Here is a 57,671-nt window from a genome sequence, read left to right on the forward strand (position 1 = left end):
GATGTTGGTCATCCAGTTCTTGGACATATACATGGCTGGGCGGGTCAAGCAGCCTTCGGCCGGAACCACGCAGGACCAGGTAATATAGGCGGCGAGTTCCCTTGCTTCCTGCCATCGTTCAGAGACGGTGAGGGTGTTGTTCAGCCAATGCCCGTAATCTTCACGGACGCTTTCAACCGCATCGTCGAAGGACTCCCATCTGTCGCGCGGCTTCAAGACCGTAATGAATTCTTCAACCGCAAATTCCGCACAATTGGTTGCAGGATCCACGGAAAAATCGGCGGTTACCCGCGAGCTCTTGATCTCGTTCCATTCGACCTCCATGCCCATCTGGCCTGCAAGCCGGGTCAGCATGAAGCGGCAGCCATGCGTGAAGCTGTTCACTTCCCAGCTGTCCGGATGGGTCTCATAGGCGTAGTCGTACGCTGCCGGAAAAAAGGTAAGCCGGATGCCGCAGCCTTCCGAGCGGAATCGCACGGTCCGGGAGTCCGATATGCAAATATCCGCATGGCCTAACGAATCGGAGGCCGTTAGCCTGATGTTGTCGGGTGATGCCACCGGTTCAAATGATATCGGCTCGTTCTGCCGGTTTAACAGCTCTATCAGAAACGCCTCGCCAAACTTGTCATCCCCTCCGCGGACGGTTCGCAGGTACAAACCCTGTCTCCGGTTCTCCGCCGCTGGCAGGAGGGATATCGCCAAGAAGGACTCTCTTCGGCTGAAAGGTACGATATTCAGATCAAAATTCATAGGACATCTCCTTCGCTGAGGTATCGCTTTCATTGTAAAACTTCTCAAGGAAGGAGAGGACTGACGGATGTCTTGCCGATAGAGGGATATTGTTTGGGGCACGCTTGCTCTAGCGAGGGAGGTGTCATTTTGTTCGATAAGAGGGGGGTAAATGTCATGGCAAACAACAGCGCAGCGAAGATCCTATAAAAAAACGCCGATGATCGCGGCATCGATTTATGGATTACAATGGCGATCATCTGGTTTAACTGGGCGACCAGCGCCGACTGAATGAACCCCTTATCGTTCTGCCGGGATTATACGCATCTGGTATGTAGTGAGCCATTATGTCGCTATAATGGCTCTGTCTGCTATAGCCTGCTATGCCTGTTATGGCTTCTGTCCGTGCTGACGCCAATATTGTCTTTTTCCGTCATCGCGCACGGTGATGCCCAGCTTCGATAGTTCCCGGCGCAGATCAGCCGCGTCCTCTCGATCCTCGTTCTTGATGGCCTTCTCCCGTGCCAGGAAGAGCGCGTTCATGCTAGGCGTCAGTTCCGGCGAATCGGCAACCCATCTGACGTAATCATCGGCGAACGGATTGCGGTCTCTCCAGGAGTAACCGTGCCGCTTGAAGGCTTCGGCCACCGTTTCCCGCTTGGCTTCGGGTTTCTCGCGATAGAGCTCCTCCCCTTCGTTGCCCAGCAGGACCAGCTGCTTGCCGTCCATAAAGGCAGCGGAAACTTCTTCTCTCCTAAAGGTTTGTTCAGCCTCATGAATGCGGAGTGTAATCTCCTTGTCCGACAGGCGAACCGCAAGGCTTTCTTTAATGGCTAAGTGAGAGAGCACCGTCCCGGCAAGCAGCCCTACAACAGCGGTTACGATAATAACCCATGGGCCCTGGATGGATGCGATCAACTCCAAGGGTCCTTGAAATGGCACCCAAGCCAGGCCCGTTGCCCAATCCGCAATGACAGGCAGAAACCAGCCGACCACCGCGCCTAATAAAGGAGGCACCGCCCATACCAGCATACGGTCTGCCCATGATAATCCAAGATCACTGTATTCCCTCTCGTTATTCAATGGCATCCGCTCCTTTCCTGAGAACGCTGTTCACCGCTTCTTTCCAGACCGCTTGATAGTCCAGCGGAATCTCCATCATGATATAACTCGTGATATTATCGATGACCAGGGCCAGAACATAGGCCTTGGAATCCGCATGCTGACGATCGACGACCCCGAAGTCGACCCCCAGCTTCATGAATTCCCGAAAGCCGTCCAGGAACGATTGCTGCATGGCAGCTACCCGCTGGCCGTAATTGGCATTCCGGTTTGCGGTCAGCATGAACTCGCTCAATAGGCGCATCACCGGCACGAAGGCTTCTTCCTCCTCGGGAAACATGCGCAGCCCGCCCTGGTACAGCTGCTCCGCGAAGTTAAACTCATTTAGCCCGGTCAGGGAGAAATAATGATCGAAATGATAATCGCTGAACATGTATTCAAAGACCCTCTCCACCAGTTCATCCTTGGACGCAAAGTGATAGTAAATCGACGGTTTCGTAATGCCCACTTCGCCGGCAATCATCGCCAGGCTGGTCTTCTCGATGCCATGTGCCGCAAACAATCCGATGGCAGCCTCGACGATTTGCTGCGAGGTTAAATCCTTCTTTTTCAAGCTGTCATCCGCTCCTTTTTTACCTACCGATAGGTAGAATTTTAAGATGGATGATGGAGGATGTCAATATTTTTTTAACTACCGGTAGGCAAAAAAACTAAAAATCGCCGATGCTTATCGCATCGACGATTCATAAGAATTAGGATTTGTAGCTTAACCGGCTCAACCGATTAAAGCATTCTTCTTCCCATCATGATGATGGTTTCAAGCAGCGCCTTCCACTTTCCTTCGACCGTGCGTGCGGTCTTTGCGGCGTGGGCCGCTGCATTGCGTTTCGAGCGCAATTTCGTTGCCATCCGGCATCGTTCCAGTTCCTGACGGAGATCGCGAACATGCTGTTTGGCAATATCTTCATTATTGATATTCATGTTTCATTCCTCTTTTCTTTTATAGCGACAACATTCCGACATTACCAATACCTGCAAGCTCCTCTTCCGTCCCCTTCACTATAATACTTCCATTGTTTGCCCGAAGGTAAGGGTACAAAATGCCTTTAATTCTTTTTTCCCCTACAACGACTTCGCCGAAAAGATCCAGGGAGGACATCGAGGCCTTAATATCTTCCTCGGTGACGTCATCGTCTAAGGTCAGCGTCCCGTCAACAATGAAGCTCGCCGGCTGGCCCAAAGCCGCCAGCTGTTCCCTCGACCAGGTCTCCTCGCCGCTGATGAACACAAACAGCCGCTCATAACTTACGATTTCTGTATTCAGGTTGGGGCAGCGCTCCCAGACCAGATCTTCGATCTCTTCGCCGCAAATGATGAACGAAGTGGACTGTATCTCCGACACGGCCTGGCTGAAGGCGTCCCGGTTCACGTCCGCCTCGAGAATGAGCGGCTTATTCGTGTAGAGCTTATGGCCTTTAAATCTCCGTACGCTTCTTGCGTTTAGCCGTAGCGGTTTGGTTACATACTCGAATCCTGCCGGGATCACCTCGACCAAGCCGTTGATCTTTTTCAATTTATCGTAGAAATAAGGGGATTGATGTTCATGGATAATCGCCTTGCCGTTGACTTGGATCTTTTCAATCCGGGCCGAGAACTGCTCCATATCCAGCTCCTTATCCAGATGAACCATGCCGTTCAAGACCAGCTCCATAGGCTCGCTGCTGGAGGCCAGATACGCATTGTTCAACTGCACTTTCCCGGACTCGAATCGGGGTTCGTATTCGTAAGCGTGAATCTCCGCGCTGGCGCCTCCCACTTTGAGGAGTGCAGAGGTAACGGCAGCGGCCAGATGCCGGGGAGCATAGACCTCGCCGTTAACCACCAGGTGCAGCGTGCCGCTCTGGAATGCTTCAAGGGATACTCCTTTATCGATGATGACCGTGCCGTTAACGAATACGCGGTCCGGCTGCTCCAAGAGCTGAAAATATTCCTCGTTCAGCCGCAGCGTGCCGCTGTAATAACGGTGTCCCTCGGGGATTTCAATCGTCTTGCCGATATTGCCAGTGTTTTTCAACAGCGTGAGGAGGTGTGCCGTCTCTGCCCGGTATATCACAAGGCCCACGTTTCCGATCCGCTCGATGCTTGTTACGGTTTCCTCCGTGGCCTGCGTAAGATCCAACATCCCTACATTCTCGATGATTCTGCTCATTTCATATCTTCCTCCCATAGTTTTCTCAATTTTTTGATGGCGGTTTGCAATTTGTAACGAACCGTGGCTGCCGGCATACCCAGCTGCTCACCGATTTCCTGGCTGGACATCCCGAGCCAAAAGCGCTTAAACACGATATTGCTCTGCGATTGCGGCAAACGGGCGAGCCATTCCGTCATTTCGATATTGCGGCTTGACACGGGGAGCTCAGCGATGTCCAGATCATCCTCCCACGATACGAGCCGCTTCTCCCGGCGGCTAATATCGATCATGCGATTTTTGACGACTCTGAAGAACCAGGCCTTTTGCTTGTGAAGGGGCAGCGCTGCCAGGTTCGGCTCCTTGATGGCTTTCATAAAGGCATCCTGGACCAGATCATCCGCTTCGTAAGCATGCTTGGCGATGGATCTGGCATAACGCTGGACATCGTCCTTCAGGTTTTCATAGAGATCACATACTTGCATTAGCCAACCTCTCACTTTTCGTTTTGTCTTTTCTGTTAATATAACGTTTGGGAGAAAGAAACTGATGGATATTCTCGAATTTTTTTTCGGGCCTATAAAAAAACACGCCAACCGTCTAGCAGTCAGCGTGTTTACCTATAATTAATCCCACATGGAGAACAGCACCAGCAGAGTGGCTGTGATGCCGAGCAAGATCGAGTGCCTGGAAAACCAAACCGAACGTATCTCTTCCTTCATCCTTGCATCCTCCTTATTGTTTTCATTGAACGTGATGATTCATCTTCCCTGATCACTCAATCCCACCAGCTAAGCACACATACCAGCATAACCGCTACCAAGAAACCGTCCATAAATTTAAGCTGAAGTTTAGCCATTTGGATTCACCTCCTTCTAAACGGCAACAAGTTGTGAGGGAAATCATCATTTTATTATTGATTGATCAATTACTATTATCGAAAAAATAATCCCTTCGCATATCCTTGTGTCGCTGCTGATCCACTTTATATGGCCTCCGCTGCTCATGCCCGTTTTTTCATTAAACTCCTCATGGTCGCAGCTATCGCCTGCTCATGAGGCGTCCATTGAATCGGACCGATCAGGCGCTCGTATTTCTCGCCGCTCAGCACCAAAGGCTCCTCGGTCAAATACAGCATCTCAACCACCTCTTTCATCACCGGATTGAATAACCCGATCAGGGAGAGTCCGATTCGTCCGAGCGGCATTACCGCCTTGCGCTTTCCGGCAGCCTGCTGCGCAATCCGCACCAGCTCATGGCCTGAAATCACGCCCGGTCCGGGGATATGCCAGTTCTGCCCATAGGACTCCTCTCTCTCGGCAATCTCTACGATCATTCGGGCGGCATCCGGCAAATAGACGTATTCTCGGGGAACGCTCATGTTGCCGATGAAGGCGGTTGGCTTCCCTGCCGCAATGGCTTCCATCGTGACGGATAAATAGGACGCCTGCGCAGAAGGACCATAGTAGTCGGGCAGCCTTACGATAAGAGGGTTTGCTTTATGCCAGCGCGATGAGAATATCAGCTGCTCGTAGGCTAATCTTACTTTGCCCTTACGGGTATGCGGTTTTTTGGGATGCTCCTCTGTTGCCTTTTCCATTAAGCGTCTGCCATAAGGATAGATTCCATCAACCACCACAACCTTGGTCCCCAGCTTCTCTGCAGCCGTCATGACCGATTCACCCAGCGGCAGCAGCCTGGATTCCATCTCGTGGTAAGGGATGTTCGCACTTTGAAAAATAACATCGGCCCCTTCCGCGGCTCTTCGGATATCCTCAGGTTTAAATGCATCTCCCGTTTCCAGCGTAAGCAGAGGCGAACGGTCCAGCTGCTCAGCCAGCTCATTCAGCTTCTTCGCGGAACGGCCGAAGGCTACCGTTTGAATTCCACGCTTCACCAGTTCCGCCGTCAGCGGGGCGCCTACGCCGCCTGTCGCACCCAAAACAATCGCTTTTTTCATCATCAATCTCTCCTCATATTAAAATAATTGATTAAAAATGAAATGCCCTTTCTCCACCGCGCACAACCTTATGCAGTACGCGGTGCGGCACATCGACGCGCGCCTTATCTTTTGGGCATCATATTCGGCATATCCATCGCCATGGCTACATTGCACAGCATCCCCCGGGCCAGAAAATCGGAGGTTTTCTTATCGGCATCTTCGAATCCCGCTTTCACGAAAGCATGCTGAACCAGGTCCTTCACCTCGTTCATTCCCTGCTGCATCGCTTCGCGGATGGGCGCTTCCTGGATCGTCTGCGCCTGCATCTGCAGCAAGATTTCGCTGCGATGGGATTGCACGATCCCTTCGTACGCCCGGATCAGGCCCGTCTCCAGTTCCTTCGGAGCAGCGGACTCGATGACCCCCTGAAATGCCTGCACGATGCGCTTCCAGGAGACAGTCAGCGATTCCACGAGCAGCGATTCCTTGGTAAAGAACCGATAGACGTAAGGCTGGGATATTGCTGCCCGTTCCGCAACCTGAGCCGTGGTCGCGCGATAGTATCCGATCTCTGCAAACACTTCGATTGCTGCTGCCACGATTTCATTTCGCCGATTCGCAGAGGTTGAAGCTCTAGCCATTCAACCAACCTCCTCTCACTCATCTTTATTTCATTATTGATTGACCAATCACTAATTGAATTCAGTATATACGGTCCGTTTTCCTTTTGCAACTGCTTTTTTTCCAGAATTATTGAATTCAACACCTGGACATAGCTAACGCATAGGGAAGGAATCCGCTATCTCTTATCGAACTGTTTTATGAACCGCGATAAGGCGGGAGCCTAGTCCAAGACTTTATTCTGTAATCGATTAAGGAGGATCTATCATGAGTCATGAAGGTCAACAGCAATTCGAACGATGGCATAGACACCGTACGGTCTTGCTTCAGCTGCTGCAGGACGTACAGAGCGAGCATTTGGATTATAAACCGTGGGATCATGCCTATACCTTGGGCGGATTGGCTGTTCATATTGCGGCGTCCTCGGACATGTTCTTGCGCTCCATTGTAAAAGGTTCCTTCTCTCCACCCTCTATTTCCACCGAATTCGAAACCATCGATGACATAAGAAATATCGTGCAGGCTTCGACCGAATCGTCTACGGCTGTTTTTAATGAATTGTCTGACTTCCTAATGGAGCAGCCGCTGGACTTTAACGGGTTCGTTTCCCCAGGAAAAGTGTGGCTGAGCAACATGGTCGACCATGAAATCCACCACAAAGGGCAATTGTTCACTTACGTGCGTGCAGTCGGCATCGAAAAGGTTCCCTTCTTCACCGTTCAGCCGCCAAAACCGTAACGATAGGTACGACTGGATTTGCAGCTGCAAGCTTCTGATACTCATCCTGATTCATCTTACTCAAAATAAAGCCGGATTTCCTGCAGCTTATGCTCAGGAAATCCGGCTTTCTTCTATCCCTGGTTAGCCTTGCTTCGCCAGCTTCACCACGGCCTGCAAAGCGGTGTTAATCTCGCGCTCCACCGCGTCGGCAACCACGTTTGTGTTCGGATCGTACTCGGCCGCAAGGTCGGCGTCGGCAAAGCCGTCCATGGCCACAATCGCGCCGGCGCGAACGCCGCGGATCGCCGCAACGACGTACAGCGCCGCAATTTCCATCTCGACGCCGAGCGCGCCGGCCGCTTTATATTTCTGATGCGGCACTTCCTCGACTCCGTTAAAGAACACGTCCAGCGTGACGGTTATGCCCTTGCGCACGACGCCTTCGCCGATCGCGAGCGCGGATTCGTACAACGCCTCCGCCACCTGGCTGTCCGCAACCGCCGGAAAACCGTCCGGTACCAGCTGCTTCGTCAGACCGTCCGTACGGATCGCCGCGGTGCTAACCACAAGGCTCCCCGCAGGAGTGTCCGCCCGATAAGACCCGGCGGTGCCCACGCGAATCAAGGTCTTCGCGCCCGCGCGAATCAGCTCCTCGAAGCAAACGGCCGCTCCCGGGCAGCCGACGCCATGGCTGGTTACCGCCAGCTCAACGCCTTCATACGTTCCCACGAAAGTGCGGTACTCGCGGCTGAATGCCAGCTCGCGCGCATTTTCGAGCTTACGGGATATCGTCTCCGCGCGTTTCGGATCGCCGCAGACGATCACAAATTCAGGTATATCCTCTGAGTTCACTTGCAAAATAGGCATCAACATATTAGTCAAACTCCTTACGTGTCCATTCGTCTTCGGGTATATCCAGCGCCTCGCCGCTAAACCGCTCTTCCTTGAACGGGTCCGCTTCATTATGGAAGCCGTTGCGTTCCCAGAAGCCCGGGCGGTCTTCCTTCATAAACTCGATGCCGCGCAGCCACTTGGCGCTCTTCCAGAAATAGCGGTGCGGCACGACCGTGCGCAGCGGCCAGCCGTGCTTGTCCGTCAGCGGCTCGCCGTTGAAACGATAGGCCAGCAGCACATCGTCACGGAGCAAATCCTCGATCGGCACATTCGTGTCATAATCGGGATCGGCATGAAACATGACGTATTTGGCATCCGGCTTGATCTTCAAGCCCGCCATGAAATCCCGGAACAAGATGCCCTCCCATACCGTATCGAACTTGGACCAGCGCGTGACGCAGTGAATGTCGGTGTTCACGGTTACCGTTGGCATCGCCAGAATATCTTCATACGTAAAGGTCCGTTCCTCTTCGACTTCGCCGAAAACCCTGAGGGTCCATGCGGACATGTCGTAATGGGGAACCTCCCCTTCATGCAATATCGGGAACTTCTCGGTCAGCGTCTGCCCCGGCGGCAGCTTGACCCGCTGCTCTTCGGTCAGGTTGCCCACCGCCACCGGCTTCATTTTTTTCAAACGTTCTGCTTTTTTATGCACCAACTTCATCTCCTTTACGCTTGATCGCTTTCGCATCCGCTTATCGGCGGGATGACTTCAATCACTGGTTGTCGCGGCGCGGCATACGCGCTTATCTGGAGCTGGATCCCTGCTTCAGCGCGTCCTGCTGGAAGCTTTTATCCTTAAAGAAGAACATCGCCAGAATCGTTACGACATAAGGCAGCATCTGCGTAAAATGCGTAGGCAGCGCCAGGCCTTGGAACCGGATGCTGAGTGCATCCATAAAGCCGAACAGCAGGCTTGCCGCCGTCACCCCAAGCGGACCCGATTGGCCCAGCATCGTGGCGACGAGCGCGATAAAGCCACGGCCGGCCGTCATGCCTTCCGTAAACATCGTCACCTGTCCAAGCGACAGCTGCGCGCCTGCCAGCGCACATAACACGCCGCTCGCGAGCACGGCTCCATACTGATACCGTCTTACACGGATGCCCACGCTTTTGGCAGCGAGCGGATTCTCGCCGGCAGCCAGAAAACGGAAGCCGTTCTTCGTGCGATAGAAATAATACCACATGAGGCCCGCAATCAAAAACGACAGATACACGAGCGGCGTAAGGCCCGCCAGAATAGGACCGATCACCGGAATATCCTCGATAATCGGAATGTTCCATTTTGGCAGCCCGACCATCGTATTATCATAAAATGCACCTTTCACATCAAAAATAGCCCGCAAGCTGAATGTGGTCAACCCTGCCGCCAACGCATTCATCGCGATACCGACCACGATGACGTTGGCCTGCAGATTAATGCTAAGGTAAGCAAAGATAAAGGAGAAGATCGACACGATCGCAATCGCAAACAAAATCGCGTAAAACACGTTGCCAAAAAAGTGGTTCCCCACCACGGCTGCGAATGCTCCCAGCAGCATAAAGCCTTCCAAACCGACGTTGAACAATCCGACGCGCGAACACAAGGCACCGCCGAGAGCCGCAAGCAGGATCGGAGTGAGCACGCGGAGGGCCGAGTTGATTAAAGCAAGGTCAAACAGCTGTTCCATCGGATTTGTTCCCCTTTCTGCGCTTCAGGAAGCTGTATGTGAATCGGGCGGAGATAAACAGAATCAGCACGGCTTGGATGATTGCTCCTACCTCAAGCGGCACTTCCGTATTCCGTTCCACGCCCATGCCGCCCGTCTGCAGCGCGGCCAAGAAAATCGATGCAATCAGCGTACCGATCGGATGCGACCCTGCCAGCAATGCTGCCATGATGCCCGTCCAGGCATAGTCGGCCGTAGATAACGCACCATCGATATAACGATACTGGGAGCCCAATATTTCAACGGCGCCGCCAAGTCCGGCCAAGCCGCCGCTGAAGAACATCGCGCCAAGCATCATCGGCCCGCGCTTAACCCCGCCGAACAGGGCAAACAGCGGATTTCCGCCTAGCATCCGTACTTCGTAGCCGATCACGGAGCGCTTCAACAGCACGAATATAATCAACGCGGCCAGCACCGCGAGCACAAAGCCGACATGCAGCGGCATGCCGGAGATCAGCTTCGGCAGCCAGACGCTGTTATCGAGCATTTCGGATTGCGCCATCGCGGCTGAACCCGAACGGTCCTTCAGCGGATAAGCGACCAGATAACCCGCAAACAATACGGCCACATAGTTCAGAAGCAGCGTGGAGATCAGCAGGTTCACCCGGAACCGGGCATCAAAATATCCGGCCATCACCGACCATAATCCGCCCGCGATCACACCCGCAAGGATGGCAGCGATACACACCAGCCAGCCGGGACCCGGCATATACAATCCGACCAACGCGGCGGAAAGCGCGCCAAACACCATTTGTCCTTCCGCGCCAAGGTTAAAGAAGCCTGCACGGAAGGCAAACGCCGCGCCCAGACCGATCAGAATGATCGGGGTCGCGCGGGACAGCGTATTCGTGAAGAAATACATCCCGCCGAAAGCACCCTTCCACATCTCCGCGTAGGTCTGCAGGATATCGCCGCCGGCAATCATGATCGCGATGGCTCCGGCAAGCAGCCCCACAAGGATGGCGGCAATCGGCTGGAGCAGCGGAAGCGTAAGTTTAGTCCATTTGTTCATTACAGAGTTCCTCCCGCCATCAGCAGTCCCAATTTCTCTTCTGTCGCTTCCTTCGCCGACAGCTCGCCCGCGATCCGGCCTTCATACATGACCAGAACACGGTCGGACAGCTTCAAGATTTCCGTTAATTCCGACGATACCAGCAAAATTCCCGTGCCCTCTTCGCGCCGCTTGAGCAGTTCGCCATGAATCGTCTCCATGGCGCCGATATCGACGCCTCGCGTCGGTTCCGCCGCGATCAGGAACGGAGTTCCCTGCTCCAGTTCCCGTGCCACAATCAGCTTCTGCAGATTGCCGCCGGACAAATACTGCGTGCTGGTCTCCAGGGATCCGGTCTTGATGGAGAATTTCTGAACCCATCCGGATACAAGCGAACGAATGTCCTTGAGTTTGAGGAAGCCGCCCTGCTGCAAGCGGCGTTGGTGCCCCATAAGCCCGGTATCCATCACGGTAGCCGTTCGGTTGGCACCCCATACGTAGCGATCCTCCGGAATATGGGCTAACCCGTGCTCCCGTATTTCTCTTGTCGACATGCCGGTAACGTCCTTGCCCAACACGGCAATCCGCCCGCTGTCCGGCTGAGCCAGGCCCGAGATCACTTGAAGCAGCTCGGATTGCCCGTTGCCTGAAATACCCGCAATCCCGACAACCTCGCCGGCCCGTACCTCCAGGTTTACGCCGTCCAGAACCGGCTTGCCTTTCGTTCCGCGGATCGAGACGTCCGATACTTCCAGCACCTTCTCGCCCGGCGTGATCGGCTTGCGGTCCAGTTCCATCAGCTCGCGGCCGACCATGAGACGGGAGAGCTGGTGGGCGTCGGTGTTCCCCTTCTCCACCACGCCCGTGACGGCACCGTCACGGAGCACCGTAATGCGATCGGCCACGTCAAGAACCTCGTTCAGCTTATGACTAATCAGGATAAAACTTTTTCCCTGTTTGGAGAGCTGTTTAATGGCATCCAGCAGCTCCTGCACCTCGAGCGGCGTCAGCACGCCCGTCGGCTCATCCAGAATGATGATTTCGGCTCCCTGATACAGCACCTTCAATATTTCAACCCGCTGCTGCACGCCGGGGGCACTGCTGCTTACGGTGGCGCGCGGGTCCACCTTCATGCCGTATTTTTCGCAGAGTCCTTCCACGATCTTCACGGCTTGCTTGCGGTCAAACCCGGCACCTGAGCCCGGCTCATTGCCGATCACGATATTCTCGGCGATCGTAAACGTAGGAAACAGCATGAAGTGCTGATGCACCATGCCGATACCGCCTTGAATCGCGTCAAGCGGGCTTGCAAACGAAACTTCCTTGCCATTCAGCCGAATCGTACCCGAGGTTGGCTGCTCCATTCCGTACAATATCCGCATCAGCGTCGTTTTGCCTGCACCGTTTTCCCCGACTATCGCATGAACCTCACCCGCGCGCAGCGAAAAATCAATACCGCGGTTTGCGCTGAACTCGCCATACTTTTTCGTAATATTGTCCATCTGGAGTAGCATCGAGTCATGCCTTCCTTTCGTTTCTGAATGAAAGACCGACTGCCCATGTGCAGCCGGTCCAGGTAAGAACTAATTTTGTTCCAATGCGTTCGTTACTTTAATCTTTCCGGCGATGATATCGTCGGAAATCACCTTAAGCTGATCCACGATGTCTTGTCCAATGAATGGGTTAAGCGGCGTTTTGCTCTCATGCGTAACGTAAGTGAGACCTACAGCGCCTTCTTTCAGGCCGTAGTCACGAATATCGAAAGTATAGTTGCCCTCTGCAAAATCCTTCACCGTTTCGTATACGACAGCGTCGGTACCTTTCAATTGCGCAAGCACCACATGCTCAGGCTCGGTGTTGTCCGTATCTTGTCCGGAAGTGTAGAAGCCCTTCTCTTTCGCTGCTTCGAACACGCCCAGATCGCCAACGGCGGACATGCCGGCTACGAAATCCGCGCCTTTGGAGTTCTGCAGGAGCGCAAGCTCCTTCGCTTTTGCCGGATCGTCGAATCCGCCTACGAAGTTAACGAAAATTTCGATGTTCGGATTGACCGATTTCGCGCCTTCCTCAAAGCCGGTCATATATTTATGCATAATCGGAATGTCGTTGGCCACAACGTTGCCGACCTTATTCGTTTTCGTTGCCAATCCTGCAGCCGCCCCCAGAAGATAAGCAGCCTCATGCTCGCGGAATCCGACGCTGCGGACGTTCGGCAAATCCACGACCGTGTCAATGATCGCAAACGGCACGTCCGGATTCTCCGGTGCAACCTTCTTTAATGCATCCTCCATCTGGAAGGTGGATGTGATAATCAGATCATACTTCTCGGCAACCGCCGTACGGAGGTTCTGCTCGATCGAAGCAGGGTCTGTCGATTCAATCGTTTTGACTTCAACGTTGAAATCGGCAGCGGCCTTTTGCAATCCTTCGTCCATCAGGGCAAAGAATGGATTCACGCCGATCTTCTCAGGAAGAACTAGTGCAATGCGTTTCTTATCTTGAGATCCTTCGGAACCGCCATTAGCTGCACCACTGTCAGTAGACTTATCATCGTTGCCGCAACCTGCAAGCAATCCAACGGATAATACGAGTGTTAATAGAATTGACCATGTCTTTTTCATTTCCTGACCTTATCCTCCTAAGTGAGCACTTTTTATACTATTATCCTATGGTATAGACAAGCAGATGTCAAAACAAAAATTTTAGCGTTTTATGTAGTTTAATGTGTTTTTTAGCAAAAATTTGGTGGAAAACTGCGTATATCACAGAACATTACCTTGTCAAAATGTCGATAATGTTCGGGAATTGCCAACATTTGATCAAACGCTTCCGGCATGTATCCGGGATGAAAACGCATTATTTTCAAATTCCTGGCATCACGCAAACCTGGACTCTCTCTATCTATATAAAAAAGGATGCCATTCGGCATCCTCGCTCTGCATGATTTCTATTTAGATGAAGCAGCATACGAAATGTTGAATTCTTCGACTCCAGCCTGCTTCCACGGCCGATTCAATCGATCAGCTCCGAACCTTTCAATAACCGCTGCAGCATGACCGCTGCTTCGCCGCGGGATAACTTCTGGAGCGGCTTAAGCCCTGCGCCCGATCCCAGGACAATTCCTTGCTTCACAAGGGCGGCCGCAGCCGGTGTGACCCAGTCGGACAGGTCTTCACGGTCCTGGTAAGGGGAGAGGATGGCTGCCGCCTCCATCTCATTCACTGCGCTCGTTATTCCCGCCAGCTCCATCACTCTCGCCATAACCGCTATGGCCTCTTGACGCGTGATGCCTTGGGCCGGCCTGAATTGTCCGTCCTCATACCCCTGAAGCAGCCCATACTGCACAGCTTGCGTTATGACGCCGTTATGCCAGTCCTCTGCGTCGACATCCCGGAAAGCAGGAACTCCGTCCTTCACCTCATCCAAACCGAGCGCCCTCACGATCATGGCGGCAAACTCGGCACGGCTCACTTGGGCTTTCGGCGTGAAATGAATCGCCGCCGTCTGATTCGCGTTTGTGTCTGTTCCACCCTCGACAAGTCCGGTTCCGTTCAGGATCATTCGCGAAGCAAGATCGCTCACCGCATCCTTGGACCAGTGGAACGATACATCAGCAACTCGCACTTGATGAGAGATGAAAGCAACCGTACCTGCTGATAAGCGATGCAGAATCGCCTCGCTCCTTCCGTCCTCCTTTAGCTCGAAGCGCGTCGGGAGCGGGTGGAAGCTGCCGTTCCGATCCAGCAAGACTGCCGTTGTCATCCGGCCCGGCATTCCCTGCGGCCAAATGATCCGCTGTTTCATATATTGCGGGAACGGATCTAACTGCAGTGCCGTATTCTGAGCTTTAGCCGTGATTTCAAACTCGATAGGCAAACCGATAAGCGTAATGCCGGATTGCAGTGCGGCCTTCTTAACGGTCTCTACCTTGGTAGCGTCGCTGGCAGCCATCGTCAGGGTTACCGTAATTTGATCCGCGGCCGGCAAGTCCATGCTTCCCGGCGCGTGCCAGCGCGATGATGCCATCACGGCCGCAGGAACGTGGAAATGACCAAGCGCTGATCGGATTTCAATGGCGCCCTGCTTGGTGTTAAGCAGATCAAGAGCAGCTCCGCTGGTTTCCAGGGAGACCTGATCCGCGGGCCGTGCCAGCGCGATGACGATTACCGGATTGTAGTCCACTGTCTCTAAACGGGCTTCCAGCTTAGCCGTATCCAATTTCATCGATACGACGGTATGTCCATTGGCCTCATGGAACAAACCTGTAACCATCCCTTCCTGAGATTCATCGTTTATCGTAACGTTGACGTCCACGCTATTCGAAGGTACGGCATTGCCCGATAAGCCCGGTATAGCCGATCCTTGGCCGGAACCTCCTGGCGACGAGCCTTCCGGCTCTTCAGGCGTCCCGCCACTGCCTCCGGATGAAGCTCTAGTTACCGTCGTTCTGTATTTCATATGCTGGCCGTCAGGCGCCGTCACCACAACCTCGATGACCTGGCTGCCTACGGCGACGGGGAAGGACGGGCTCTCCTGGCCGGAGAGGAGATCCATCGGCCCCCATACCAAATTTCCGGCCTCGCCGTACACGCTGGCCGTTACCGACGCCCTCGCATCATATACCTGTGCCGTTACCGTGAGGCGGTCCGTATTGCCGGCGACCTGCGCTTTGTAATCATAGTGATCTCTGGCGAACTCAGGGCTCAGCGCTGCTTCTCCGCTCGACGAACGCAGCGCCAATGCTTGCAAATCAGCGTCGTACGCCGGAGCCTCATGTTCCCTGACCGTAAAGCTCCAAGCATCCGCCCCTGAATGCCGGCAAAGCCGGTACCCGAATGGTTACCGGTAAAAGCACCCGGCTCGATCTCGACGTAATAGGCTGCCCCTGCATCGAAATCGTTCAGCGGATCTATGCTCGCCGCGTTCCCGAGAATCGTGACGCTCCCTGCATCGGCAGCATCGACGTTCTCGACGACGCGATGATCCGAGGCCAGCCTAATCGTAATCGATTTACCGGATACCGCCGTCACTTCTTCATTAAAGACAACCTGCAAGGTTACATCTTTTTCCACGCCGACAGACTGGTGGAATGGCGTATAAGATGTGGCCTTTAGCTCGATCGGCGCCTGGATCGCCTTCCATTGGGCATACAGCGTAACGTCCTCCGTACCGAATATAAGCTTGCCACCGGCAGGATAATCGATTCCGCTTCCGTCGGCCTCCGTATTCCAGCCGTCGAAGACATGTCCATCCTTGCCCAGCTGCCCCGTATTGCCCGCCACGACCGCTTCGTCGCCTCTGGCAAACAAACCGCTGCTTACCGGAACATTCCCTTCGGTGTGTCCGTTGCCGTCATAGGTTAACGAGTAGATTTGCGGCCATAGGGTTGTCACCTTCAGCATGCGGTATGCACTTTTCCTGCCGACGGCATCTTTGACCATGACGTTAAAATAATGATCCGTGCCTGCGGCAAGCCCGTTCACCACCATCCCGGTTTGATCCGCCGCGTAGCTTCCGACGGGCTTTCCGTTCCTGTCCATTTGGCTGACGTCCCCGATATTCGGGCTGCCGGACGAATATAACAAATACTGCAATTTGTGCTGCTCCGTCATATTGTCCGAGGCTTTCGGCCATTCCAATGCAACGGAGTCTGACGTGATGCTATGCGGATTCAGGCTCCCGCTGCCCGTATCCGGAGACGTGGTATCCAGCACGGCTTTGGTCAGGGTAGGTATTCCCCTCGTATTGTTGTACGTCCCGTCTCCGAGCTGTCCTCCAGAGTTATAGCCCCAACCCCAGACGGTTCCATCCTTTTTCATAGCCACGCTATGAAAGCCGCCGGCGGAAATTTCGCGTACATGCTCGATACCCGTCACAGGGACCGGAATGAGGCTGGAAGCATTCGAGCTTAGGCCCAGCTGCTGTTGACTGTTATCTCCCCAGCTCCATACGTTTCCTGCCTGGTCCACTGCAAGGCTGTGATAACCTCCACCCGCAACGGCAACGATATGCTGCAGGTTTCGAACCTGCACCGGTCTCGTCCGGTGCGTTCTCGTACCGTCGCCAAGCGTACCGTACGTGTTGTTTCCCCATGCCCACACGGTGCCGTCTTGTCTAATGGCCAAACTATGGGAACCGCCGGCGGCGATCGCCATGACGTCCGTCAGCCCGGCAACCTGTACCGGAACGTGCCGCTCCGTCGTCGTCCCATCTCCAAGCTCCCCGCTTCCGTTCACGCCCCAGGCCCATACGGTGCCGTCCGATTTTAAGGCAAGACTATAGTATCCTCCAGCCGCAATCGCCGTCACATCGCTTAGACCGGCCACCAGAACCGGGGAGTTTTGTTGTGTCGTCGTTCCATTTCCCAGCTCGCCGTTGTCATTTTTCCCCCAAGTCCAAACGGTGCCGTTCTCTGAAAGCGCCATGCCGTGATAGGCCAATCCGCCCGATATCGCCTTGATCCCGCTCAGACCCGGAACTTGCGCGGGAGCGTTCACATTCGTTATCGTTCCTATCCCTAACTGTCCGTTCTCGTTTGCCCCCCAGGTCCATACCGTTCCATCCTGCCTTAGCGCCATGGAACTGCGGACGCCGGAGTGAATGTCAATGACATGGTTCAAATTCTTCGCCATGACCGGAGTCGTCCGGGTATTCCAGGTGCCGTCACCCAGCTGCCCCCTGTCTCCGTATCCCCATGAGTAAACTTCACCGCTGCTTACGAGCGAAGCGGTATGATAGTACCCGGCTACAAGCTTCGGTGTAACGGCCGCAGCCGCTAAGGCTTGGCGATATCCCAATAACCCATCCAGCTGCAGCAGCAGCAAAGCCGCACACAGCAGGATTTTTCCTGAACGCCTTAGCATAATCTCCTCCTTCGTTTCATCAGCGTTATGATAGCTGCGGCCCGTTTAGGACCGCGGCACCAAGGATGCTATCAAATTTAGGGGAGGAAAACGATTGACAAACGTTAACTTTTCATCTTTTTTTTCATATAATCTAGTTATCACGACTCAATTTCCGTAAAAATAACGTTTCGTATATTGCGAGGGTATCCTATGAAACTACTGACCGACTCACCCATTCTGAAAATGAAAATAAGCCTTCCCGGTCTGAAGGAGCATCTGATTCGCCGGGACCGGCTGCTGCAGGATATGGCAGCAGGCCATAAGGGTCAGCTGACAACCGTCATCGCGCCTGCCGGTTACGGCAAGTCGACGCTGCTGGCCCAATGGGCTCATGAAACCGACGAACGAAGCGCCTGGGTTTCGCTGGATGAACGGGATAACGATCCCGTTCGCTTTTGGAGATACGTGACGGCCTCGCTGGCCTCGATTCTTCCCAAGCCCCAAGGAGCTCGTCTCATGCACCATACGCAGCTGCTGCCAAGCGCCTCGATTGAAAGCTTTCTGGATACGCTGATCAGTGAATTATACGAGGATTCCGAGCCCCTCAATCTCATTCTTGAGGACCTGCACAGTATTCACTCTTCAACCATCCATGGAGGAATTTCCTACTTGATCGACTACCTCCCCGAACATATTCATCTTCTCATCTCGTCCCGGACCGAGCTTCCATTCCCCACGATCAAGGGCGTGGTAAACCATGAGGTCCATCTTATCGGCATGAAGCAGCTGGAATTTACCTACGAGGAGACGGAGCGTTTGTTCCGCCATGCGTCAAACGGCGGCCATCCCATTCTGACCCCGATGGAGCTTGATACGTTACGGAACCAAACGGAAGGCTGGGTTACCGGGCTCCAGCTTGCCGTAATTACCATGCGAACCGGCAGCGCTTTGGAAGGATTCGTGGATGATATGAAGGGGAATCCGCTTCTCGTATCCAAATATCTGTTTCAGGAAGTCGTAAGCAAGCTGTCACCCGACGTGTTCTCCTTTTTGCTCCAGACCGCGGTCCTTTCAGAGCTGCATCCGCAGGTTTGCGATGCCGTAACCGATCTCAGCGACAGCCGTCCGATGCTGGAGGAGCTGCAAAAGCTGAATCTGTTTCTGGTTCCGCTGGACGAACATCAAACCTTCTTTCGTTATCATCATTTATTCTCGCAGTTTCTGCTCGACCTGCTTCAGCGCGAGTTTCGCGTTGAATATACCAAGCGCCACCGGCTCGCCGGGCAGTATTATGCCTCCGTCGGCTCCATGGATGAAGCGATTGACCATACGTTGTCAGCGCAGGACTTCGGGCATGCCCTGAACTTGCTCGAGCAGCATATGCAATCCGTGCTCGAACTTGGAGAGATTGCCACCTTGCTGAAATGGTTTGACCGCATCCCCTCCAGCTATCCGATGACACCCGAAATGTCGCTGGCGCATGCTTTTGTCTTGGTACTGACAGGAGATCTCGAACGTTCCGAGCGCATGCTGTCCCTTATTGAGGAAGCCTGCGCTGCGCTAGAATCATCTGACCGAAGGGAGCAGCTTATGAGTTCCATCCTGTTCGTGCGGTCCAATCTTGTTTTCCTGAACGGTGACTTCGGCAAATGGTTCGCCTTCAGCGAAGGCATCCTCGACAACCTGATGCCCGACAATCCGATGTACTACCAGTTCGATTACAATCGGCGGGAGCTTTACGTCAGGCGTACCTCGCTCGGCATGAAGGGAGCTCTCTCCGCCGATACGGAAAGAATCGCGCATCTGTTTACCGGCGTGCTGGAATCCCACGGGTGGGCGCATTCGCTCATGAACTTATATGTTAAACAATCCTTGTGCGAGGGATATTATGAATGGAACCGGCTGGCGGAATGCCGGCAGCTGCTGGTGCAGATTCGTAACGCGCCGCCCGCCAAAGAAACGATGGGGCTGTTCGTGCCGCTGCATATCACCGAAGCCAGGCTGTTCGCTGCCGAGGGCAAATTCCATCTAGCCCATTATGCTTTGGATGAAGCGTGCTCCGCTGCACATGCCAGAAAATCGAGCCTCTGGCTCGCCCCATTAAAGGCTGTCAGAAGCTTGATCTTTATCCGGGAAGGGCGCATAGCCGAAGCACGGAAGGAAGTGGCCGAGCTCCCCGTTGCCGTCAAGGACAAGCCCGCCTATAGCCGGGAAACCGAATACCTGGTGTTAGTCCGCATGTTAGGCAGACAGCGCAGGGAAACCGAGGCGCTGCGCCTCCTGGAGCTGTTGAAACCTCAGGCCGAGCGCGAACAGCAGCGATCCAGCATCATTGAAATCACAAGCCTGCAAGCGCTGCTGGAACATCAGCGCGGCCAGCGGCAGCAGTCGCTTCAACTTCTAGGCGAAGCCTTGCGTGTCGGGGCACAGAACGGTTATGTCCGCACCTTCCTCGATGAAGGGGAGGACATGCGCCAGCTGCTGCAGCTGTATTCGAGCCGCCTCGGACAGGAAGACGGCTTGAGCCTGGAGGAGCTTCAGACGCTTGAATATGCACGCACGCTCATGAAGTTTTTCCCGGGTTATTCCGAAGCGGATATTTCATCCGCCGGGACATCCCAGCAAACTCTTCCCGAACAGCTGAATCGGAATGAAATGAATTTGCTGCATCTGATTCGCCAGGGCGCCGCGAATAAACAGATGGCCGCAGCACTCGGCCTGTCCGAAGGAACGATCCGGGTGTATTTGTCCAGATTGTACGGCAAGCTCGGCGTGACGACACGCACGCAGGCTCTGATTAAAGCCCAGTCGCTGAATCTGCTGGAGGATTAATTGGATAACCCTACAAAAGAACCCCGGGACACGAATTCCCGAGGTTCTTTTTTTACGCTATGGATTTACCTTATAATAACCGTCCGACCATCATGAGCTGAAGGATCGAATCCATTTGAACCGGTTTACCTTCACGATCGCCACAAAACACTTCAGGATTTGATCCGATTTCAGGCAGATGAATACGGCAAGCGGCGATAAATGGAACACAAAAGCGCATAAGGCGGATGAGGGCAGCACGATCAGCCACATAAATATCAAATCGTTGTACAGCACAAAGCGGGTGTCTCCGCCGCTCCGCACGATGCCCGTCAAAGCCGGCATCTGGTAGGCCGTTCCGACCACGGTGATCGACAGCACCGTCATGAAATGCAGGGCAAGCGTTTTGGCCTCATCGGATATCGAATAGAAGCCCAGCACGAAATCCTTGATCACAAACAGCACGGCCCCCGTCAATAAACCGAGCAGGATATACAGAATCTGCAGCGTTTTGGCATACGATATGATTTTATCCATCATACCCTCGCCGATGGTCTTCCCGATCAGCACGGCCGTTGCGCTGGCTGAAGCGTACACGATGACCGTCACCATCTGGAAAATCGTTGTTGCAATGCTGTTGGCGGCGATCGCGGATTCCCCCATATGCCCCAGGATGGCGGTTTGTGCCGCCATGGCAAGCCCCCATATCGTATTGGACATCAGAATCGGGGAGCCTACGCGAATGTACTGCTTGAAGAGCTCCATATCGAACTTCAGGAAATCCTGCAACTTTAACAGAATCTTGCGATCGAAACGCTTAACATACACGATGACGATCACGCATTCAATAATCCTCGCCGTCAAGGTAGCGATAGCCGATCCGGACACGCCCAGCTCCGGGAAGCCCATATACCCGTAGATTAGGATGTAGTTCAAGCAGATGTTGATAACCAAGGTGGACAGCGATACCACGAAGCCGATTTTTACCGTTTCCACGCTTCTTAAGGAAGCCAGCAAGGAGCTGGTGACGGCAAAGAAGATATAAGAGAAGCAGATGATGCGCAAATATTCCACACCGGCAGCTATGACGTTCTCTTCCTTGGTAAACAAGGACAATACCTCGTGCGGGAAAAAGAACACGATGACCCATAACACGATGCTGAGAAGGATGGCCATGCGCATGCCGATGCTTGCCGCTTTTTTGATCAAGCTTAAATCCTTGGCTCCCCAGAATCTGGACGACATGATGACCAAGCCTTCGCATACGCCCAGAACCAGCATGTGCAGCAGGAATTGGATCTGGTTCGCCAGCGCGACGCCCGACAGCGCCGACTCGCTGTATCCTCCCAGCATGACGTTGTCCGACAAATTCACGCCGACCGATATCAGGTTCTGCATCCCGATCACAAGCGTCAGCCAGAAAAAACTTTTGTAGAATCCTTTTTCCCGAACAAATAAACTCATGTCAGCTAACCTTCTTCGACTATAAGATGATGAATCTCTAATATATACGAAATTATGCAAATGAACAGAACCAAATGAAGTGAAGCATCCTTCCCGCCGTATAGTAGATTCATAGAATCAAAACATAATAACATTATAATGTTTTTACGGTGAAAAACTAGTCGTCTGGTTGCACTCCATTACGAAAGCCGGTAATCGAACTTCGACGGCATCCTGGAGGATTCCGCAGCAAATCCCCTGCCCCTTGTCTCATCTCTCCCCGCCTGATCGCTCTAAAGGTCATGTAACATGATAAATTCGCGCGATGCCGTGGGATTTCCTGACTATGTACAAAACGACATACCCTATATATGATGGCAATGTAATTCCATCCCAACGATATAGAGGAGAATGTGTATGACCGTGTGGAAATATCCGTTATCCCGCAACATGGTTCAGCGCAGCATGATTGCAGCCCTCAGCGCTGCCCTCCTTATGACCCCGCTTCATGCCCTTGCTGCCGATGAGGCGCTCCAAGCCGAGGCATCACCAATGAAAACGCCGTCTAGCACCCCGTCCGACACCACGGCTTTCGCACAATTCACGGGGAATCCAGCCGATTCCCTGGCGATTGGGGAACATCGTTTGATCAGCCGCAAGGAGATCGATCGGCACTGGGACGGCCTTGATCCGGATTACACGCCGGAGAAGTCGATCGAAGCGGTTAAAGCGCTGCTGTCGGAGGAAGACTTCGAGGCTCTATTTCCTTACAGGCTAGGTTCGGCCGCATGGTTTAACGTCGCCAAGGGCAAAGAATACTATAAAGCCGATCAGACGGACTATTTCTCCTACGACAACCTGATCCACGCGGTGGCCGAGGTGTCCAATCTGAAGATCAAGATCCGCACGCGGCAAGGAGCTCCTTCCGCCCAAGAGATTTACCGATTGGACAAAGATGCCCGGGTCGAAACACTCGTCGTGCGTTCGGCGGATTTCCATTCGGCCGAGAACCTTAACCAAGCGTTTGAAACCGTTATCATTGACGGCGGCACCTTTCTCAAGGAAGGGTTCAAGAAGGACCGCAAGCGCGAACTGGCCGCCTTCCTGGCCAATCTCTCCCACGAAACCGGCGGGGGCTGGGCTGCCGCTCCTGGCGGTCCGCTTCGCTGGGGATTGTTCTGGAACGAAAACATCGCGGGCCGGACAGGGGTCAACATGGATGCCTTCGTTGATCCGGCAAGCGCAGAGCTGTATCCCGGATCGCCGGACAAGCGCTACTATGGGCGGGGACCGATCATGCTCAGCTGGAATTTCAACTACGGACTCTTCAGCTCCATTATCTATGGGGATAAACGCGTGCTGCTGGACCATCCCGAGATCGTTGCCGCCGACGGCAAGATCGGCTACATGACCGCCATCCTCTTCTGGATGACGCCGCAGGACCCGAAACCTTCCGCCCATGACGTGATGGTCGGCAGATGGAAGCCTTCGCCGCTCGAGAAGTTCAGGGGACTGGGCAGTCCCGGCTTCGGCGCTACGGTGATGGTCTTGAACGGCCTGGAAGCGAACCTCGGGGAAACCGAGGGCAGTCCCGTGCAGCGGCGCGCCGGGCATTACCGCGATATCACGGGCCGCATGGGCGTCGATATTACCGGAGAGAAGGTCGATACGTTAGGGATGAGGCCGTTCTGATATGGAACCCGCCTGAAGCTTGGATCCATCACGTTTGATGGATCATGCAAAATCGCCCTTGGCGGATGGATGGCTTGCGGCCACCACGCTGCCATAGGGCGATTACGTTGTGGAGCAGCCTTCATACCAGCCGCTGGGATATGGCTGCGCGCTGCGCTTTCGGCAAACTCTTCAGCACCAAATCGTAGGAATGGTCGATCATATCGCGCAGGTCCGCTTCCGTTAAGGAGCCATCGACGGTCACCGTGTTCCAGTGCTTCTTATTGAGATGGTATCCGGGCTGCACGGCGTCATGCTGCTCGCGCAAATTCTCCGCGATGACCGGATCGCATTTCAGGGAAATATGGCTGACCTTCTCCCCTGCCGTTGTGGTAATCAGGGCAAACATTTTGCCGCCGACCTTCATGACGATCGGAAGCGGTCCGAACGGATAATCCTCGGCTGCGGCTTTCTTCGAAAGACAATAAGCAATGAGTGGGCTTCGCACCTGGAAATTCTCTCCTTCAAGATCAGATCTATTTGATTATAGTAGATGATGTTTCCCTGTTCAATTCCGTTTGATATGTTGTTCATGCTCCGTTCATACAACTCTTGTATATTGGGACTGATTCAATATGCAAGGGGGAATTTATCCATGTTGAAGTACAGCAAATGGCTGATGCGCATTGCGGCCATTTATATGCTCATCGGCGCATTGATCGGAGCGGACATGGCAGGCAGAAGCAGCTACAGCATGGTTGCAGGCCACGCCCATATCCTGGTGGTAGGCTGGCTGACCTTGTTTGCCTATGGCATGTTCTACTACGTCTTTCGGGACAAGCTCAGCATGAGAAGAACCGCCGCGATGCACTTCTGGACGAGTTTGCTCGGGGGCGGGATCATGCCGCTGGGCATGCTGATGTATTACCAAATGCAGAATACGGCAACCCTGCTGGCCTTTATCATTCCAGCATCGATTTTGCTTGTCGCAGCAGTTTTATTTATCACCTTATTGTTTTTCGATAAAAAATTGTTTTCGAACACATAGCTTGGCTCAAGGCCATCGTGGAGGCTTGCTCTACTTTATCGGCATATGCTGAACAAAAAGAGAGGTGAGCCTCTTAACTATGAGCTATAAAAGCAGTACCATCAAAAGCAAGTGGAAGAAAACGAAATGGTTGAACGAAGATGCTTACTTCAGGCAGTACGTACCCCACACGCTGCCGTTCAGCAAAAAAAACCTGAATGCTATGCTGGCGGACTACACCACGGTTTTCTTCAAACCTACGGATGGCTCTGGAGGCAATAACATTATCCGGATCCGCAAAACCGGCGGAGGCTACCAAAGCCAGCTGAACACGACGAAAACGTCGTACTCGAGCTCATCTCAGCTGTACCGCGACCTGAATCGCTTTGCAGGGAGCAGACCTTATCTGCTGCAAAAAGGAATTCGCTTGGCCAAAAGCAATGGCAAGCCGTTCGATATCCGGGTGATGGTCCAGAAAACCCGAGAGGGCGCCTGGGTCGGCACCGCCCTCTTCACGAAGGTCGGCAATCCGAACAAAGTTGCCACCAATTATAATCAAGGCGGCTCCATCGGCACGTTCAAGAAAACGATGAGCGGCGCCAATTTCGACTCGGCCTTCACCCAGCAGCTCGAGTCTGAACTCAAGGGACTCGGCGTTGCCGTAGGCAAAAACTTTGACCGCCATTATAAAGGATTCAAGGAACTTGGCCTGGACGTGGCTGTCGATTCCAAAGGGAGACCGTGGATTCTCGAGGTCAACACCAGACCGCAAATTTATCCGCTCAAAAATCTAAAGGACCGCAGCCTCTACCATAAAGTGCTGTCTTACGGTAAGCATTATGGGCGTACGAAATAAACGAGGATACTTCAGTCGCTTAAACCAAACGGCCGGGCATCATGCCCGGCCGTTTTTGGCTGTAATCTCATTTTAAAAACTTATGATCAGGATACCTGGAAGAGCGCTCAGGCTTCCCTGCCTGCTTGAAGCTGCAGATCCCGCCATACCTTCTTGTTGCTGTATTGTTTGTCCGTGCTGATATCTTGTCCGAACCATGCCGGCGGCACAAAGCCGTCAGCGGCTTCCAGGGAAGGAAATTCGACTTCCAGCACAAGCAAGCTTATCTGCGCATAATCGTCGATTTCGATGATCGTGCTGCCCCAACGGGCGGTTACCCGTCTCTTGGTCAACGGAATCGCCCCATGCGCCTTGACTACCTGATCGTAGAGACCTTCGGAAATCGCATATTCAACTTCTTCCCGGGCAATTCCCCACCCTTTTTTGAACGTATGGGTGAATTCGAGCCGACCCGATGTCAGATCCGTTATTTTTCGGACCCGCAGCTCCTGGTCCCCATCCAATGCCAAATACGTCTGCTCGATGAACTGCTCCTTCTCGACCACGATGATTCCTTCCTGAATCAACTCATCGGGATAAGCCTCCAGAAGGTATTTGCGTTCGATTTCAATCGCCATGAGTGTGATATCCTCCATTCGTCATTCCCATTCTGCTGATTCCATTATAAGGACCCGCAGCCCCAGCGACAAATAAAAAGCGATAGAAGGTATACGCTGGGCATACTTCTATCGCTTCGAGTTCATGCATTACTTTATCAATTTTCTATAAGCCTTGATCGTCTGCGTGTGCATGCCTTCGTGGTACATGCTGAATGTAAGAAACTCGCCGACGGTTTGGAACGTCACGGGACCGATCGTCAGCGGGTGTGCCGAGGCCTGGTCCAGGCGATTCAAGAAGGTTTCGCGGATCCGGGCGGTTTGCTCCTGCAAAAGCTCTGCCAGCTCAGACAGCGCAGGCGGCTTCGATGTCCAATCGGCCGGCTTGGTTCCGGTTGCAAACCATGCCTCGAATCCTTCCGGAAGACGCGGCTGCTCGCCCGCGGTCGCAAAAGCGAACTGCTCGGTTACGGTGTAGATATGCCCGAGATTCCAGCGAATGCTATTCGCAAATCCTTCCGGGATGATATCCGCTTCCTGTTCCGTTACATGTTCCACTGATTTCAAGGTTGCTCCTCTGGCAAAATCCAATTGGTTGAAAATCGCTTCATTCATAGCATAATCCCCCTTCCAATTCGTACGTAACTATCCTATCGTACTATTCAGCCTATCGCAAGAAACTTTCCATTTGAAGCGACTCTTGGATCATGTTTATACTATAGGAAATCTATACATAAAGGAGTGGGATCAAGTATGAATTACCGCCGTCTTGGCAGCAGCGGCCTGAAGGTTTCGGAGCTGGGGCTCGGCACGAACGCTTTTGGCAAAAGAGCCGATCAAGAAACATCCACCCGGATCCTGGATCACGCGCTGGACCGTGGCATCAATTTCATCGATACCGCCAATATTTACGCCGGGTCGGAATCCGAGCGCATCATCGGTGAGGCGCTGGCGGGCAAACGCCATAACGTCGTATTAGCCACGAAAGCCGGACTCGTGAACGGCCAAGGACCGAACGAACGGGGCTCCTCCCGCTATCATCTGCAGCAAGAGCTGGAGAACAGCTTGAAGCGGCTGAAAACCGACTACGTAGACCTGTATCAGATCCATACGTTTGATCCGGAAACTCCCCTTGAGGAGACCTTACGCACGCTGGACGACATGGTAACATCGGGCAAGGTCAGATATATCGGCGCCTCCAACTATGCCGCCTGGGAAATCATGAAGGCGCTCGGAATCAGCGAATTGCGCGGATATGCCCGTTATGTATCGACCCAAACGAGTTATTCCCTGGCAGACCGTACGCCAGAGCTGGAGCTTGTCCCCCTCTGTCTTGATCAGGGCGTTGGCATCATTCCGTATTTCCCGCTGGCCGGCGGCATTCTCACCGGCAAATACGGTCAGGGGGCAAGCAAGCCTGCCGGCTCCCGCGCGGAAACGGACCCGAACTTCAATCGCTTCCTCGAAGAGCGCAATCTGAAGCTCGGTCAACAAGTCAGCCAGCTCGCAGCAGAGCACGGCCATTCTCCCAGCGCACTGTCCATTGCCTGGCTGATGGACCGACCTGCCGTCTCGACCGTCATTGTCGGGGCTACGAAGACCGAACAGCTGGACGATAATCTGAAAAGCCTTGAGATTAAGCTGGACAAGTCCCTGCGTTCGAGCCTGGATGAAATCAGCGACGGCTTTGTTCATGCCAAGCCGTTTGCAACGTATCGGTTGGGGTAACCGCGGTGTTCGATTAATACAAAGAGCTGCTCCGGGACCAACGGCCCTTCGGTGCAGCTCTTTTTCTTCTATACACGAAAACCACTATTTAGACGGCATATCTCCGATCATCCCCGATGCCGAAAGCATCCGTAGAAGAATCGTTGCCGTTTCCGCCCTGGTCATATCACTCCGAGGTCTCAGCTTGGCATCGTAACCGCTCATGAGTCCGCTGTGAACCACTTCGGCTGCAGCCCCCTTCGCCCAGTTTGCCAATTCGGCACGGTCTTGGAAAGCAGCCAGCACAGCCTCCGAATCCATGGCCTCTACCATTGGGGAAACCTCAGCGAACTTTAACGCTCTTGCGAAAATAACCATCGCCTCCTGTCTGGAAATCAAGCCATTCGGCAAAAAGGTCCCGTCGGCATACCCGTGTATGAGTCCGTTCCCGCTCGCCGCCGATACGGCTCCCACATACCAGTCCCGGGAAGTTACATCTTGAAACGAGCTTGTATTGCCTTGCTCCGTTAAACCGAGCGAGCGTACCAGCATGGTGACGAATTCCGCACGGGTTACCGGTTCATTCGGATGGAATCCGGCGGCGCTGCCGCCAACGATAAGGCGTGACGCCATCTCGTTCACCGCCGCCTCGGCCCAATGGCCTTTCATATCCGATAGTTCTTCTTCGTGGATGAGTAAAGCATACGTCCCGCTGTATAAACCTTTTATTATGGCGTAAGTACGGCCTTCCCGCGCAACCAGCCGGGTCGGTGCGTGATGGACCTTCCCTTGATCATCCAGCAGAACCGCCGTTGTCACGATGGCAGCTGACCCCTCTGCCACGGGAACTTCCAGCTCCACATAAGAGGAATAGCTATTTCCGCTCAGCCGTTTTCCTTGATCGTAGGCTGCGACGCTAACGTCTATGGAGCCGTAATGTTCACCAAAATACTTCCCGTTCCCGACCTGCTTCAGCTTAGCGCTGATCGCGGCGTTGCCATCGGCAAGGACGAGATGGATCGCGCCTTCCTTCGTTTCGGCAAGACTGCCGATCTGTTCGGAAATGGCTTGAACCGGAATACGGACGCTGCCTGCCAAGGTCTCGAATGCAATCATCGCGCCGCTTGCTTCAAGCGCTTTGGCGGATTTCCCGTCCAGAACCACCACGGCTTGATCGAGCTCCTCCGTGGCGCGCAGCCGGACGATCGGTCGGCTGTTCTTCTCCAGTGCCAGCAGCGATTGGAGCCTGTCTCCGTTCACCTTGACGGTCAGCACGGTCTGTCCATTCTCTTTCGTTACCTCCGTTGATATCAAGCCGGTCTGTAAAACGTCGTTTACATACGACTTGACGTCGCTGCTGCCTGCCGGGCTCTGCCCTGAGCCTGCCCCTTGACCTGCTTGAGAACTCCCACCTGCCCCAGGTCCTTGACCTTCCGAAGATCCTGATCCGCCCCCCGGCGTCCCCGGATTGGAAGGATTTCCGGGTTCAGGTTCAGGTTCAGGGGAAACGGCTGCCTCTCTGGTCACATCCAACGTGTAAGTCTTCGCAGCTCCGTTCTGAGCCGTAACCACAAGATGAATGGTGTTGCTTCCTACCGCTAGGCTGATCGAATCTGATGCCTGTCCGGCGGAGACAGCCTTACCGTTTATCGTCACTGTTGCCTGAGGATCGGAAACGCTCGGCGTTATGCGGATCTCCGTTATACGGTTTCCAACATGGCTAATGTAGCTGGTGACAGCAGGGTTGAATGCCGGGGCAAGCGTTCCATGCGATAATGCTAATCCGCTTAAATCCGCATCGCCAGAAACGGGTATCTCGGCACCGGCTGGTGTTGCGCTCACCTCTTCCGAAAATGCGCTGGAGCCCCCGTCATTTCCGGCTTTCACCGCAAAATAATAGGTCGTTCCGTTCAGCAAATCCCCTGCTGAATACGTCGAACCCGTAACCGTTGCGATTGGTGCGCTCCCATATACGCCGGACCCCGTCCCGGAATAAATATCGTAATAAGTCGCACCCGTTACGGTGGACCACCGTAAGGTCACCTCACCATCCCCCGCTGTGGCCGTCAGATTGGCAGGCGCTAACGGTGCTGCGACAGGCTCAGCCTCCGTTGTAAAGCTCCAATCCCCAGTGCGCTTCATGCCTGCGTAGAGGTTGCCTGCTGTATCCTGAAATGCGCCCTCCTCTATTTCGACGTAATAACGCGTAAGGTACGATAGCTGTCGCGACAGGCTTACCGCTACCTTCTCGTCGATCACGCTGACGCGGGCGCTATCGGTTACTTCGATCGACTCGATCTTTTGACCGTCCGCCGCTCTCATAATCGATATGTATTTGCCGCTGCCTGCGGTAACGGGTTCATCGAACGTGAATTCAAGCTTCGTCCCGATCGGCACGTCATCCGTCAGATGCAGAGGAGCCCGATCCACCACGACAGGCGCACCCGAATCGATCCATTTGGCATACAGCGTCAGGTCAGCCTGAATCGGCGTCGCGAAATCGAATGGAAACTGGAGGGCTTGATCCGTATACCACCCTCCGAATGCATAACCGGATTTCACCGGATCGACGGGCTTCGTTGCCGCCGTATGATGAGGGACGACCTCGTCTGCCACGGGCGACCCTCCGTTGCTGTCGAACGTCACGGTTTTAGGGAAATAGATCGAGAAACGGACCTCAGCCTTATTCCCTGCACGGTCGGTAACGACGAGATCGAATTCCCCTTCCGTGTTAACCCTGTCTCCGCTCTGAAACGCTTGCTGATTGAGCGTTGCGCTCCCTTCATTGAAGAAGATTTGCAGCTCCCGATCGTATTGGCCTCCATCTGCCACGCCTGAAACCAGAGGAGCGGTTTGGTCGATCTCAAAATCGGCCTTGACCGTTTTTCCGCGAGGCGACTCGACGACCAGTCTATACTGGCCATCCTTGCGGATGGTCGTACCGCTGGCAAAGGGCTGCCCGTCCAGCGTTCCCGTGCCATGGGTATAAACAGGCGTCACTTCGTGATTATAAATTCCTCCATCGGTTACTCCGCTTATCCGGGGTTCAGGCTCTGCCACGTGGATGGTAACGCTGGTTACGCTGCCGCTCTTGTTATTATTGCTAGCGATATATGTAAAAGAATCTGTGCCAACAAAATCGGCATCCGGCGTATAGGTAAAGGAGCCATTCTTATGAAATGTTATCTTTCCATGAGCAGGCAGATTCAATATTTTGGCTGTCAGAACATGGGAATCATTATACATCACCCCAGGGGACGATACCGTTAATGGTGTGGAGACAGCTGTTGTATATTGGTCGGAAACACTTACAGGCTGAACTTGCTGCAGGGTTGGAACGTATCCGTAATGGGATACGTAATACTGCGTCAATGGCTTGCCCCTTAGATCAGGAACTCCAAATGTTTGGTTCGGAGTTCCCCCAAACTTGTTGCCGATTAACTCATAAAGTGCTCTGTTCGCTGCAACATTCAGAAGCTTGCCGTCTGCCATATAGGATGCTAGCCCCGGGATTTCCAAAGGAAACATGCGTGTCTCGCCGACATACACCTCACCAGCGCTGCTTGGATGGATACCGGCCTTGGCGGCGAAATACCGGATGTTGGACTGCATAGGGTCAATCTGCGGCAATTTAAAGCTGCCCTGCCTGTCTTGGCCGAATGTAGTACCGTACACACTGTACAGAGGTTCGGAATCGCTTAAAGAGCGGCCATCCGTCGTCACCCAGATATCATTCATCTCCATATAGTAGGGAAAGAGCCGAAGCTCCCCCAGCATCGTATTGGAGGTCAGTCCACTGTCTCTCGGATATAATCCCTCAGCAGCGATATAATATCCCATGCCCGGCACCGGTTCTTCCCCCCGTAAATCAGGCAGTGCAAACGTCTTGGTGCCATCCCCTCCAAAGTTGTTGCCCAGTAGAGTATACAAAGCGGAGTTTTCCAGACTTATCGTTAACACTTGCCCTGCACAGTATATCCACCCTTCGGGACCATCCCGGTAAGGAATTAGACGGATCTCCCCCAGATATTGAGCGTCTGGAAGATTAGCCTTAACCGTCTTCGGAGATGCGAGCACACCCAATACAACCTCTAAACCTATTAGAATGGACAACATCACCTTCAACCATTTCGTGGATGCCATCGGCCTTCGTTTTTGCATATTGCAACTTCTCCCCCTAATGCATTTGTCCTATTTCAGTAATATAATACTATCAAGTAGTATAACATTACTACAGAGTAGTATAAATGGTAGGAGGTATAATTCAACAAGAAAATGTCTTCTAATAGAGGGAGGGTTCGTTAGCCAAAGAGACACGCAAAAAAAGATGGCCCCCGAACCAAGTCAGAAGCCATCTTATATAAATCTTTCATACTGCCCTCGGATTCTCTTATTCCCAAGGGTCCATGCGATAAACGTTTTAGTTCTTAGTCGATTTACTTCCCTATTTCAATATCTCCTCGATGCGAGTCTGAACATCTTCGCTAAGATCGATACCGGATGCCTTCGCATTCTCGGTTACCTGCTCCGGACGGCTTGCGCCGACCAGTGCGCTGGCTACGTTCGGCTGACGCAGAATCCACGCAAGCGCCAGATTGCCCACGGACACGTCAAGCTCAGCCGCAATCTTCTCCAGCTCGCGAACCTTCGCGATTTTCTCTTCGGTAATGCCTTTGCGCATCCATTCCAGCTTCGCTGCTCGGCTGTCTGCCGGAATATCGGAGGCAGAGGTATATTTCCCCGTCAGCAGGCCTTGTGCCAGCGGGGAGAATACGACCTGCCCAATGCCGGAACGCTCGCTGAGCGGAATGATTTCCTTTTCAATATAACGTTCAAACATATTGTAGATAGGTTGATTGACCACGATGCGGTCGAGGAGGTAACGATCCGCTACCGTCAATGCCTCCGCAATTTGCGAAGCCTGCCACTCGCTGACGCCGACATAGAGCACCTTGCCCTGCCGAACAAGGTCGTCGATCGCGCGAAGCGTCTCGTCCAGCGGCGTTTCCGGATCATGGCGGTGGCAGTAGAAAATATCCACGTAATCGTGGCCAAGTCGCTTCAAGCTGGCATGCGCCTGCTCCATAATGTGCTTGCGTGACAAGCCCCGGTCGTTCGGGCCGTCGCCCATCGGCCAGAAGGCCTTTGTCGCCAGCACGTACGATTCGCGCGGATACGCTTTCAATGTCTCGCCTACCAATACTTCGGCTGCGCCCTTCTCGTAAACATTCGCCGTATCAAAGAAGTTAATGCCCAGATCATAAGCCGTTTTAATCGCGTTAACCGCATTCTCGCGTTCAACGTAACCTCCGTATGTAAGCCAGCTTCCCAAGCTGACCTCACTGACCTTGAGACCTGTGCGTCCTAATCTTCTGTATTTCATGGCAAATCCTCCTTCAATAGATTAACTTGGATGCTACATGAACTATTCTAAAGTAGTTCCTATTCCCACGGAAGAAGTGAAATGTTCTTCACTATATTATAAGAAGGATAGCTGATATACTGGAGTATAGTTAACAGAATACCGGAAGGAGCCTATGGTTATGGGAAATAAAGCGAGCAGTTACATACCGAAAACTCCCGAACATATCGAATGCAATATCGAAAAAACGCTGCTGGTTCTGGGGGGGAAATGGGCATTTCTCGTCATTCGGGAGCTCTTTGGAGGCACGAAACGATTTGGCGAGCTGCAGCGGCAAATCCCGAATGTCAGTCCGCGGGCGCTGACCACGACGCTCCGCCACTTGGAAGAACAGGGCGTGCTGGAGCGTGAAGTATTCCCTACCGTTCCGGTTACGGTGGAATACACTCTGACGCCGAAGGGCATGGACCTGCATGTCATCTGCAAGGAAATGAAGCTGTGGGCGGCACGGTGGACTTAAAATCAAGATAGCTGACAGCGTGCGGCAAACGATCCGAACCCGACGGTTAACTTAAAAAAAAGCAGCGGCGGATTCCATTTAACGGGAACCGCCGCTGCTTTGTTAAAAGCTTGCTATTTTAAGATTGTTAATTTCATTTAATCGTTATTGTTTTGATTGCCGCGGGATTCTCCGCCTTTGCGGCCGATTTCCTCGTAGAAGTCCTTATCATGGGACTCCGATGTGGCCTCTCCGCCCTTACGGCCGATTTCTTGGTAAAACTCCTTGTCGTGATTCTTGGCCGTTGCTTCGCCGCCTTTGCGTCCCGCTTCTTCTCTGCTCATTTTGTTACCGTTGTTGTTAGCCATTGTTCATCACTCCTAAGTTGTTTTTTGTTGCTGCTATGTCATGTATTTAACCCTTCGAAAAAAAATTAAACATTACTTTTCGATTCCCTCGTTCACCACATATGGGCCCGTTCCAAGCGTGGAGTGCTGGTGTTTGGCGGGAGGATTTAATACGGGAACGTCGCCGTAAGCCGCCGGATTTGCCACGTATTCGAAATTGCCGGTACCGTCCGGCAGCGGGCCGTTCGCCCAGCGTCCTTCGCGGCTCTCCTCGCCGACCGAGAAATTCATGAATTGGCGGGTCGCTTCTTCTACGCTGCGCTCGCGCGGGAACGAAGCAGGAGCAATCGGGCCTTCCATAGCCTCGATCTCCTCGATCGCGGCCAGCCACTGATTTTGATGCATGATATCGCGGGCTATCATAAAGGACAGCATGTCTCGGACACCTGGATCCGTCGTCTGCTCATACAAGCGTACGACCTGGACCAGCCCTTGGGACTCCGCGTTCAGATTCGCGCGGAAGTCAGCCAGCAGATTTCCGCTCGCGATGATGTACTTGCTGTTCCACGGATACCCGTTGCTGTCCGTCGGGGTCGCGCCCAGTCCCGATACGATCGCATGCTGAGGATTCATGCCTCCGAGCGCAGCGGCAATCAACGGATCCTTCGCCGCTTCGTCGACCTGATCTGCGGGAGCGCCATCCAGAAGCTGGGCGATCATCGTACTCAACATTTCGACATGGCCAATCTCCTCGGTTCCGATATCCAGCAGCATATCCCGATACTTCCGATCTGCGCGGCAGTTAAAACCTTGGAAGAGATACTGCATCATGACGGACATCTCACCATATTGACCGCCCAGCACCTCTTGAAGCTTTCTCGCATATACCGGATCCGGCTTCTCGGGTTTCGCCCGGAACTGAAGCTCTTTCATGTGAATAAACATCAAAGTCGTCCTCCTTCGTATATGTGATGATGAGTCCGAGTATTTTTTACCCGGCCCGACTGATCTGAAACCGTACCGGCCTGTTCATGCGGAATCCATGTATACGTCAGAAATGACAAAAGCCGCGGCTCGCGCGGCTTCATCATAGGAATTACGTCAGATTCGCATACCCCTCAGCAGCCGCATGCAGATAATAGGCCAACCCCGTCTGCTGTTCTTCCAGCATTCGAAGATGGAATTCATCGTTCAGGAAAAACTTCGTTTGTCCCGCAAAATCGGCAGCGGTAAAACCATGGCCCTGCTCGTTCATAAACCGCAAATGCTCGTGAATCGAATCCCGAACCCACTCATCATCGTGCCTGATTCCCGTTATCAGCGCATTAGCCATGCCAGCCATGAAGTCTGCCGCTTCCTTCGCCTGCTCGTTCATATCGGGAACATCCATCGGTGCTCCGTCAAGCAAATCCACCTCGTACCGCTCCTTCAAATGTTGATTCTGCTCAGCCAAGGCATCCTTCCACTCTTCTTCGCTATCAAACCCTTTGAACAATTCTTCCGGCTTCATGCTTTTTCCCTCCCCAACATATTCTATGGACTGCCTCAACGTCTGCAGAATGAGCTCCAGCCGATTCCACCGGCCCAGGAGCAGCTTCTCCTGCTCCGTGAGAATGGAGAGCCGATCCGGCGTTTCCCCCATCAGCTCTTTAATTTGCTCCAGCGGAAAATCCATCTCCCTGTAGAACCGGATTTGCTGCAAGCGCTCCAGTTCCGCTGCCCCGTACAAGCGATACCCCGCATCGCTGATCTCGGCAGGCTGCAGCAGTCCGATTTTGTGATAATGATGCAGCGTCTTGATGGTTACCCCGGACATTTCCGAAACCTCTTTTACCGTGTACAGCATGCTGTTCCCTCCTTCGATCTACAGTCTAAGGCCTCCCCTAAGAGGAGAGTCAACATGATCATGAATCCCGTATTTTTCGAATCTCTCGAATCACTTTTCATAAGAAAATATGATTTTTGCTCATTATTTTGCTAGAATGGTCCATTATGCAATCAGTTTAATAGAAAGGATGTTATAGGAAACGATGAAAAGGAAATGGTTCAAATACGCCATGCTCTTATTATCCGTTGGAATCTTGGGGATTATCTCGTACTATACCTACGCTATCATACAATTCTCAAACCAAATCTCGACCGCTTCGAATCCGGTGAAGCCAACGGGCAGCACGGGGGCCGCACAGGAAGAGGTCATTGAAATCCCGAAGTGGGAGGGCAAAGAACGCGTCAATATTCTTCTAATCGGAGGAGACTCCCGGGGAGACGATGCCGGAAGATCCGATACCATGCTGGTGGCCTCCATCGATCCCGTTACGAAAAGCGCCCATTTGTTCTCGATTTTGCGGGACACCTACGTGGACATCCCCGGTCATGGCAAAGGAAGGCTGAATTCGGCTTTTGCTTACGGTGGCATCGAGCTGACCAGACAGACCATCAGCGATTTGTTGGACCTGCCCATACATAAATATGTTTACACCGATTTTGTCGGATTCATCGCCCTGGTCGACGCCATCGGCGGGGTCGACATTGAAGTAGAGAAAGACATGTACTACACAAGCAAAGCCGACAAGCACATGTACGACATCGATTTAAAACAAGGGCTGCAGCATCTCGACGGCAAAATGGCGCTGCAGTACGTCCGATTCCGGCACGATGCGAGGTCCGACTTTGCCCGTACCGAAAGACAACGGATTCTCATGACGGAAGTCGCCAAGAAAATGCAGACCACGAGCTCGCTCATCAAGCTGCCCGGCATTCTGGATTCGATCGCGCCTTATATCGAGACGGACTTAAGCCCGAAGGAAATGCTGAAGCTGATGGCGCTCGGGTTTGACGTGAACCTGGACAAAGTCGATCAGCAGCAGATCCCGCCGTTCTCGCTGTTGACCAACGAGAAGGTCGGACGGGCCCAGGTGCTCGGCGTGGATAAAAACAAATTGCAGCAGTACGTGAAGGAATTGTTCGAAAGCGATGCCGCTGAATAAAGCCAGCAAGCAAACAAAAGAGGGCGTATGCCCTCTTTTTTTCGGCTAGACCGTCCGCGGACGCTCGTGCAGCAGCTCCGACGGAGCGCTGCCTGTGAACCGCTTATAGATTCTGTAAAAATAGGAGAGGTCCTGATAGCCGAGAAATACTGCAATTTCCTGTACCGTCAGCTGCGATTCCGTCAGCAAATACGCTGCGCGTTTCATCCGCTGGGCGTGCACGTACTGGCTAATCGTCTGTCCCGTGACGCTCTTGAAGAGCGCCGCAGCGTAATTGGGCGTTTTGCCGATGGCATCGCCGAGCTCCTCTTTCGTTATTCTCTCCCGGTAATGCCGCTCAATGTAAGATTTCATCCGTTCCGCATGCAAGTGCTTCTCGGGCGTGATAACGCCCCGATCCAGCTCTCGGCTGATATAAATCAACACTTCTGTCAATAATGCTTCTATCATCATTGCATAATAAGACGGGCGCTCCCGCCACTGCTGGTGGATCACCTTCAAACGTTCGTGGATCAATTCGTAACAGCCCGGTTTATGCTTCAACGCTTCTTCCCGTTCAAGCGCGGACAAAGCCGTGGACGGCTCTCCCGTCCATTGAACGACCATTTGCGTGTGCGTCACGGTAGGGATGCTTTTGCCGTAATACGGAACGCCGGCCGGAATAAGCAGCAGTTCCCCCTTCTCCATAATCTGCTTATCTCCATTCACCCAATATACGCATTTTCCATAGGTCGCCACGGTTAGACGCCATGCGCTCTTTCCATGGTCTGCTTCCTCATACCAATCGACGCCGCTAATTTGCCGAACTTCAACCGGAGTGACCATAATTTCACCTCATATGCATTACTATAATCCATTCATTGTACTATAGTTCATATCATGATTCGACAAGACAGGCTACAATGTGATCATTAAGGTAGTTCATGAGCTTTACATTTCTAGAAGCCCGAGTGCTGCAACATTGCCGCAGGGTGCAAATACAAAGGAGGAACAACCAATCATGCTTAAGACAAAAATCATCTGTACGATGGGGCCTGCATGCGATTCCATCGAGCTGTTAAAAAATATGATTCAGGAGGGGATGACGGTCGCCCGATTGAATATGGCACATGGCGAGCCGGAGGATCACGTGGCCCGGATTCGGAATGTTCGCCAGGCCGCATCCGAATTAAACACGTATGTCCCGATCATGATGGACATTAAAGGTCCCGAAGTCCGGATCGGCAAGCTGAAAGAGGCTTCCTGCCTTCTGAAACCCGGTGAGGAACTGATCCTGACGACCGAAGAAATTCTGGGAGACGCCCAGCGCATCTCGGTCAATTATGCCGAGCTGAATCTAGTCGTGAAACCGGGAGACCGCATCTTGATCGATGACGGCCTCGTAGACCTGAACGTCATTCGCGTCGACGGACCGGACATTCTTTGCAAAATCGTCAGCGGCGGCGTGCTCAAGCCGCGCAAAGGCGTCAACCTGCCCGGCATCAAAACGACGCTTCCCGGCGTCACCGAGCGTGACGTCATGCATATCGGCTTCGGACTGGACAACGACATTGAGATCATTGCCGCATCTTTTGTGCGCCATGGCGACAACATCCGCGAAATCCGCAGCATCCTGAAGGAACGCGGCGCGGAGCATGTGCAGATCATCTCCAAGATCGAAAACGGAGAGGGCATGGAGAACCTGGACGACATCATTGAAGCCTCCGACGGGATCATGGTTGCCCGCGGCGACCTTGGCGTCGAAGTGCCAATCGAAGAAGTGCCGATGATGCAGAAAGAAATGATCGATAAATGCAATCTGGCGGGCAAGCCGGTTATCGTGGCAACGCATATGCTGGAATCGATGCAGGTCAATCCCCGCCCTACCCGCTCCGAGGTGAGCGACGTGGCTAACGCCGTTATCCAGGGCGCAGACGTGGTCATGCTGTCCGGGGAATCCGCCGCTGGCAAATATCCGGTGGAATCCGTGCGTACGATGGCGGCAGTCGCCCGCCGCGCCGAGACCATGATCGATTATAAGGACCAGTTCGCTTTCAAATCACGACAACAAGTAGCCGATATTACCGAGGTCATCAGCCAAGGCGCGGTCAGCTCGTCCCTCGTGCTGAATGCCAAAGCCATCATTACGTCAACGGAGAGCGGATTTACGGCGCGGATGATTTCGAAATATCGTCCGGAAGCACCGATCATCGCCGTCACGCAGCATGAAGAAGTGCTGGCTAAAATCTGCCTGCTCTCCGGCGTCATCCCGGTAAAAGGCGACAAGGTCACCACAACGGACGAAATGTTCGAGTCCGCGACCCGCAACGCCATCAAGACAGGCTACATCGAAAAAGGCGACATTATCGTATTGTCTGCCGGCGTTCCGATCGGTCAATCCGGCAACACGAATCTGATTAAGGTTCTGCAAGTATAACGAAAAACACAAACTAGACCTCTCCGATGATTTAAGCAGCGCCAATCCGACCTTCTGGGCATATAACGAACTCAGAGGAATAAGCTCGTAAGGAAGGCGCTGCCCGTTTCGGGTGAACCGAACACGTTACCGGAGGTCTTGCCAGAATGTATATACCTTATCATCCTATGGGGATGCAGCAGCAGGCTGCCCTTCCCCATGCGAGGAAAGCTCATCACCCAACAAGTCCTTACCAAATGCTGTTCCACTGGAACCGCTTGGACTGGAACTTTCCGAATGTTGCGATGAAGCAGCGGTTCGAGCTGGATCAATACTGGAAGCACTGCATGCCTGCAGGCGTCAAAGTGGACCGACAGGGGCGTTTCTATGTTTCGGTTCCGCGCTGGGCGGAAGGCGTTCCCGCCACTCTCAACACCATCGTGATGGTGAACGGCAAGCCGGTGCTGAATGCTTTTCCGAGCTGGGAGTGGAATACGCCGGGAGATATGCGAGCGCTGCAATCCGTCCTGGGTTACGAGATCGACGGACATAACCGGATGTGGATTCTGGATCAAGGAAAAATCGCGTATAATACCTCGCCCGAAGGCTCGCAAAAGCTGGTTATCTGGGACCTGAGCGCAAATCGCCTGATCGACTCCATCGTCATCCCGGATGATATTGCACCGCCCCGGACATCGTTCCTGAACGATATCGTGGTGGATAACCGAAACGGTTACGCTTATATCACCGATTCGGGCTCCGGCTGGCCGGATCACGAGGTATACGGCGGCATCATCGTCTACAATATGAGAGCGAAGAGATTCCGCCGGGTCCTGGACAGCCATTACAGCACGCAGGACGTGCCAAGGTTCCGGTTCGAAATCGATACGGAGCCGGTCTACCGCAACAAGCCGGTCCGGATCGGCGCGGACGGCATCGCCCTGTCGGCGGATCGCGAAACGCTCTTCTACTGCCAGGTAACCGGACGCAATCTGTATGCGATCGATACGGGGCTGCTGCGTAATTTCGATACCCCCGATCCGCTCATTCGGAATTCCGTTCAAGCTCTGGGCAGCAAAGGGACGACGACCGACGGCATGCATGCCGACAATCGAGGCCATGTCTTCTACACCATGCTGGAAGGCAAAGGCATCGGTTATTATTCACCCTGCACGCGCTCATTTCACAAGCTGCTGTCCGATGACCGAATGCTGTGGGTGGACGGGGTGGCTTTCGATCAGCGCGGCTCGATCATCTTCAACAACAACCGCCTGCACCGCATGTTCGAGGAGCCGCAGAACATCGACTGGGACGATCCTTACAATCTGATTATATGGAGAGCCTACATCGGCCGGGATGTGAAGTCGTATTTATATGGTTGACGGTTATGAAAAAGGGTTAGGCAGTTCGGGCTTTCAAGCCCTCTGCCTAACCCTTTTCGTATTATAACTGCAATGCCTGGCCGCAGCGGCCGCAGTACCGCGTCCCTGCAGGCGACACGGTGCCGCAACCCTCGCAGGTTAAAGACGGCGGGGCGGTGCCCGGTCCTTCGGAACCGCTGCGCTTCGAATCGGAGCCGACCGCTTGCCGGAGCCGTTCCTCTACCTGCTGGGCGGGATTGACGGCCCGATGCATCGCCCTTTCCTCCTTCGTGCCTTGACGAATGAGCGAAAAGAGCAGCGCGATGCCGATGCCCCCGACCATGACCATGCCGACCATTTTCCACAAGCCCGCCGCATATGGATAGTCCCAAGCCGCATGCAGCAGGATGCTGATCAGCAGTAGGGCAGCCATCCTCAGGAGCCGATGCGCGGTCGAGCCCCGTTTGGCGGATTTCCCCAGGCCATACCACAGTCCGGCTGCGGCAATGGCCGTCCAGGTGCCGTGCCCGAACGGGGACAGCAGCGCCCGGACCCACAGCACAGCCAGCATCCCCGAAGTCGCATGCTGCTGCAGATACATGAAGCCGTACAGAATGCTCTCAACCGCGGCAAAGCCCATGCCTGCCGCAGCTCCGAATACTACGGCATCCATCAGGAAACGCTGCTTGCGCCCGCGGAGAAAGAAAAAGCATACGAGCAGCTTGGCAATTTCTTCGATAACGCCGATCAGAAGCGCTGCCTGCACATGCTCGATGGTCGTTGTCTCCAGACCGCTGCCGACGGACCAGAAGCGTTCCAGCACCCACGCAACCGGCACGGCGATGATGCCGGAAGCCGCGAATACGGCTGCCAGCCGAATGGGCTTGAATCCGAGCAGCTGGGAGCTGCGCATATAAGCAACAAACGAAACCGGTCCAACGAATCCGCCGGATATCAAAGCGGCATATATCCATACCGGCTGTTTCAGCCAAATGGCTAGCCCTGTGAACGCAACGAAAATGCCGCCAAGCGCCAGCAGCACATCCATCCAGCGATCTTTTTTGGGAGGGGCCGGAATGACGGCTTCTAGGGTCGCGGCAGCCTCGACTTCAGCTTCCGGCGCCTGCTCAGTCTCCGTGAATTGCAGCTTCGCCGATACCTCTTCATTGAGAAGTTCGGGCTTTCGAATCCGCAGCACCTCATGAAATTGCCGCCTGACCGGTTCGTACTGCTGCAGGACGAAATGAAACTCATCCCTGCCCATCACCATCAGCTCGCCGTTCTCAAGCGCCGTCACCGTGCCCGTATGGGCTTCGCCGCTGAGCAGGTCCATCTCGCCGAAATAATCCCCGGGCTTATAGACCGCCTTCTTCCGGCGCCCGCTTCGCACCTCGAACCGTCCTTCGGCAATCATATAGAAACGGTCCGCCATGGTGCCTTCCGCGACAATGACGTCCCCTTTGTATACTTTCCGCCTGACCGTGACTTCGGCAAGACCGCGCAGCTCCGCGTTCGGAATCGCGGCCCAGATCGTCGCCTTGCTCAGCATCGCATGCATCGTGCGGATTCGGGCCGAGAACGACAGGCTCTCGTGAAACATCGGGCTTGCCGCGGCAAGCCGGCTGAACGCGTTCTGCTCCAGCCGCAATGCCGTTACTTCGCCGATCGCCTGGGCACCCGAAGTCCTTTTTTCCTCAAGAAACAGGGAGACCTCACCGATCAATGCGCCTTCGCCCAGAACGTCCAGCGTCACCGTGTGGCCGATCAGATTCCTCGAAACGATCTGAACCTGCCCGCTCATGATGAAATAACAGGAATTGCCGTAGCTTCCCTCTACGATCAGCGGGTCCCCGTCATGAAACAGCTCCTCATGCATGGACTGGACGGCTCCTTCCAATTCATGCAGCGGCACCCCGCGAAACAGCGTATGATTACGCAAAAACTCCATGGCCTTCGTCGTCATCTGCAATCTCTCCATAGACGAAAAGAATCCGCCCGACGGCAGATTCCTCTCTATTCATTATGTACGACTCTATTATCGCATATTTCCGATGATGCTGCTGCGTGATTCTTCCATTTTCTTAATAAAATTCGTCATGACGTCAAAGGCTTCATTGCGCTTGTTGGTCATCGACTGCAGACGGAGCATGTCCATTTGCTGGGAGTTCGATAAGCTGTCGATCGATCCCTTCAGCTTCTCTGTTGCTTGATTGAGCTCTTCTGCCGTATATTCCTTCTTGGATGCATCTGCGATGCCTTCCGCTGCCAGCTTGCCGGCAAGATCGTCCGGTATCGAATATTTGCCGTCCACTGCTTCTCCGGTCAAAGCGCTGTTAATGCCTGCCATGGCGTCGTTCTTCTTGGCGATTTCCTCGTTCCGCTTCTGCACGTCCTGAATCTGGTTGTTAAGCTGCGCATCCAGCATCTGTGTCCGCTGCTGCTGCACGACCATCAGTGCGCTCTCAATATCCATGCTGGACAGATCGATCTGTGCGACGTTGCCGATCCCGCCAATGGAATTGTTCGTTGCGCTTCCTCCTACGGCCTGCTTGACCGACTGGTAAGCCTGGTCGTTCATCATGATGCCCGTGCCGGCCACTACCCCGACCAGAAGAGACGCGGCCGTGGATAAAATCATTTTTCGATTCATCGTTTCAACTCCATTCCTCTAATTCTTTGTGCCTAGTACGAAAATCATAGCAAATGCATGAACGGCGAACAAAGCAATATTTACCATATCTCGACAATTTATATAGAATTGAAGGGATTTTTTTCGCTTCCGCCCGCTCGCTGCTTGTCCGATGCGATCTATGGGGATGAAATCGTCTGATGCCGCCTTGAAGGCGCGACAAAAAACCACACCGTGCCCGATGTGGTTTTCCTGGTTCGATTAGCCCACTAAAGCCGTGCGGTTGCTAGCAACCAGCATCCAAGCTGCGCGTCATGGCTCGTGCGGTTACCACGGTTCCTTGAACCCCTGCCTATCCTGCTCGCAATCGCGCAGCAGCTTCGTGCGAAGCCCCTCATACCAAGAGGGGACATCGGCCAACTCGCTGTCCTCCAGGGAACTCAGCACTCTGGCAAAACCGTACAGACGGCTGAATCTTTGAAATCTTGAAAACTCTGCCTCCAGCTCGTGATCCAGGCTTCGGATCGAGCGATACCCTTTCAGAAATGCCTGCTTGGCATGCTCCGACTCGGCATCGGCAAGAGCCGTGACGATATCCGCCGCATACCAATGGTACATGGCATCGTCGAAATCGATCACGCGGAATGAACGTTCCTTCGCTTCATAAAAGATGTTATCCAGCTGGAAGTCATAGTGGATCAAGCCGTACGTCTGTCTCGACGCCGGCAGGAACTGCAGCCATAGACTGATCCGATGAAGCTCATCCATAGCATCCTGCTCCCCGGGATGCCGCCGCAGCACCTGATCGATCAAACGCAGGATGTCCTCCGCGCTTCTTCGCCTTACGGCTCCAGGTTCATATCGGCTGGACAGCGTATGCAGCCTTGCGAGCGATTTCCCCCAGTCCCTGCATTGGGACACGGTGAGATTGTCATGTAGAGCAATCCCTCCTGCGGCGCGAAACACGACGCCGTGATACTGCCCCTCCGGTTCCTGAATCGTCTCGATCCATTTCCCGTTGACGGAAGAAATCGGCGCGACGCAAGGGTATTCGTGCTTAAGCAAATACTGCATGAATTCCACCTCGGCCGTCAGCTGCTGGGCCGCATGTTCTTGCTCGAAATTAAACCGGAGGAAATAACGCTCTCCATCGTGGTTAAACACATACACGAAGTTGGAGCTGGCCCGCCAAAACTTCAGCGTTCCCTCATCAAACTCCCAGTTGCGGATCAGCTCGCGGGCGGCCTTGTCGCCAGCAAGTCCGCGAACCATCGTCGTTAACTTCATCATTTGCCTTTTTCCTCCCGCTACAGCATGAGAGGATTTAAACCTCGACTTATCCTAAGCAACAAGTCCTCTCATCATCTGTATCCCATTGTGAATATGAATCGTATTCAACAACGTCACTCCTTTCCGCACATGGACGCAAGTATTGGGTCTTGCCCAATCCTATTCTAACGGAGCTGCCAGCCATGCGGTTGGGAGAGAACGGGTATAGATGAAGTTTACGGCACGATCCTTCTCCCCCGCCTTCTTCCTTAGATAATCTTTTGAATGCGAACGCCAGAATCAGGCTCATGACGATATACATCAACACTTTGGAAGCTGGGCTATACGGGGAGAGCAGTATCCCTGCCAGAAAAAACAAATTCACTACAAGGTACAGCAGTTTGATTATCATAAGATGACCTCCATCCGTTCCCTACTCAAACAGCCCGGCGAATTCACCATAGCCTTCCCGGACCAGCGCTTCCTCCGGTATAAAACGCAGCGCCCCGGAGTTCACCTGATAATGCAGGCCGCCCGGCTGGGGCCCGTCATGATACAGATGTCCCAGGTAAGAGCCGGACAATCTGCCGTAGAGCGCGGTGCGTACCTTGCCGCCTCGGAGATCCCCCTTTTTGCTGATAAATCCTTCGTTCAGCGGCTTCCTAAAAGCCGGCAATCCCGTACCCGCATCATATTGATCGGTCGAGCTGAATAGAGGGTCGCCGTTCACCACGTCCGCGTAAATCCCCCGGCTTGCGTGATTCCAATACGGATTATCGTAGGCTGGCTCGTCCAAGCCTTCTTGCGTCACCGCGTATTGGATTGCGGTAAGACGCCTGCGCAGCTCATCCTGATCCTCTTTCCGCCTCCAATGCCGCTTCGCAAAAGAATCCCGGCCGGAACCCTCATAATATCGGTTATAGTCGTACCGGTGGGTATTATAGTAGTTCTGATGGACATCCTCCGCGGGATAAAAGGGACCCGCCGGCAGGATCGGCGTCACGATCTTCCCCTTGAACCGGCCGCTAAGCTGCAGGCTGCGCTTGGAGGCTTCCGCATGCTCGCGCTGCTCTTCGCCATGCACGAAAATCGCCGACCGGTAAGATGCCCCGCGGTCCATGAACTGGCCTTCCGCATCCGTTGGATCAATCAAGCGCCAATAGATGTCCAGCAGCCGTGAGTATGGAAATACATCCGGATTAAACCGGATTTGCACGGCTTCGTAATGCCCCGTCGTTTCCGTTCCTACTTCTTCGTAGATCGGATTCTCCGTATGGCCGCCCGTGTAGCCGGAAACCAGGGAAAGGATGCCGGGCAGCTCGTCAAACGGCTTCACCATGCACCAAAAACAACCGCCGGCAAATGTCGCCAATGAGGTCTTGCCGCTTCCATGCTTCAAGGCTATCGCTCCTTTCATCCATCGTTGTCGGTTTCATGTTGATATTAGTGTAGCCTTGAGGACGCAATGGCAGCAAGTTTCATAGGATTTAATTGGTGTAATCGGCGATTTCTCCTCCAAGATCGAGCCAGGAGTGAGAAAGCAACCCGCTTAGGCGCAGGCCTTAGGAGGGGTTGCTTTCGTCGTTTATCGAGGTACGCCGGCCATTTTATTCTTCAACCGTTCCATAGGCGTCCTCCACAGGCCGCTCCAAGCTGCAGCTGGCACCCTGCTGCATACGGATGGAGTAGCCATGGCCTCTGGGGGATATCGTGGTACTCGTCAGAGTTACCTCTCCCAACTGTTTTTCCTCTATGAGGACAAGTGCCGCACGGGACCAGATCCTGCACTCGCCAGCCCTATCTGCCCGAATCTTCACCTCGGTCAGTTCGCCTTCCTCCCAGCGCATGTCGACAACATAGCCGCCGCGGGCCCGCAGCCCCTTCACCTCGCCGCTATTCCACTGCGGGGGCAGCGCAGGGAGCAGCCTTAACTCTCCCATATGCGACTGCAGCAGCATTTCGGCAACGCCGGCAATCCCGCCGAAATTGCCATCGATTTGAAAAGGCGGGTGGCAATCCAGCAGGTTCGGATAAGTCGAGGAAGCCAGCAGATTCACGAGATGCTCATGCGCTTCCGCTCCGCGCTGCAGCCTGGCGTAATAATTGATGATCCAGGCGCGGCTCCAGCCCGTGTGGCCGCCGCCATGCGCAAGCCGCCGCTCCAAGGTCTTGCAAGCCGCCTCGGCAAGCTCCGGCGTCCGGGCAGGATCAATCTGCTCTCCCGGATACAGGGCGAACAACTGCGAGATATGCCGGTGCCCGGGATCGGCCTCCTCGTAATCGTTCAGCCATTCCATGATCCCTCCATGGCGTCCAATCTGCGGTGCCGGAATTTCCTCCAGCGCCGTTTGAAGCTCCCCTAAGAAGGCAGGCTCATCTCCGACGAGATGGCCGGCCTCCAGGCAGGCACGGAATAAAGCCGTCGCAATCTGCCCGTCCATGGCCGGCCCCATGCAGAGGCTGCCGACGGCTCCGTTCGAAAGCACGAATCGGTTTTCCGGCGAAACGGAAGGGCCGGTCATCCGTCTCCCTTCCTCATCCACGGTCATATAATCCAGCAGGAATTCTGCCGCTTCCTTCATGACCGGATACGCCCGCTCCCGCAGGAAATCCGCATCGCCGCCAAACCGGTAATGCTCCCACAGATGAAGGCACAGCCACGCGGCTCCCATCGGCCATACGGTACAGGTCATCAATATCCCTTCGGGCCGGGTTTCTCCCCAAAGATTCGTATTATGATGCGCCGCGAAACCGCGGCAGCCATACATCTCCCGAGCCGTATCGCGGCCATTAGGGAGCATCCGGTCAATCAGGTCGAACAACGGCTCGTGGCACTCCGCCAAGCCCAACAGCTCTGCCGGCCAATAGTTCATCTGAATGTTCACATTGATCGTATACTTGGACTCCCAAGGCGGGGTGAAGCTGTCATTCCATATGCCTTGCAGGTTCGCAGCAAGAGATTCGGGCCTGGAACAGGAGATGAGCAGGTATCGCCCGTACTGCACGTATAACGCGATCAATTCGGGGTCGCTATTTTCCGCGGAAGCACCTTCCGTCTTCACTCTATCCTTCAGCAAATTCAGCCGCCGATCGGTGGGCAGGGACGGCTGGTCGTCTTCTATTCCATTAGGATATTCGACTCGATCCGAAGCGCGGATTACCTCTGTCCCATTCGAAAAGGAAGTTCCACTATCGACACATTCCGTCCTGCCCGCCCCGTTCTTGCCTGTGCCGAGCGTTAGGGAGAACCGTTCAAACTTCTCCCGATACTCCGCCTGATGACGGTTTACCAGCTGCTCGTACGACATGCCTGCCGCACGATCCAGCTGTTCCAGACAGACCTGGACCGGCTGCCGGCATCGAAAGGAAGTTTGGGCTGACAGCAGCAGCGTAACGGAATCCGCTCCTTCTACCGAGAGAAAATCACCGATGGTTTGAACGATTCCCCCCACAGCGGCAGCGCGCAGCGCCATGCCAAAGGAAATGCCGTCCGCACCGCACTCTCCCTCCATCAGCAGGGTGTCATGACGCAATGATGCCGTCCCCCCATCAAAAGGACGGCGCATCAGGTTCGCCGCAAACGTCAGCGCCCCCGGCCTGTCGGCAGACAGGCGAATGACCAGCACGCCATCCGGCGCAGTGGCAAAATACTGCCTGCGAAATCGGATGCCCCGGGACGAATAGGATACGGTCACCATCGACCGCTCCAGATCCAGCTCTCGTTCATAATGCTCCACCGTTTCCTCCCCATCCAGGAATTTGAGCAGCAGATCGCCCAGCGGCTGGTACGGCTGCTCGTATTTCGGGGAGGACGTCATCGCCATTCGGGCTAAATGCTCGGCCTCGGCTTGTCGCCCATCGAAGAGCATCTGCCTGATCTCGCTCAAATACCGAGAGGCGTTAGGATTGCCTCCTCTCCCCGGACCTCCATACCAGAGAGAATCTTCATTTAGCTGCACGCGTTCAAGCGAAGGCTTGCCAAAGACCATGCCTCCCAGGCGACCATTCCCGATCGGCAAAGCTTCATTCCACTCGGCTGCCGGGGAATCGTACCACAACCGCAAGCGCCGATTTGCGGAGATGTCAGACCGCCGCGAAGCGGTTCCATCTATCCCCCCCGTCACCCCGGGCAGCCTCGCAAATTCACGACCTGCCTGATGCCCTTCAAGAGAACTCTCGGCATTACTTCCTGTTGTCTCCCTCTCCATAATCCAACACGTCTCCTTCTTCAAGAAAAAGGGGACGCTCAGCGTTTTCCCTGAACATCCCCTGTTCGCTAAATATGATTAAGGCTGTTCCGGCATATCCAAAGCACCGCCGCCCACCGGCGTTCGGGCCAGATGATCTACCGCTTGCTGCCCCAGGCGATCCTTCAGCTGCTGAATGAATAAGCTCTGGAGCGCAACATGCCGATCGGCATATTCCCAATAGCCGTCCTCGCGAGGTCTTGGATCGTAGGCACTCGGAACGAGCGGCTTCACGTTCAGGCCGTCTTCGGTAGGGATATGCCCGATGACATAGTTTTGGGCAGTTGGGGGCTTCTGGGCGACAAGCCCGCCTTCGGTATTCCACATGACGTAATTCGCGCCGGCCCACCCGTGTCCGCTGCCCAGCCATCCCCGGTCGCGGACGCTGATGCGCGCGCTGACGTTGTCGTACAAACCGCCTGTCGACCAGCGATGGTGCGGCTCGCTTGTATTGTATTCGCGAGTGGCCTTATTGTTGTACATCACGTTCGGCCCTTGCACGCGGCTTTCAATGACGTAAGCATGACGGGAAGTCTCCGTATAATTGCGCTGCACCAGATTTAACTGCCCCTGGATGAAAAAACTGTAACGCCGCCCGCCGGTAATAATGCTGACCATGTCGTGCATTTCGCTGTCCTGCACCGTGACCCACTTGGCCTGCCGCCCGACCTGCACCAAGGCATAGGAAAAATGGTAGCCGGCCACCTCTCGCACCCAGGCATTCTTCACGCTGTTCATCATGATGAAACGTTCTGCATGGTCCTCATCGGAGTAATACGGGGTGTCCAGAACATCGTTATCCATCTTCGTGTCGGTTTTGCTCGGATCAAAATCGGATATGGCGCGCATGTTCTCGATCCCTACCTGCTCGATTCGCGATTCGTCCGTCGCCTTGAATAGCTTGCCCCCGCCCCATTGACGCTCAACGGCATTCGCTAACGGAGCGTCCACCGTAATCCGGTTGCCGTCGATCGCCGTAATCACGCGGTCAAAATCCAGATTGAACGGGGACCACTGCTGCGTTCCTCCGGTTCCTGGCCGCATGTAGATATGATCCATGCCGATTTCATGAATCCAGCGGTCGTTGCCGATCCTCCGGACGATGACGGAATCGCCCACCTGATAGTCAGAGGCATCCTGGACATGGAAGGAACGCGAGCCTGCCGGAACGTGCAGATCCTGGATATCGGTCTCCGTGCCATCCACAATCGTTGCACCATTCGTTCCGCCCACGACGATCAAATTTCTGGCCGTTGTTCCCGTGCCCCGGATGATGGTTCCGTCCTCACTCTTCCCCTCGCCCCTCAGCACGACGCCGCTCGCCTGGATGTTCAGCGATCCGCCGACCAGATACGTGCCCTTCTTCAGCAGCACGGCCCCCCGGAAGCCGTCCGCGTCGCGCGGCAGCTGCGACACCTCATCGATCGCCGCTTGCAGCATCGCCGTATCATCCCCCCCGGTCGGCTGCACGGCAATCCTCGCCTGCACGTCGGGAAGCTTCACCCCGCCGCCCATATAACCGACATTCGAGAAATCGATGATCCGATTTCCTTTATAATCGGGAACATACACCATTCTTCCGTCTTTTCCGGTATATGCGATATGACTCTGACCGTCAGGTATTCCTTTCTTGGGCATGACGGTGTAAAACAAGCTGTCGTAGTAAGTTCCCCCGTCCGCGGCTTGGAACGTCATCCTCACTTCGTGCGTGCCCGGTACCTTCATCCCGCCCGGAAGAGTGATCGATTGACTTATCCCCGTTTGCAGCGGCTTTGTGTCCAGCAAACCTCTGGATTGGCCGTCCTTGAACCATCTGGCGCTAACGGTCCCATCCGTATTCGGAGCAATCGTGACGACAGGCAATGGCTTGCCGTCATCCAGGATCGCCGCCTCGCCGATCTTCTGGACTAACGTCGGATGCGTGAACGAGCTGAAAGCAATATATTTCGCATCCCGGAATTCCTGATCATCCTTCACGACAAACCAGAAATCCGGCGTCCCAACCGTTTGGCCATTAACGCTGATTTCCGCATACATCCGGGTGGCGCCGACCTTGACTCCGGTTACGGAACCGGCTGTATCCACGGCCATGCTGCTCCCCGCAGCATGGTATTGAACCTGGCCTTGAGGCAGCGCAACCCACTCTCCGTTGGCTCGTTTGCCGCGCACCTCCAAGGCCGACGTTTCTCCAATGTCCAAGGTCCGTTCATCATTGTTGTTATAAGGAGTGCCTTCCGGCTTCACGAAAGCCAGCTCCGTTACGTCCGACGGAATCCCTTGATCTCCATCCTGCATATAAATCTCCAACTCCTTAAGCTGAACATTGAGATTTCGGCTGAGCTGCAGAGTCACCCGCACTTGGGAAGCGCTTACGGAATTAAACGCCATGACTTCCTGACCGTCCGCTCGAATGCCCCCATTTTTCGCATAGGCTCTGGTCCAAGACTCGCCGTCAAGGGAATAATCAATCTCGATGCTGCCCAAATTATCTCCCCGGTTTAAGTCCAGGACGACCTGGTTGAGGGACTGCTCGCTCCCCAGATCCACCTGAACATGTACACTCATGTCCTCACGGTCCGTGCTGGCCGGCTGCCAATAGGTATCCTTGCTGCCATCCACGGCTTTCCCGGCTTCACGCCCGCTGATCTCCGAACTGGCCGTTGCCGGCCTATTCATTGCCTGGTTGACCCGCTCCACCCCATCGGCTGCCGCCGTTTCCCCCTGTATTGGCGGATTGCCGAACGAAAACAGCAGAATACCCAGCAGCAGTATGATACTTCCCCTTCTTATCTGTCCGTTACGCTTGCGCACCTGTCTCATCAATCATCACCCATCCTTTGTCTTATGTAGTGATTACGATTCACCGCAATTACAGGATACCCTCCTTTCAAACGCCTCTTGATGCTTCCATGTTAAAACAGCGGCCTCCCGCCAGACCATGCCGTAACTTGCGGAAGGGCCGTGTTTTTTTACGGAGTAACATAACATAAGAAAACACAACCCGGAGCGAACGGAGCCGTATGCTAAGCCTTCCCTTTGTCCGTTACAATGAGGCTGCAATGGGTACGTCATTTTGGTAGCGACAAGGAAGGAGTTTCGTTTATGGATCATGAGCTGTCCCCATCTCTGTCGGCGCCGTTTCATGCTCAGCTTCATTCCCCTGACGGGAATTTGCAGATCACCCTGGAGCAGGCGCATAACGGTCCCCTCTTGTATACGGTTATGAACAAGGGATTCCGGGTTCTTGACAGATCCCCGCTCGGACTCATCACGGACAGATACCAATTTCAGCAAAATATCCGCATCCAGGGGGTTGAGCACAACACGATCACGGAGCGTTACGAGCTGATGACCGGCAAGCAAAAATTGCAGTCTTACGAAGCAAGCGAGCTGGTGCTCCTAACTTCCGTCGAGCATCATCAGGTGAGGATTCGATTCCGCGCTTTTCGAGACGGCGCTGCTTACCGTTATGAGCTGCAAGGAGAAGGTGATATTCGCATTGAGAACGAGATCTCCGGATTCCATCTGCCGGAGGATCGGATGCTTAACGTCTGGGCGCAGCCGTTCATGCGGTGTTATGAACGAACCTATGACCACGCCATGCCGGACGATCTTCGCGGAGGGCATTTCGGCTTCCCGCTCTTGGTTCAATCGACAGAGGAGCAATGGCTGCTGCTGACAGAAGCTGCCGTGGACGGCGGTTATGGCGCCAGTCACCTTGCAGCCGATGAGCAAGACGGCCGGAAGCTTCGCATCTCGTACGCTCCGGATCAGGAAACGCCGATTGCCGCGCAGCTTCCGCTCTCGACGCCCTGGCGCGTCATGATCATCGGATCGCTCGGGGATCTGGTGACTTCATCGGTAACGACTCATCTATGTCCCCCGCCCGTGCTGAAAGACACCTCTTGGATCGCTCCGGGGAGAGCAGCCTGGTCCTGGTACGCGGAGGGCGATTCTTGCGGCGATATGGATGCTCAGCGGCAGCATGTCGATTTTGCCGCCGGAATGGGATGGGAATACGTCGTCGTTGACGGCGGCTGGGAGGGTGTGCTGGATGCGCCTCAGCTGATCGATTACGCGAAGGAGCGCGGCGTCGGCATCTGGCTGTGGACGCATTATCAAGGGCTGAACACGGAGGAACTCCGTGAAGAGAAATTACGCCTGTGGGCCTCCTGGGGTGCGGTTGGGATGAAGGTCGATTTCTTCGACAGCGACAATCAAGAGACGCTCCAGGTCTACGACGCCATCGCCGAATCCGCCGCCATGCACCGGCTAATGGTTAATTTCCACGGATCCACCAAGCCGAGCGGGGAGCACCGGACATGGCCTCATGTGATGACTAGAGAAGGCGTTTACGGCGCGGAATACTACCGGGCGCAGAGTGAAGGCCCGAATGCGGTTCATCTCTGTACCTTGCCGTTTACGCGAAATGTGATCGGATCCATGGACTTTACGCCGGTCACGTTCAGCAGGAGGACCAACACGACCCAAGGACTTCAGCTCGCACTGGCCATCCTCTTCGAGTCCGGCATCCAGCACTATGCGGACGCGATCTCCGTGTTCGCGGACCATCCAGGCAAGCCGCTGCTGGCCGCGGTTCCGGCCGTCTGGGATGAGACGCGGCTGCTGGAAGGTTATCCGGGCCGGTACGTTACGATCGCCAGACGATCCGGCGCGGAATGGTTCGTCGCCTCCATCTGTGCCGCAGGAGGACGAGATGCCCGAATCCCGCTGGATTTCCTTGAAGAACATACGGCATATCAAGCGGTGATCTATCAGGAGCAGGCAGAGCCGGACGAATATCGTTATCGCTCCGTTCTTCCTCCCATTGAGATTCGCACGGAAACCTGCTGCAGCACAGATACGATCACGAAGCGCCTGAAGATATATGGAGGTCTTTCCATCCATCTCACGCCGCTTTGAAATGATCTTTACGGACGGCATGGACGTCGTGGACGCCAATCGTGAAACGTTAACCGATCATAGGTTTCTGCTGAAGGCGCAGAGCTTCAGGGAACCTTCAAAAGCTCGTTCTATGAAACTCTGCGATCCCGAAATGCGACCCGAGAACGCGAGGAACGCTGCCCTTACCTTAAGGACAGCGTTTCTATTTGCACTTCGAGCACAGAGTCTGACCTATATGCCCGGGAAAGGCAGGCCATGCGCTAAACACGCGGCGGACTCGGCATGACCATGCGGATGGTGGTTCCCGTCCCCACGCCCGCGGAGGTTAGGCGTAGTCCGTAACTCTCGCCGAAGACCAGCTGAATCCGGCGATGCACGTTAAGCAGTCCGATGCCTCCGGTACCGCTAAGATTCAGGGAGGATTCCGGCGAATGATTCGTGTGGTCGTGCTCGTAGGACAGCCGTGCCGCAACCTCGTGCAGCTGTTCATCGGTCATGCCGATGCCGTTGTCCGTCACGCTGACCCAGAAAGCATCGTCGCTGCATCCGGCAGAGATGATGATGTGCTGCGAGGCTTCGATGCCGTCCGGAAACGCATGCTGGAATGCATTTTCGATTAAAGGCTGGAGCGTCAAGCGCACCATTTTGTACAGGAGAAGCTCGTGGGGAACCTCGACCCGAAGATCGAATTCCATGTCGTGCCGGTGCTTCATGATGGTCATATAATTCAGCACATGGTTCAGTTCGTTCGCAACCGTAATCTCCTCTAGCGAGGTCAGTAAGGAGTATCGCATCATAAAGCCCAGCGAAGACACCATCTCGGTAATCTCGGACGAGCCTTCAACCTCGGCATAACAGACGATGGTCTCCAGCGTGTTGTACATGAAATGCGGATTGATCTGCAGCTGAAGCGCCTGAAACTCGGCCTTCTGCCGTTCGATGATCGTCTTCTGCTGCTGCAGCTCGGTCTCGTATACCCGCTCGATCAGTTCCGACAGCCGGCTCACCATCAGATTGTACCGCTGCATCATTTCCGTCAGCTCATCCTGCCGCCGTTCAGGAAGGTCCAGGGGAATCCATCGGCCCTGCTCCGTCTGCCGCATCCCGCGGATAATCGTCTGGATCGGCTGGGTAATGGAACGGGTGAAACGGTAAGCAAGCAAACAAGCGGCGACGAGACTGATCAAGCCGATCGTCCAGGCCGTCGTGCGGATATTGGCAATCGGCTGGCGCCACTCTTCCAGCGGAATCGAGGCTACCAAGCGCCATCCGGAATAAGGAGACATCCGGGTCATGAATACCCGCTGCTCTCCATCGACCGTCGTATATTTAAAGGATTCCTCGTCCGCGCCCATAATGGCGGCGGTCAGCTTCGAATCCCGGGCGGGAGACGAAGCGTTGTCCTCCAGCCCTTCGGGCTGGTAAACCACGTGACCGCTGGCATCGGCAATATAGAAGTATCCCCGTTCACCCAGATCGATGCCTTTCCACAGGGAGGACAGCTCCTGGGAGCGCACCTCCATGGCGAGCACGCCTTTTTCCGCCGTGGAAGATAAACCCTTCATCTGTCTAGTCATGCGTATCACGCTGCCGCTGCGTCCCGGAATAATGCTCTCCGTATGAATCATGAGGCCGCTTTCGTCTTTTGTGGCATGGCGGAGCTCCGTCAGCTGCTTCGACTTGTCCTCTTCGCTGAACACCGGCGCCGTAAAGTCCGAGCCGAAGCTGTACGTCGCGTTTCCGTTGTAAGACAAGAGATACATCGTCAGCAGCTCGGGCCCCCGGTCCATCAGGGGACGGAACACCGTATCCTTGATCGTGGAGCTGATGTGATAGTATTCGTAATGGTCCGCCGGGTTCGGCAGATCCACGAATTTCTTCAATTCCCGGTTGGTCAGCAGGGAGATCATCGTCCGGTCATAGGATTTGATGTACAGGTCCGTGTGATTCAAGGCATTCTGCACGATTTGCGACAGATGCCGATCCAGCTGCCGATCCAGCTCCGCGGAAGAACGAGCGTACGTGACGATGCCGATCAATAACGAGGACAGCGCTATGATCGATACGCAGTACAGGAAAAGCTTGCGATACAGTTTATTCTTCATCCGTTAAATCCCAGCATCGTCCGATATTCCGTCGGCGTGTGTCCCGTTACCTTCTTGAACATCTTCGTAAAATGGGGATAGTCCTCGTAACCGACGTTTGCCGCCACGTCGATGATCCGCATATGCGGCAGCGCAAGCAGCTCCTTCGCCCGTTCCATCCGCCGGTGAATGCGGTACCGGACAAAGGTTTCATTGGTCATTTTTTTAAACATCGCGCTAAAATAGGTCGGCGTATACCCCGCCATCTCCGCCACTTCCTCCAGCGTGATTTCCTCGGACAGATGCGTGTCGATGTACGCTTTCACTTCATCCAGCGGATTCTTGAAATTCCCCCAGCGCTGGGTCACCAGATCGGCCGTCATCCGCTTAACCCTCAGCTCGAATTCATTCAGCAGCTGTTCCTGGGCCGCATGATGGCCGATGGGTTCGATCACGGAAACCTCCATATACCCCTTCGATACCAGTCGCCGGAAAATCATCCCCACTGCATCATCCAGCAGCTGCTGAAGCTGCGGGACGCTAAGCCCCGCTGCCTGCAGATGCGCCCTCCAATCGACCAACAGCTCATCCAGCCGTTCCGTCTGCAGCATCCATATTTCCTGCCCGATGTTTTCAATCCAATCGACGTAGGAAGCCAGGGAGACAATGCCTTTATTGCGATGTTTTACGATCGCGTCAAAGGTCTGGTGCAGCACCACGCCCGTCACCGGCTTCAGCAGATAATGCTTCACCCCGTAAGCCAGGCACTGCTGCGCATATTGGAATTCGCCGTAACCCGAGATGACGATGATCTGAATATGCCCATACAACTCATGCAGCTCCTGGCACAGCTCCAGCCCGCCCATTCGGGGCATGCGGATATCGGTCAGCAGCACATCCGGCTCGGTCTCCTTGATCATCGAGAGCGCATGCTCGCCGTTTACGGCCGTATCGATGGCGTCAAACTGCAGGCGATAGGTTTCCGCCATCTTGACCAGCCCTCTTCGGATGACAGGTTCGTCGTCAGCAATCAACAACCGCATTATTTTCAGCCTCCTGTATGTAGAAGAATTAGGGATGAGGCAATCATGAAATGGAACAAGAAGGTATCCGCGAGCGGCTGCCATGCATGGCAGACCGGCGGATACCTTGAAATTTTATTTATTCACTCACTTCATTTAAACGCTTACATATTGGATTCATTGTACAGGATTTTCGGGATAAACAGGAGATGTCCTGCTGCCTATCTTGCATGTTATCTTGTACGATCCACGACATTCTCCTTGTTCTTCCAGCGTTCCGTCGCTTCCTTGATGATCTCGTCCCCGCCCTTGGCGCGATATTCCTCGAGCACCTTCGGCCATTCGGATATCGGCTGCTTGCCGTAGATCATCTTCACCATGCTGTCCAGAATGAATTTCGGTCCCGTATCCCCGGTCGAGGCCAAATCCGGGAACTTGGAGAAGCTGTTCAGGTTCGCCGTAAAGGTAATGCCGCCGCGGCCTTCATTGCTGAGCACGTCGCTGAACGCCGTAATGACATCCTGGCCGTCCTCGGTCAGGGCCGTCTGCTTCTTGTTGTAGGTCAGCTCATGCACGAACCACAGCTGGTTGGCCCGGAACCCCGCTTCGTCCACTTCTTCCTTTTTCACGGGCCATGTATAGTTGACCTTGCCGTCCTCCATTGTGTAGTTCTCGCCCTCGATCCCGAAGGAGAAGAACATATCGGCTTCCTCCGTCAGCATCCAGTCGAGGAATTTAATGATTTCGATCGC

The 57,671-nt window shown here is 54.2% G+C and carries 44 protein-coding genes and 2 pseudogenes (1 of these 46 running past the window's edge); 11 read left to right on the plus strand and 35 right to left on the minus strand.

The features are described from left to right. The 8 genes and pseudogenes from HMPREF9412_RS23780 to HMPREF9412_RS23815 form a co-directional block, all read right to left on the minus strand. Window positions 1-750, minus strand: a pseudogene (locus tag HMPREF9412_RS23780) (amylo-alpha-1,6-glucosidase); the annotation flags it as partial. 369 nt (window positions 751-1,119) lie between these two features. Continuing rightward, entirely contained in the window at window positions 1,120-1,812 is a 693-nt protein-coding gene (locus HMPREF9412_RS23785) for a YqeB family protein (protein WP_009594352.1), read from the minus strand. Then, a complete protein-coding gene (locus HMPREF9412_RS23790; protein ID WP_009594393.1) occupies window positions 1,805-2,404 on the minus strand; it encodes a TetR/AcrR family transcriptional regulator in 600 nt (199 codons plus the stop codon). The genes HMPREF9412_RS23785 and HMPREF9412_RS23790 overlap by 8 nt, the downstream gene beginning before the upstream one ends. A gap of 170 nt (window positions 2,405-2,574) precedes the next feature. Beyond that, window positions 2,575-2,772 carry a hypothetical protein gene (locus HMPREF9412_RS23795; protein ID WP_009594397.1) on the minus strand — a complete coding sequence of 66 codons (198 nt, stop codon included), beginning with the start codon at window positions 2,770-2,772 and terminating at the stop codon, window positions 2,575-2,577. A 19-nt stretch (window positions 2,773-2,791) separates the two neighbouring features. Then, window positions 2,792-4,000 carry a hypothetical protein gene (locus tag HMPREF9412_RS23800; protein ID WP_009594404.1) on the minus strand — a complete coding sequence of 403 codons (1,209 nt, stop codon included), beginning with the start codon at window positions 3,998-4,000 and terminating at the stop codon, window positions 2,792-2,794. Next, entirely contained in the window at window positions 3,997-4,464 is a 468-nt protein-coding gene (locus tag HMPREF9412_RS23805; protein ID WP_009594402.1) for an RNA polymerase sigma factor, read from the minus strand. Before HMPREF9412_RS23805 ends, HMPREF9412_RS23800 begins: the two co-directional genes overlap by 4 nt. Window positions 4,465-4,982: 518 nt before the next feature. Further along, window positions 4,983-5,939 (minus strand): SDR family NAD(P)-dependent oxidoreductase, encoded by a 957-nt coding sequence (locus tag HMPREF9412_RS23810; RefSeq protein ID WP_036673380.1) that lies wholly within the window; start codon window positions 5,937-5,939, stop codon window positions 4,983-4,985. Window positions 5,940-6,043: 104 nt separating this feature from the next. After that, window positions 6,044-6,562 (minus strand): TetR/AcrR family transcriptional regulator, encoded by a 519-nt coding sequence (locus HMPREF9412_RS23815; protein ID WP_009594366.1) that lies wholly within the window; start codon window positions 6,560-6,562, stop codon window positions 6,044-6,046. Between the two features lie 247 nt (window positions 6,563-6,809). Between HMPREF9412_RS23815 and HMPREF9412_RS23820 the strand changes: the two genes are divergently transcribed. Further along, window positions 6,810-7,280 carry a DinB family protein gene (locus HMPREF9412_RS23820; RefSeq protein ID WP_009594403.1) on the plus strand — a complete coding sequence of 157 codons (471 nt, stop codon included), beginning with the start codon at window positions 6,810-6,812 and terminating at the stop codon, window positions 7,278-7,280. Window positions 7,281-7,403: 123 nt separating this feature from the next. Here HMPREF9412_RS23820 and HMPREF9412_RS23825 read toward each other — a convergent pair whose 3' ends face one another. From HMPREF9412_RS23825 to HMPREF9412_RS33465, 8 genes are all read right to left on the minus strand, one after another. Beyond that, a complete protein-coding gene (locus tag HMPREF9412_RS23825) occupies window positions 7,404-8,135 on the minus strand; it encodes a nucleoside phosphorylase (RefSeq protein ID WP_009594362.1) in 732 nt (243 codons plus the stop codon). 1 nt (window position 8,136) lies between these two features. Continuing rightward, a complete protein-coding gene (locus HMPREF9412_RS23830) occupies window positions 8,137-8,811 on the minus strand; it encodes a sulfite oxidase-like oxidoreductase (RefSeq protein ID WP_009594354.1) in 675 nt (224 codons plus the stop codon). Between the two features lie 91 nt (window positions 8,812-8,902). Beyond that, entirely contained in the window at window positions 8,903-9,826 is a 924-nt protein-coding gene (locus tag HMPREF9412_RS23835) for an ABC transporter permease (RefSeq protein WP_009594395.1), read from the minus strand. Next, on the minus strand, window positions 9,810-10,877 hold the full coding sequence (locus tag HMPREF9412_RS23840) for an ABC transporter permease (protein ID WP_009594377.1): 1,068 nt from the start codon (window positions 10,875-10,877) through the stop codon (window positions 9,810-9,812). Before HMPREF9412_RS23840 ends, HMPREF9412_RS23835 begins: the two co-directional genes overlap by 17 nt. Next, window positions 10,877-12,370: an ABC transporter ATP-binding protein gene (locus tag HMPREF9412_RS23845; RefSeq protein WP_009594381.1), complete on the minus strand. Its 1,494-nt coding sequence runs from the start codon at window positions 12,368-12,370 to the stop codon at window positions 10,877-10,879. The genes HMPREF9412_RS23840 and HMPREF9412_RS23845 overlap by 1 nt, the downstream gene beginning before the upstream one ends. Window positions 12,371-12,439: 69 nt before the next feature. Further along, window positions 12,440-13,477 carry a BMP family protein gene (locus HMPREF9412_RS23850; protein WP_009594391.1) on the minus strand — a complete coding sequence of 346 codons (1,038 nt, stop codon included), beginning with the start codon at window positions 13,475-13,477 and terminating at the stop codon, window positions 12,440-12,442. Between the two features lie 391 nt (window positions 13,478-13,868). Then, on the minus strand, window positions 13,869-15,605 hold the full coding sequence (locus HMPREF9412_RS33460; protein ID WP_254664109.1) for an S-layer homology domain-containing protein: 1,737 nt from the start codon (window positions 15,603-15,605) through the stop codon (window positions 13,869-13,871). Then, on the minus strand, window positions 15,560-17,719 hold the full coding sequence (locus HMPREF9412_RS33465; protein ID WP_009594371.1) for an RCC1 domain-containing protein: 2,160 nt from the start codon (window positions 17,717-17,719) through the stop codon (window positions 15,560-15,562). Before HMPREF9412_RS33465 ends, HMPREF9412_RS33460 begins: the two co-directional genes overlap by 46 nt. 192 nt (window positions 17,720-17,911) lie before the next feature. Between HMPREF9412_RS33465 and HMPREF9412_RS23865 the strand changes: the two genes are divergently transcribed. Beyond that, a complete protein-coding gene (locus tag HMPREF9412_RS23865) occupies window positions 17,912-20,533 on the plus strand; it encodes a LuxR C-terminal-related transcriptional regulator (protein WP_009594375.1) in 2,622 nt (873 codons plus the stop codon). Window positions 20,534-20,623: 90 nt separating this feature from the next. On the opposite strand, the gene HMPREF9412_RS23870 is transcribed toward HMPREF9412_RS23865, so the two are convergent. Next, window positions 20,624-21,976 (minus strand): MATE family efflux transporter, encoded by a 1,353-nt coding sequence (locus HMPREF9412_RS23870; RefSeq protein ID WP_009594359.1) that lies wholly within the window; start codon window positions 21,974-21,976, stop codon window positions 20,624-20,626. 396 nt (window positions 21,977-22,372) lie between these two features. On the opposite strand from HMPREF9412_RS23870, the gene HMPREF9412_RS23875 reads away from it, so the two are divergent. Beyond that, a complete protein-coding gene (locus tag HMPREF9412_RS23875) occupies window positions 22,373-23,647 on the plus strand; it encodes a chitinase (RefSeq protein ID WP_009594373.1) in 1,275 nt (424 codons plus the stop codon). 121 nt (window positions 23,648-23,768) lie between these two features. Here the strand turns inward: HMPREF9412_RS23875 and HMPREF9412_RS23880 are convergent, their stop codons facing one another. Continuing rightward, complete coding sequence (locus HMPREF9412_RS23880; protein WP_009594400.1) at window positions 23,769-24,134, minus strand: MmcQ/YjbR family DNA-binding protein; 366 nt, start codon at window positions 24,132-24,134, stop codon at window positions 23,769-23,771. Window positions 24,135-24,281: 147 nt separating this feature from the next. Between HMPREF9412_RS23880 and HMPREF9412_RS23885 the strand changes: the two genes are divergently transcribed. Together HMPREF9412_RS23885 and HMPREF9412_RS23890 are read left to right on the plus strand one after the other, a co-directional pair. Further along, on the plus strand, window positions 24,282-24,674 hold the full coding sequence (locus HMPREF9412_RS23885; protein WP_009594367.1) for a hypothetical protein: 393 nt from the start codon (window positions 24,282-24,284) through the stop codon (window positions 24,672-24,674). A gap of 79 nt (window positions 24,675-24,753) precedes the next feature. Further along, window positions 24,754-25,509 (plus strand): YheC/YheD family protein, encoded by a 756-nt coding sequence (locus HMPREF9412_RS23890; RefSeq protein ID WP_009594356.1) that lies wholly within the window; start codon window positions 24,754-24,756, stop codon window positions 25,507-25,509. A gap of 107 nt (window positions 25,510-25,616) precedes the next feature. Here HMPREF9412_RS23890 and HMPREF9412_RS23895 read toward each other — a convergent pair whose 3' ends face one another. Together HMPREF9412_RS23895 and HMPREF9412_RS23900 are read right to left on the minus strand one after the other, a co-directional pair. Then, window positions 25,617-26,126 (minus strand): CYTH domain-containing protein, encoded by a 510-nt coding sequence (locus HMPREF9412_RS23895; RefSeq protein ID WP_009594364.1) that lies wholly within the window; start codon window positions 26,124-26,126, stop codon window positions 25,617-25,619. A 129-nt stretch (window positions 26,127-26,255) separates the two neighbouring features. Continuing rightward, window positions 26,256-26,720 carry a DinB family protein gene (locus tag HMPREF9412_RS23900; protein WP_009594385.1) on the minus strand — a complete coding sequence of 155 codons (465 nt, stop codon included), beginning with the start codon at window positions 26,718-26,720 and terminating at the stop codon, window positions 26,256-26,258. Window positions 26,721-26,858: 138 nt separating this feature from the next. Between HMPREF9412_RS23900 and HMPREF9412_RS23905 the strand changes: the two genes are divergently transcribed. After that, window positions 26,859-27,833, plus strand: a complete 975-nt coding sequence (locus HMPREF9412_RS23905) for an aldo/keto reductase (protein ID WP_009594389.1) — start codon at window positions 26,859-26,861, stop codon at window positions 27,831-27,833. Window positions 27,834-27,917: 84 nt separating this feature from the next. Here HMPREF9412_RS23905 and HMPREF9412_RS23910 read toward each other — a convergent pair whose 3' ends face one another. Then, window positions 27,918-31,973: a tail fiber protein gene (locus HMPREF9412_RS23910; protein ID WP_009594382.1), complete on the minus strand. Its 4,056-nt coding sequence runs from the start codon at window positions 31,971-31,973 to the stop codon at window positions 27,918-27,920. Between the two features lie 283 nt (window positions 31,974-32,256). Further along, window positions 32,257-33,195, minus strand: coding sequence for an aldo/keto reductase family protein (locus tag HMPREF9412_RS23915; RefSeq protein ID WP_009594401.1), 939 nt, complete (start codon window positions 33,193-33,195; stop codon window positions 32,257-32,259). Between the two features lie 160 nt (window positions 33,196-33,355). Here HMPREF9412_RS23915 and HMPREF9412_RS23920 point away from each other — a divergent pair, with 160 nt between their 5' ends. Next, window positions 33,356-33,694 carry a winged helix-turn-helix transcriptional regulator gene (locus HMPREF9412_RS23920; protein ID WP_009594357.1) on the plus strand — a complete coding sequence of 113 codons (339 nt, stop codon included), beginning with the start codon at window positions 33,356-33,358 and terminating at the stop codon, window positions 33,692-33,694. Window positions 33,695-33,834: 140 nt separating this feature from the next. On the opposite strand, the pseudogene HMPREF9412_RS23925 reads toward HMPREF9412_RS23920, so the two are convergent. The 3 genes and pseudogenes from HMPREF9412_RS23925 to HMPREF9412_RS23935 form a co-directional block, all read right to left on the minus strand. After that, window positions 33,835-34,041, minus strand: a pseudogene (locus HMPREF9412_RS23925) (KGG domain-containing protein); the annotation flags it as partial. Between the two features lie 72 nt (window positions 34,042-34,113). Further along, window positions 34,114-34,965, minus strand: a complete 852-nt coding sequence (locus tag HMPREF9412_RS23930; protein WP_009594388.1) for a manganese catalase family protein — start codon at window positions 34,963-34,965, stop codon at window positions 34,114-34,116. Between the two features lie 151 nt (window positions 34,966-35,116). Continuing rightward, complete coding sequence (locus HMPREF9412_RS23935) at window positions 35,117-35,866, minus strand: MerR family transcriptional regulator (protein ID WP_009594370.1); 750 nt, start codon at window positions 35,864-35,866, stop codon at window positions 35,117-35,119. A 184-nt stretch (window positions 35,867-36,050) separates the two neighbouring features. On the opposite strand from HMPREF9412_RS23935, the gene HMPREF9412_RS23940 reads away from it, so the two are divergent. Further along, complete coding sequence (locus tag HMPREF9412_RS23940) at window positions 36,051-37,007, plus strand: LCP family protein (RefSeq protein ID WP_009594405.1); 957 nt, start codon at window positions 36,051-36,053, stop codon at window positions 37,005-37,007. 45 nt (window positions 37,008-37,052) lie between these two features. Here HMPREF9412_RS23940 and HMPREF9412_RS23945 read toward each other — a convergent pair whose 3' ends face one another. Continuing rightward, on the minus strand, window positions 37,053-37,832 hold the full coding sequence (locus HMPREF9412_RS23945; protein WP_009594372.1) for a helix-turn-helix transcriptional regulator: 780 nt from the start codon (window positions 37,830-37,832) through the stop codon (window positions 37,053-37,055). Window positions 37,833-38,007: 175 nt separating this feature from the next. Here HMPREF9412_RS23945 and pyk point away from each other — a divergent pair, with 175 nt between their 5' ends. Further along, window positions 38,008-39,423 carry a pyruvate kinase gene (pyk, locus tag HMPREF9412_RS23950; RefSeq protein ID WP_009594353.1) on the plus strand — a complete coding sequence of 472 codons (1,416 nt, stop codon included), beginning with the start codon at window positions 38,008-38,010 and terminating at the stop codon, window positions 39,421-39,423. A gap of 146 nt (window positions 39,424-39,569) precedes the next feature. Then, on the plus strand, window positions 39,570-40,784 hold the full coding sequence (locus HMPREF9412_RS23955) for an L-dopachrome tautomerase-related protein (protein WP_036673386.1): 1,215 nt from the start codon (window positions 39,570-39,572) through the stop codon (window positions 40,782-40,784). Window positions 40,785-40,845: 61 nt separating this feature from the next. On the opposite strand, the gene HMPREF9412_RS23960 is transcribed toward HMPREF9412_RS23955, so the two are convergent. The 6 genes from HMPREF9412_RS23960 to HMPREF9412_RS23990 all read right to left on the minus strand — a co-directional run bounded on the left by HMPREF9412_RS23960 (window position 40,846) and on the right by HMPREF9412_RS23990 (window position 51,728). After that, the gene (locus HMPREF9412_RS23960) at window positions 40,846-42,726 is read right to left on the minus strand and encodes a cyclic nucleotide-binding domain-containing protein (protein ID WP_009594355.1); all 1,881 of its coding nucleotides are present in this window, start codon (window positions 42,724-42,726) and stop codon (window positions 40,846-40,848) included. Window positions 42,727-42,798: 72 nt separating this feature from the next. Then, on the minus strand, window positions 42,799-43,413 hold the full coding sequence (locus HMPREF9412_RS23965) for a hypothetical protein (RefSeq protein WP_009594390.1): 615 nt from the start codon (window positions 43,411-43,413) through the stop codon (window positions 42,799-42,801). A gap of 306 nt (window positions 43,414-43,719) precedes the next feature. Then, the gene (locus tag HMPREF9412_RS23970; RefSeq protein WP_009594396.1) at window positions 43,720-44,682 is read right to left on the minus strand and encodes a phosphotransferase enzyme family protein; all 963 of its coding nucleotides are present in this window, start codon (window positions 44,680-44,682) and stop codon (window positions 43,720-43,722) included. 412 nt (window positions 44,683-45,094) lie between these two features. Then, window positions 45,095-46,060, minus strand: a complete 966-nt coding sequence (msrA, locus tag HMPREF9412_RS23980) for a peptide-methionine (S)-S-oxide reductase MsrA (RefSeq protein WP_009594369.1) — start codon at window positions 46,058-46,060, stop codon at window positions 45,095-45,097. 208 nt (window positions 46,061-46,268) lie between these two features. Beyond that, the gene (locus HMPREF9412_RS23985; protein ID WP_083829994.1) at window positions 46,269-48,869 is read right to left on the minus strand and encodes a glycoside hydrolase family 95 protein; all 2,601 of its coding nucleotides are present in this window, start codon (window positions 48,867-48,869) and stop codon (window positions 46,269-46,271) included. Window positions 48,870-48,947: 78 nt separating this feature from the next. Then, on the minus strand, window positions 48,948-51,728 hold the full coding sequence (locus HMPREF9412_RS23990) for a discoidin domain-containing protein (RefSeq protein WP_009594360.1): 2,781 nt from the start codon (window positions 51,726-51,728) through the stop codon (window positions 48,948-48,950). Between the two features lie 282 nt (window positions 51,729-52,010). Between HMPREF9412_RS23990 and HMPREF9412_RS23995 the strand changes: the two genes are divergently transcribed. Further along, entirely contained in the window at window positions 52,011-53,831 is a 1,821-nt protein-coding gene (locus tag HMPREF9412_RS23995) for a glycoside hydrolase family 97 protein (RefSeq protein ID WP_009594363.1), read from the plus strand. Between the two features lie 242 nt (window positions 53,832-54,073). Here the strand turns inward: HMPREF9412_RS23995 and HMPREF9412_RS24005 are convergent, their stop codons facing one another. The 3 genes from HMPREF9412_RS24005 to HMPREF9412_RS24015 form a co-directional block, all read right to left on the minus strand. Further along, complete coding sequence (locus tag HMPREF9412_RS24005) at window positions 54,074-55,918, minus strand: cache domain-containing sensor histidine kinase (RefSeq protein WP_009594387.1); 1,845 nt, start codon at window positions 55,916-55,918, stop codon at window positions 54,074-54,076. Then, on the minus strand, window positions 55,915-56,940 hold the full coding sequence (locus HMPREF9412_RS24010) for a response regulator (protein ID WP_009594380.1): 1,026 nt from the start codon (window positions 56,938-56,940) through the stop codon (window positions 55,915-55,917). Before HMPREF9412_RS24010 ends, HMPREF9412_RS24005 begins: the two co-directional genes overlap by 4 nt. A 212-nt stretch (window positions 56,941-57,152) precedes the next feature. Next, window positions 57,153-57,671, minus strand: the 3' end of a protein-coding gene (locus HMPREF9412_RS24015) for an extracellular solute-binding protein (protein ID WP_009594368.1). Its footprint extends 1,062 nt past the window's final position; the window shows 519 of its 1,581 coding nt (coding positions 1,063-1,581); its start codon lies off the right edge, out of view; its stop codon occupies window positions 57,153-57,155.

Origin of the sequence: Paenibacillus sp. HGF5 (assembly GCF_000204455.1) — a bacterium.
GTDB classification, from domain to species: domain Bacteria; phylum Bacillota; class Bacilli; order Paenibacillales; family Paenibacillaceae; genus Paenibacillus_AQ; species Paenibacillus_AQ lautus_A.

What these genes read in the sequence shown, in the direction of transcription:
- HMPREF9412_RS24010 (WP_009594380.1), bottom strand. Translation starts at nt 56,940, where the DNA reads ATGCGGTTGTTGATTGCTGACGACGAACCTGTCATCCGAAGAGGGCTG.
- HMPREF9412_RS23800 (WP_009594404.1), bottom strand. Translation starts at nt 4,000, where the DNA reads ATGAGCAGAATCATCGAGAATGTAGGGATGTTGGATCTTACGCAGGCC.
- HMPREF9412_RS23945 (WP_009594372.1), bottom strand. Translation starts at nt 37,832, where the DNA reads ATGGTCACTCCGGTTGAAGTTCGGCAAATTAGCGGCGTCGATTGGTAT.
- HMPREF9412_RS23895 (WP_009594364.1), bottom strand. Translation starts at nt 26,126, where the DNA reads ATGGCGATTGAAATCGAACGCAAATACCTTCTGGAGGCTTATCCCGAT.
- HMPREF9412_RS23795 (WP_009594397.1), bottom strand. Translation starts at nt 2,772, where the DNA reads ATGAATATCAATAATGAAGATATTGCCAAACAGCATGTTCGCGATCTC.
- HMPREF9412_RS23810 (WP_036673380.1), bottom strand. Translation starts at nt 5,939, where the DNA reads ATGAAAAAAGCGATTGTTTTGGGTGCGACAGGCGGCGTAGGCGCCCCG.
- HMPREF9412_RS23850 (WP_009594391.1), bottom strand. Translation starts at nt 13,477, where the DNA reads ATGAAAAAGACATGGTCAATTCTATTAACACTCGTATTATCCGTTGGA.
- HMPREF9412_RS23870 (WP_009594359.1), bottom strand. Translation starts at nt 21,976, where the DNA reads ATGAGTTTATTTGTTCGGGAAAAAGGATTCTACAAAAGTTTTTTCTGG.
- HMPREF9412_RS23905 (WP_009594389.1), top strand. Translation starts at nt 26,859, where the DNA reads ATGAATTACCGCCGTCTTGGCAGCAGCGGCCTGAAGGTTTCGGAGCTG.
- HMPREF9412_RS23910 (WP_009594382.1), bottom strand. Translation starts at nt 31,973, where the DNA reads ATGCAAAAACGAAGGCCGATGGCATCCACGAAATGGTTGAAGGTGATG.
- HMPREF9412_RS23930 (WP_009594388.1), bottom strand. Translation starts at nt 34,965, where the DNA reads ATGTTTATTCACATGAAAGAGCTTCAGTTCCGGGCGAAACCCGAGAAG.
- HMPREF9412_RS24005 (WP_009594387.1), bottom strand. Translation starts at nt 55,918, where the DNA reads ATGAAGAATAAACTGTATCGCAAGCTTTTCCTGTACTGCGTATCGATC.
- HMPREF9412_RS23805 (WP_009594402.1), bottom strand. Translation starts at nt 4,464, where the DNA reads ATGCAAGTATGTGATCTCTATGAAAACCTGAAGGACGATGTCCAGCGT.
- HMPREF9412_RS23835 (WP_009594395.1), bottom strand. Translation starts at nt 9,826, where the DNA reads ATGGAACAGCTGTTTGACCTTGCTTTAATCAACTCGGCCCTCCGCGTG.
- HMPREF9412_RS23815 (WP_009594366.1), bottom strand. Translation starts at nt 6,562, where the DNA reads ATGGCTAGAGCTTCAACCTCTGCGAATCGGCGAAATGAAATCGTGGCA.
- HMPREF9412_RS23965 (WP_009594390.1), bottom strand. Translation starts at nt 43,413, where the DNA reads ATGAATCGAAAAATGATTTTATCCACGGCCGCGTCTCTTCTGGTCGGG.
- HMPREF9412_RS23915 (WP_009594401.1), bottom strand. Translation starts at nt 33,195, where the DNA reads ATGAAATACAGAAGATTAGGACGCACAGGTCTCAAGGTCAGTGAGGTC.
- HMPREF9412_RS23935 (WP_009594370.1), bottom strand. Translation starts at nt 35,866, where the DNA reads ATGCTGTACACGGTAAAAGAGGTTTCGGAAATGTCCGGGGTAACCATC.
- HMPREF9412_RS23890 (WP_009594356.1), top strand. Translation starts at nt 24,754, where the DNA reads ATGAGCTATAAAAGCAGTACCATCAAAAGCAAGTGGAAGAAAACGAAA.
- HMPREF9412_RS23825 (WP_009594362.1), bottom strand. Translation starts at nt 8,135, where the DNA reads ATGTTGATGCCTATTTTGCAAGTGAACTCAGAGGATATACCTGAATTT.
- HMPREF9412_RS23885 (WP_009594367.1), top strand. Translation starts at nt 24,282, where the DNA reads ATGTTGAAGTACAGCAAATGGCTGATGCGCATTGCGGCCATTTATATG.
- HMPREF9412_RS23985 (WP_083829994.1), bottom strand. Translation starts at nt 48,869, where the DNA reads ATGGAGAGGGAGACAACAGGAAGTAATGCCGAGAGTTCTCTTGAAGGG.
- HMPREF9412_RS23970 (WP_009594396.1), bottom strand. Translation starts at nt 44,682, where the DNA reads ATGATGAAGTTAACGACGATGGTTCGCGGACTTGCTGGCGACAAGGCC.
- HMPREF9412_RS23990 (WP_009594360.1), bottom strand. Translation starts at nt 51,728, where the DNA reads ATGAGACAGGTGCGCAAGCGTAACGGACAGATAAGAAGGGGAAGTATC.
- HMPREF9412_RS23995 (WP_009594363.1), top strand. Translation starts at nt 52,011, where the DNA reads ATGGATCATGAGCTGTCCCCATCTCTGTCGGCGCCGTTTCATGCTCAG.
- HMPREF9412_RS23955 (WP_036673386.1), top strand. Translation starts at nt 39,570, where the DNA reads ATGTATATACCTTATCATCCTATGGGGATGCAGCAGCAGGCTGCCCTT.
- HMPREF9412_RS23940 (WP_009594405.1), top strand. Translation starts at nt 36,051, where the DNA reads ATGAAAAGGAAATGGTTCAAATACGCCATGCTCTTATTATCCGTTGGA.
- HMPREF9412_RS33465 (WP_009594371.1), bottom strand. Translation starts at nt 17,719, where the DNA reads ATGCTAAGGCGTTCAGGAAAAATCCTGCTGTGTGCGGCTTTGCTGCTG.
- HMPREF9412_RS23875 (WP_009594373.1), top strand. Translation starts at nt 22,373, where the DNA reads ATGACCGTGTGGAAATATCCGTTATCCCGCAACATGGTTCAGCGCAGC.
- HMPREF9412_RS23865 (WP_009594375.1), top strand. Translation starts at nt 17,912, where the DNA reads ATGAAACTACTGACCGACTCACCCATTCTGAAAATGAAAATAAGCCTT.
- HMPREF9412_RS23920 (WP_009594357.1), top strand. Translation starts at nt 33,356, where the DNA reads ATGGGAAATAAAGCGAGCAGTTACATACCGAAAACTCCCGAACATATC.
- pyk (WP_009594353.1), top strand. Translation starts at nt 38,008, where the DNA reads ATGCTTAAGACAAAAATCATCTGTACGATGGGGCCTGCATGCGATTCC.
- HMPREF9412_RS23820 (WP_009594403.1), top strand. Translation starts at nt 6,810, where the DNA reads ATGAGTCATGAAGGTCAACAGCAATTCGAACGATGGCATAGACACCGT.
- HMPREF9412_RS23840 (WP_009594377.1), bottom strand. Translation starts at nt 10,877, where the DNA reads ATGAACAAATGGACTAAACTTACGCTTCCGCTGCTCCAGCCGATTGCC.
- HMPREF9412_RS23960 (WP_009594355.1), bottom strand. Translation starts at nt 42,726, where the DNA reads ATGACGACGAAGGCCATGGAGTTTTTGCGTAATCATACGCTGTTTCGC.
- HMPREF9412_RS23900 (WP_009594385.1), bottom strand. Translation starts at nt 26,720, where the DNA reads ATGAATGAAGCGATTTTCAACCAATTGGATTTTGCCAGAGGAGCAACC.
- HMPREF9412_RS23845 (WP_009594381.1), bottom strand. Translation starts at nt 12,370, where the DNA reads ATGCTACTCCAGATGGACAATATTACGAAAAAGTATGGCGAGTTCAGC.